This window comes from Brevundimonas sp., assembly GCF_035998205.1.
In the GTDB taxonomy this organism is placed as follows: domain Bacteria; phylum Pseudomonadota; class Alphaproteobacteria; order Caulobacterales; family Caulobacteraceae; genus Brevundimonas.
Genome location: NZ_DASYHT010000004.1, coordinates 337736 through 393467 on the forward strand (window position 1 = coordinate 337736; position 55732 = coordinate 393467).

Annotated in this window: 50 protein-coding genes (2 of these 50 cut by a window edge); 26 read left to right on the forward strand and 24 right to left on the reverse strand. The window is 70.4% G+C overall.

Going from position 1 to position 55732, the window contains the following annotated elements:
• The 4 genes in view from VGN74_RS04320 to VGN74_RS04335 are tightly spaced (each overlapping or abutting the next) and all read left to right on the forward strand, a layout consistent with a single transcriptional unit that may run on beyond the window.
• Positions 1-379, forward strand: partial view of a DUF1285 domain-containing protein gene (locus tag VGN74_RS04320; protein ID WP_327446128.1) — the 3' portion only. The gene continues 167 nt to the left of window position 1, outside the view; only the last 379 of its 546 coding nucleotides appear in the window; its start codon lies off the left edge, out of view; it ends in the stop codon at positions 377-379.
• Positions 376-1020, forward strand: a complete 645-nt coding sequence (locus tag VGN74_RS04325; RefSeq protein ID WP_327446129.1) for a CoA pyrophosphatase — start codon at positions 376-378, stop codon at positions 1018-1020. The genes VGN74_RS04320 and VGN74_RS04325 overlap by 4 nt, the downstream gene beginning before the upstream one ends.
• On the forward strand, positions 1017-2222 hold the full coding sequence (locus tag VGN74_RS04330) for a CCA tRNA nucleotidyltransferase (RefSeq protein WP_327446130.1): 1206 nt from the start codon (positions 1017-1019) through the stop codon (positions 2220-2222). The genes VGN74_RS04325 and VGN74_RS04330 overlap by 4 nt, the downstream gene beginning before the upstream one ends.
• Complete coding sequence (locus VGN74_RS04335) at positions 2219-2923, forward strand: type 1 glutamine amidotransferase (protein WP_327446132.1); 705 nt, start codon at positions 2219-2221, stop codon at positions 2921-2923. Before VGN74_RS04330 ends, VGN74_RS04335 begins: the two co-directional genes overlap by 4 nt.
• Here the strand turns inward: VGN74_RS04335 and VGN74_RS04340 are convergent.
• Entirely contained in the window at positions 2916-3227 is a 312-nt protein-coding gene (locus tag VGN74_RS04340; RefSeq protein WP_327446133.1) for an antibiotic biosynthesis monooxygenase family protein, read from the reverse strand. The genes VGN74_RS04335 and VGN74_RS04340 overlap by 8 nt on opposite strands.
• Positions 3224-4096, reverse strand: coding sequence for an oxygen-dependent coproporphyrinogen oxidase (hemF, locus tag VGN74_RS04345; protein ID WP_327446134.1), 873 nt, complete (start codon positions 4094-4096; stop codon positions 3224-3226). The genes VGN74_RS04340 and hemF overlap by 4 nt, the downstream gene beginning before the upstream one ends.
• Before the next feature lie 100 nt (positions 4097-4196).
• Between hemF and VGN74_RS04350 the strand changes: the two genes are divergently transcribed.
• Positions 4197-5471 carry a dipeptidase gene (locus VGN74_RS04350; protein ID WP_327446135.1) on the forward strand — a complete coding sequence of 425 codons (1275 nt, stop codon included), beginning with the start codon at positions 4197-4199 and terminating at the stop codon, positions 5469-5471.
• Between the two features lie 112 nt (positions 5472-5583).
• Positions 5584-7509, forward strand: coding sequence for an ATP-binding protein (locus VGN74_RS04355; protein ID WP_327446136.1), 1926 nt, complete (start codon positions 5584-5586; stop codon positions 7507-7509).
• Here the strand turns inward: VGN74_RS04355 and VGN74_RS04360 are convergent.
• Complete coding sequence (locus VGN74_RS04360; protein WP_327446137.1) at positions 7506-7958, reverse strand: tRNA (cytidine(34)-2'-O)-methyltransferase; 453 nt, start codon at positions 7956-7958, stop codon at positions 7506-7508. The two genes, VGN74_RS04355 and VGN74_RS04360, sit on opposite strands and share 4 nt — an antisense overlap.
• Before the next feature lie 195 nt (positions 7959-8153).
• On the opposite strand from VGN74_RS04360, the gene petA reads away from it, so the two are divergent.
• Genes petA through VGN74_RS04375 form a run of 3 tightly spaced genes read left to right on the forward strand, consistent with a single transcriptional unit; the run spans position 8154 to position 10924 of the window.
• Positions 8154-8696: a ubiquinol-cytochrome c reductase iron-sulfur subunit gene (gene petA, locus VGN74_RS04365; protein WP_327446138.1), complete on the forward strand. Its 543-nt coding sequence runs from the start codon at positions 8154-8156 to the stop codon at positions 8694-8696.
• Between the two features lie 14 nt (positions 8697-8710).
• Positions 8711-10039: a cytochrome b/b6 gene (locus tag VGN74_RS04370; protein ID WP_327446139.1), complete on the forward strand. Its 1329-nt coding sequence runs from the start codon at positions 8711-8713 to the stop codon at positions 10037-10039.
• A gap of 6 nt (positions 10040-10045) precedes the next feature.
• Entirely contained in the window at positions 10046-10924 is an 879-nt protein-coding gene (locus tag VGN74_RS04375) for a cytochrome c1 (protein ID WP_327446140.1), read from the forward strand.
• Between the two features lie 78 nt (positions 10925-11002).
• Here the strand turns inward: VGN74_RS04375 and VGN74_RS04380 are convergent, their stop codons facing one another.
• The 3 genes from VGN74_RS04380 to VGN74_RS04390 all read right to left on the reverse strand — a co-directional run bounded on the left by VGN74_RS04380 (position 11003) and on the right by VGN74_RS04390 (position 13582).
• The gene (locus VGN74_RS04380) at positions 11003-11698 is read right to left on the reverse strand and encodes a pirin family protein (protein WP_327446141.1); all 696 of its coding nucleotides are present in this window, start codon (positions 11696-11698) and stop codon (positions 11003-11005) included.
• Positions 11699-11779: 81 nt separating this feature from the next.
• Positions 11780-12865 (reverse strand): chorismate synthase, encoded by a 1086-nt coding sequence (gene aroC, locus VGN74_RS04385; RefSeq protein ID WP_327446142.1) that lies wholly within the window; start codon positions 12863-12865, stop codon positions 11780-11782.
• A gap of 12 nt (positions 12866-12877) precedes the next feature.
• A complete protein-coding gene (locus tag VGN74_RS04390) occupies positions 12878-13582 on the reverse strand; it encodes a DnaJ C-terminal domain-containing protein (RefSeq protein WP_327446143.1) in 705 nt (234 codons plus the stop codon).
• A 93-nt stretch (positions 13583-13675) separates the two neighbouring features.
• Between VGN74_RS04390 and pdxH the strand changes: the two genes are divergently transcribed.
• Positions 13676-14350: a pyridoxamine 5'-phosphate oxidase gene (gene pdxH, locus VGN74_RS04395; RefSeq protein ID WP_327446144.1), complete on the forward strand. Its 675-nt coding sequence runs from the start codon at positions 13676-13678 to the stop codon at positions 14348-14350.
• A 2-nt stretch (positions 14351-14352) separates the two neighbouring features.
• Here pdxH and VGN74_RS04400 read toward each other — a convergent pair whose 3' ends face one another.
• Positions 14353-14973: a TetR/AcrR family transcriptional regulator gene (locus tag VGN74_RS04400; RefSeq protein ID WP_327446145.1), complete on the reverse strand. Its 621-nt coding sequence runs from the start codon at positions 14971-14973 to the stop codon at positions 14353-14355.
• 40 nt (positions 14974-15013) lie between these two features.
• Positions 15014-15670 carry a uridine kinase gene (udk, locus tag VGN74_RS04405; RefSeq protein WP_327446146.1) on the reverse strand — a complete coding sequence of 219 codons (657 nt, stop codon included), beginning with the start codon at positions 15668-15670 and terminating at the stop codon, positions 15014-15016.
• A 126-nt stretch (positions 15671-15796) separates the two neighbouring features.
• On the opposite strand from udk, the gene VGN74_RS04410 reads away from it, so the two are divergent.
• Both VGN74_RS04410 and VGN74_RS04415 read left to right on the forward strand, forming a co-directional pair.
• Positions 15797-17443, forward strand: coding sequence for a long-chain-fatty-acid--CoA ligase (locus tag VGN74_RS04410; protein WP_327446147.1), 1647 nt, complete (start codon positions 15797-15799; stop codon positions 17441-17443).
• 4 nt (positions 17444-17447) lie between these two features.
• The gene (locus VGN74_RS04415; protein ID WP_327446148.1) at positions 17448-18164 is read left to right on the forward strand and encodes a hypothetical protein; all 717 of its coding nucleotides are present in this window, start codon (positions 17448-17450) and stop codon (positions 18162-18164) included.
• Here the strand turns inward: VGN74_RS04415 and VGN74_RS04420 are convergent.
• Entirely contained in the window at positions 18140-19051 is a 912-nt protein-coding gene (locus tag VGN74_RS04420) for an MBL fold metallo-hydrolase (RefSeq protein WP_327446149.1), read from the reverse strand. The genes VGN74_RS04415 and VGN74_RS04420 overlap by 25 nt on opposite strands.
• Positions 19052-19115: 64 nt before the next feature.
• On the opposite strand from VGN74_RS04420, the gene VGN74_RS04425 reads away from it, so the two are divergent.
• The 4 genes from VGN74_RS04425 (at position 19116) to VGN74_RS04440 (ending at position 26504) form a co-directional block, all read left to right on the forward strand.
• A complete protein-coding gene (locus tag VGN74_RS04425; RefSeq protein WP_327446150.1) occupies positions 19116-19313 on the forward strand; it encodes a hypothetical protein in 198 nt (65 codons plus the stop codon).
• Positions 19314-19511: 198 nt separating this feature from the next.
• Positions 19512-22583: a TonB-dependent receptor gene (locus tag VGN74_RS04430; protein ID WP_327446151.1), complete on the forward strand. Its 3072-nt coding sequence runs from the start codon at positions 19512-19514 to the stop codon at positions 22581-22583.
• Between the two features lie 247 nt (positions 22584-22830).
• Complete coding sequence (locus tag VGN74_RS04435) at positions 22831-25785, forward strand: TonB-dependent receptor domain-containing protein (RefSeq protein ID WP_327446152.1); 2955 nt, start codon at positions 22831-22833, stop codon at positions 25783-25785.
• 149 nt (positions 25786-25934) lie between these two features.
• Entirely contained in the window at positions 25935-26504 is a 570-nt protein-coding gene (locus VGN74_RS04440) for a hypothetical protein (RefSeq protein ID WP_327446153.1), read from the forward strand.
• Positions 26505-26704: 200 nt separating this feature from the next.
• Here VGN74_RS04440 and metH read toward each other — a convergent pair whose 3' ends face one another.
• The 5 genes from metH to VGN74_RS04465 all read right to left on the reverse strand — a co-directional run bounded on the left by metH (position 26705) and on the right by VGN74_RS04465 (position 33697).
• Positions 26705-29368, reverse strand: a complete 2664-nt coding sequence (metH, locus tag VGN74_RS04445) for a methionine synthase (RefSeq protein ID WP_327446154.1) — start codon at positions 29366-29368, stop codon at positions 26705-26707.
• Between the two features lie 202 nt (positions 29369-29570).
• Positions 29571-30635, reverse strand: a complete 1065-nt coding sequence (locus VGN74_RS04450) for a homocysteine S-methyltransferase family protein (protein WP_327446155.1) — start codon at positions 30633-30635, stop codon at positions 29571-29573.
• A 163-nt stretch (positions 30636-30798) separates the two neighbouring features.
• Positions 30799-31743 (reverse strand): methylenetetrahydrofolate reductase [NAD(P)H], encoded by a 945-nt coding sequence (metF, locus tag VGN74_RS04455; protein ID WP_327446156.1) that lies wholly within the window; start codon positions 31741-31743, stop codon positions 30799-30801.
• On the reverse strand, positions 31743-32705 hold the full coding sequence (locus VGN74_RS04460) for a metalloregulator ArsR/SmtB family transcription factor (RefSeq protein WP_327446157.1): 963 nt from the start codon (positions 32703-32705) through the stop codon (positions 31743-31745). Before VGN74_RS04460 ends, metF begins: the two co-directional genes overlap by 1 nt.
• A gap of 65 nt (positions 32706-32770) precedes the next feature.
• Entirely contained in the window at positions 32771-33697 is a 927-nt protein-coding gene (locus VGN74_RS04465; RefSeq protein WP_327446158.1) for a 2-hydroxyacid dehydrogenase, read from the reverse strand.
• Positions 33698-33735: 38 nt separating this feature from the next.
• Here VGN74_RS04465 and VGN74_RS04470 point away from each other — a divergent pair, with 38 nt between their 5' ends.
• Complete coding sequence (locus VGN74_RS04470; protein ID WP_327446159.1) at positions 33736-33960, forward strand: hypothetical protein; 225 nt, start codon at positions 33736-33738, stop codon at positions 33958-33960.
• Complete coding sequence (locus VGN74_RS04475; protein ID WP_327446160.1) at positions 33950-34285, forward strand: type II toxin-antitoxin system PemK/MazF family toxin; 336 nt, start codon at positions 33950-33952, stop codon at positions 34283-34285. Before VGN74_RS04470 ends, VGN74_RS04475 begins: the two co-directional genes overlap by 11 nt.
• Positions 34286-34307: 22 nt before the next feature.
• On the opposite strand, the gene VGN74_RS04480 is transcribed toward VGN74_RS04475, so the two are convergent.
• The 4 genes from VGN74_RS04480 to VGN74_RS04495 form a co-directional block, all read right to left on the reverse strand.
• Positions 34308-34454, reverse strand: a complete 147-nt coding sequence (locus VGN74_RS04480; RefSeq protein WP_349256342.1) for a DUF433 domain-containing protein — start codon at positions 34452-34454, stop codon at positions 34308-34310.
• A gap of 124 nt (positions 34455-34578) precedes the next feature.
• The gene (gene ettA, locus VGN74_RS04485) at positions 34579-36246 is read right to left on the reverse strand and encodes an energy-dependent translational throttle protein EttA (RefSeq protein ID WP_327446162.1); all 1668 of its coding nucleotides are present in this window, start codon (positions 36244-36246) and stop codon (positions 34579-34581) included.
• Between the two features lie 83 nt (positions 36247-36329).
• A complete protein-coding gene (locus tag VGN74_RS04490; RefSeq protein WP_327446163.1) occupies positions 36330-37607 on the reverse strand; it encodes a dicarboxylate/amino acid:cation symporter in 1278 nt (425 codons plus the stop codon).
• 86 nt (positions 37608-37693) lie between these two features.
• Positions 37694-38383, reverse strand: a complete 690-nt coding sequence (locus VGN74_RS04495; protein ID WP_327446164.1) for an HAD hydrolase-like protein — start codon at positions 38381-38383, stop codon at positions 37694-37696.
• 66 nt (positions 38384-38449) lie between these two features.
• On the opposite strand from VGN74_RS04495, the gene glmU reads away from it, so the two are divergent.
• On the forward strand, positions 38450-39793 hold the full coding sequence (gene glmU, locus VGN74_RS04500) for a bifunctional UDP-N-acetylglucosamine diphosphorylase/glucosamine-1-phosphate N-acetyltransferase GlmU (protein ID WP_327446165.1): 1344 nt from the start codon (positions 38450-38452) through the stop codon (positions 39791-39793).
• Positions 39790-40473, forward strand: a complete 684-nt coding sequence (gene rpiA / locus VGN74_RS04505) for a ribose-5-phosphate isomerase RpiA (protein WP_327446166.1) — start codon at positions 39790-39792, stop codon at positions 40471-40473. The genes glmU and rpiA overlap by 4 nt, the downstream gene beginning before the upstream one ends.
• A gap of 12 nt (positions 40474-40485) precedes the next feature.
• On the opposite strand, the gene VGN74_RS04510 is transcribed toward rpiA, so the two are convergent.
• Positions 40486-41448 (reverse strand): hypothetical protein, encoded by a 963-nt coding sequence (locus VGN74_RS04510; RefSeq protein WP_327446167.1) that lies wholly within the window; start codon positions 41446-41448, stop codon positions 40486-40488.
• Positions 41449-41471: 23 nt separating this feature from the next.
• Positions 41472-42449, reverse strand: a complete 978-nt coding sequence (locus VGN74_RS04515; RefSeq protein ID WP_327446168.1) for a hypothetical protein — start codon at positions 42447-42449, stop codon at positions 41472-41474.
• A gap of 151 nt (positions 42450-42600) precedes the next feature.
• Between VGN74_RS04515 and gor the strand changes: the two genes are divergently transcribed.
• Positions 42601-43980, forward strand: coding sequence for a glutathione-disulfide reductase (gor, locus tag VGN74_RS04520; RefSeq protein WP_327446169.1), 1380 nt, complete (start codon positions 42601-42603; stop codon positions 43978-43980).
• Positions 43981-44012: 32 nt separating this feature from the next.
• Positions 44013-45044: a Kelch repeat-containing protein gene (locus VGN74_RS04525; RefSeq protein ID WP_327446170.1), complete on the forward strand. Its 1032-nt coding sequence runs from the start codon at positions 44013-44015 to the stop codon at positions 45042-45044.
• Between the two features lie 24 nt (positions 45045-45068).
• Here the strand turns inward: VGN74_RS04525 and VGN74_RS04530 are convergent, their stop codons facing one another.
• From VGN74_RS04530 to VGN74_RS04545, 4 genes are all read right to left on the reverse strand, one after another.
• Positions 45069-47747, reverse strand: coding sequence for a TonB-dependent receptor (locus VGN74_RS04530; RefSeq protein ID WP_327446171.1), 2679 nt, complete (start codon positions 47745-47747; stop codon positions 45069-45071).
• A gap of 118 nt (positions 47748-47865) precedes the next feature.
• The gene (locus tag VGN74_RS04535; RefSeq protein WP_327446172.1) at positions 47866-49320 is read right to left on the reverse strand and encodes a sigma-54 dependent transcriptional regulator; all 1455 of its coding nucleotides are present in this window, start codon (positions 49318-49320) and stop codon (positions 47866-47868) included.
• Between the two features lie 74 nt (positions 49321-49394).
• Positions 49395-49883: a hypothetical protein gene (locus tag VGN74_RS04540; RefSeq protein ID WP_327446173.1), complete on the reverse strand. Its 489-nt coding sequence runs from the start codon at positions 49881-49883 to the stop codon at positions 49395-49397.
• A gap of 223 nt (positions 49884-50106) precedes the next feature.
• Complete coding sequence (locus VGN74_RS04545; RefSeq protein ID WP_327446174.1) at positions 50107-51879, reverse strand: DUF4153 domain-containing protein; 1773 nt, start codon at positions 51877-51879, stop codon at positions 50107-50109.
• Between the two features lie 116 nt (positions 51880-51995).
• Here VGN74_RS04545 and VGN74_RS04550 point away from each other — a divergent pair, with 116 nt between their 5' ends.
• The 4 genes from VGN74_RS04550 to VGN74_RS04565 all read left to right on the forward strand — a co-directional run.
• On the forward strand, positions 51996-53801 hold the full coding sequence (locus VGN74_RS04550; RefSeq protein ID WP_327446175.1) for a M3 family oligoendopeptidase: 1806 nt from the start codon (positions 51996-51998) through the stop codon (positions 53799-53801).
• 40 nt (positions 53802-53841) lie between these two features.
• Entirely contained in the window at positions 53842-55203 is a 1362-nt protein-coding gene (locus tag VGN74_RS04555) for a serine hydrolase (RefSeq protein ID WP_327446176.1), read from the forward strand.
• 83 nt (positions 55204-55286) lie between these two features.
• Positions 55287-55541 (forward strand): aa3-type cytochrome c oxidase subunit IV, encoded by a 255-nt coding sequence (locus tag VGN74_RS04560; protein ID WP_327446177.1) that lies wholly within the window; start codon positions 55287-55289, stop codon positions 55539-55541.
• 190 nt (positions 55542-55731) lie between these two features.
• Position 55732, forward strand: a 1-nt sliver of a protein-coding gene (locus tag VGN74_RS04565; RefSeq protein WP_327446178.1) for a Re/Si-specific NAD(P)(+) transhydrogenase subunit alpha. The gene runs 1133 nt beyond the window's last position; a 1-nt sliver of its 1134-nt coding sequence is all that appears in the window; only part of the start codon is in view: it crosses the right edge, with 1 base visible at position 55732; its stop codon lies beyond the right edge, outside the window.

Here is a 55732-nt window from a genome sequence, read left to right on the forward strand (position 1 = left end):
GGCCGAGCTGGTGCGGCTGTTCTCGACCATCCTGCGCCTCGATCCGGACGGCTACCATCTGGTCACCCCGGCGGAGAAGCTGCGCATCCGCGTCGAGGACCTGCCGTTCCGCGCGGTCCTGATGCGGCGCGAGGGCGACCAGCTGGTGTTCACCACCGACGTCGGCGACGAGGTGACGGCCGACGCCGACCACCCCGTGACCCTGACCCTCGATCCGGCGACGGGGGAGCCGCGCCCGGCCCTGCACGTGCGGGCGGGCCTCGAGGCCCGCATCGTCCGGGCTGTGTTCTACGATCTGGTCGAGGCGGCCGAGCCGGTCGACGGGCGGCTGCTGCTGCGTTCGGGCGAAGCGACCTTCGACCTCGGGGCGGTGGCATGAGCGCGGGGGATCTGCGCGCCAGGCTGATCGCCGCTCTGGCCCCGGTGGACAGCTGGAGCCCCGGCCGTCGCGCCGCCCGCTCGGACTACGATCTCAACCCTGACGCCACCCGGCGGCCGCCCGGGGAGCTGAGGCCGGCGGCGGTGCTGGTCCCGGTGCTGGCGGCGCAGGGTGAGCCGACGGTGATCCTGACGCGCCGCGCCGACGAGCTGACCAGCCACGCCGGCCAGGTGGCCTTTCCCGGCGGCCGCATCGAGCCGGGCGAGACGGCGCTTGAGGCGGCGCTGCGGGAAGCCTGGGAAGAGGTCGGTCTCGATCCCGCCGCTGTCGAGCCGCTGGGCCTCGGCGACCCCTATGAGACCGGGACCGGCTTTCTGGTCACGCCGGTGGTGGGCTGGGTGGCCGGGCCGGTGACGCTGACCCCGCAGCCGGGCGAGGTGGCCGAGATTTTCGCGCCGCCGTTCGCCTTCCTGCTGGACCGGGCCAATCACCGGCAGGACCACTATGAGGCCCCCGACGGGGCGCGGCGGCGCTACTGGGCCATGCCGTGGGAGGGGCGCTACATCTGGGGCGCCACGGCCGGCATGCTGCGGGCCCTGACGGTGCGGCTGGACGGGACGGGGGAAGAGGCGGCGGCATGACCCGGCTCGACGCTCCGGACTGGCTGACCGCCCCGGCCACGCAGGCGGTGCTGGATGCGCTCGAGACGGCGGGCGGCGCCGGCTGCGTGCGGGTGGTCGGCGGCGCCGTGCGCAACGCCCTGATGGGCCGTCCGGTCGACGACGTCGATCTGGCCACGCGCCTGCATCCCGAGGCGGTCATGGCGGCGCTGCAGGCGGCCGGGCTGAAGGCCGTGCCGACCGGCCTGGCGCATGGCACGGTGACGGCGGTGTCGGGCGGCCGCGGCTTCGAGGTCACTACCCTTCGGCGCGATGTAGCGACGGACGGCCGGCACGCCGAGGTCGCCTTCACCGACGACTGGGCCGAGGACGCGGCGCGGCGGGACTTCCGCCTCAACGCCCTCTACGCCGACCGCGAGGGCCGGGTGTTCGACCCGACCGGTGAGGGGGTCGCCGACGCGCTCGCCGGGCGGGTGGTGTTCGTCGGCGAGCCCGCGCGCCGCATCGAGGAAGACTATCTGCGCATCCTGCGCTTTTTCCGGTTCAGCGGCTGGTACGGCCGCGGCGCGCCCGATCCGGTCGGCGTGGCGGCCTGCGCCGCCGGGCGCGACGGGCTGGCCCGGCTGTCGGCCGAGCGGGTGTCGAAGGAGCTGCTGAAGCTGCTGGCGGCTCCGGAGCCGCGCGCGGTGGTGGCGGCCATGGTGGAGACCGGGGTGCTGGCCATGGTCCTGCCGGACGCCGAGGCCGGGCCGCGGTTCACGCGTCTCGTGGACCTCTCGCCGGACGCCCTGCTGCGGCTGGCGGCCCTGCTCCCGGAAGATCCCGCGACGGCCGGCGTTGTCGCGGCGCGCCTGCGCCTGTCGAACGCCCAGCGCGACCGGCTGACGGCGGCCGCCGACCGGACCGTCCCCGTCGGCCCGGGACTCGCGCCGGCGGCGCTGCGCGCGGCGCTCTACCGGCTGGGCCGCGAGACGGTGCGCGATCGACTGACCCTGGCCGAGGCGTCCGGCGTGAAGGCGCCTGAAACCCTGTGGGCGGTGGTCGAGACCTGGCCGATCCCGCGTCTGCCGGTCGGCGGCGCCGACCTGGCGCGGCTGGGCGTTCCGCCGGGCCCGACCACGGGCGAAATCCTGCGCGCCTTCGAGGCGGGCTGGATCGCCGATGACTTTCCGACGGACGGGCATGAGGCCCGCCTGCGCCAGCTGATCGAGGCCGCCCGATGACCCGCATCGCCATCCTTGAAACGGGTCGGCCGCCGGAGGCGCTCGCGGCGGCGCATGGCCGCTACCCCGACATGTTCCGGGCGCTGCTCGGGGCGGACTTCACCTTCGAGGTCTTCGACGTGACCGCCGGCGCCCTGCCGGATCCGGACGCCTTTGTGGGCGCGGTGATCACCGGCTCGCCGGCCGGGGTCTATGAGGACCATGCGTGGATCCCGCCGCTACTGGCCTGGATCCGCGCAGCCCGGGGGCGGCTGCGGCTGGTCGGCATCTGCTTCGGCCACCAGGCCATGGCCGAGGCGCTGGGCGGCAGGGTGGAGAAGTCCGACCGCGGCTGGGGCGTCGGGCTGCACACCTACGAGATCGCCGCCGGAGCCGATCCGGCGCAGCCGGCCCTGGCCACCCTGTCGATCCCGGTGTCTCACCAGGACCAGGTGGTGGCGACGCCGCCGGGCGCGCGCATCATCGCCCGCAGCGCCTTCACGCCCAACGCCGGGCTGGCCTATGGCGACGACGCCCTCAGCTTCCAGTGCCATCCGGAGTTCAGCCCGGCCTTCGCCGCTGCGCTGGTGGAGGGCCGCCGCGGCCGCATCGCCCCGGAGCTGGTGGATCAGGCGCTGGCGAGCCTGCGGCAGGCGGACGACCGGGCGGCGCTGGGCGCCTGGCTGCGGCGGTTCCTCGCCGGGGCGAACGCCGTCAGCTGATCACGTCGCCCGGCTCGTAGAGGTGCGGCTCGAACGTGGCCAGGGCCATCACCGGCCGCATGCCCTCGACCACTTCGGGATGGCGCGTCATGGCTTTCCAGTCCTCCGCCGCCGCCCACACGACGTAGTTGGCCACGGTCCGGCCGTTAACGCCGCGATGCAGGGTGGCGGAGATGAAGCCGGGCAGGCCGCGCTGGATGTGGTTGAGGGCGGTGAGGTGGTCGATGAGCTCGTCCTGCCGCGCCGCCTCGCACTTGAAGACATTGATCAGCACCACCGGCGAGGTCGGCTCGGACGCGCTCATGGCCATTTCACCTCCGGCGGCATCGAGCTCAGGATCGACTCGACATTGCCCCCGGTCTTCAGACCGAAGGTGGTCCCACGGTCGTACAGAAGGTTGAATTCCACGTAACGGCCGCGGCGGACCAGCTGCTCCTCCCGCTCCTCCGGCGTCCAGGCCTCGGTCATGCGGGCGCGGACGATCTCCGGATAGACCTTCAGGAAGGCCTCGCCGACGTCGCGGGTGAAGGCGAAGTCGCGCTCGCGGTCGCCGGTATCGTGGTGGTCGTAGAAGATGCCGCCGATGCCGCGCGGCTCATTGCGGTGGGGCAGGAAGAAGTACTCGTCGCACCAGGCCTTGTACTTTGCGTACCAGGCCGGGTCGTGAGCGTCGCAGGCGGCCTGCATGGCGGCGTGGAAGCGCACCGCGTCCGGGGCGTCCTGCCGGCGATCGACCATCAGCACCGGGGTCAGGTCGGCGCCGCCGCCGAACCAGCCGCGCGTGGTGGCGATGAAGCGGGTGTTCATGTGCACTGCCGGCACCCGCGGGCTGCGCGGGTGGACGATCAGGCTGATGCCGGTGGCGAAGAAGCGCGGGTCGGTCTCGGCGCCGGGGACCTGCTTGGCGTAGTCGGGCGGGAAGGTCCCGTGCACGGTCGAGACGTGCACCCCGGCCTTCTCGAACAGCCGGCCATGTAGCATGCCCATGACGCCGCCGCCGCCGTCCGGCCGGCTCCAGGGCGTGCGCACGAAGCGGCCCGGCTCGCCGGGAAAAAGGGTCTCGGGCGCGTCGTCCTCAAGGGCTTCGAGGGCGGCGTGGATGCGATCGCGCAGGGCCTCGAACCAGTCGCGGGCGCGGGTCCGGAGCTCGTCCGTCGGGGCGGTGTCGGTCATGCGGCCTTCAAGCACGGCGGGGCGCCCCGCGCCAAGGCGCTTGCGCCCGGGGGCGGCGCGGTCTCACTGTCGCGCCCTGCCTCGTTCGCCGGAGTTCGCCATGATCCGCCCTGTCCTCGCCGCCGCCCTGCTTCTCGGCATGGCCGCGCCCGCCTTCGCCCAGACTCCGGACAGGAGCTCGCCCGAGGCGCGGGTGGAGCGGCTGCTGCAGCGCACGCCGCTGATCGACGGCCATAACGACCTGCCCTGGGCCCTGCGCCAGGGGTTCGGATCGGATCCGCACGCCGTGGATCTCGGGGCGGACCTGTCGGCCTCGACCCGACTGCACACCGACATCCCCCGCCTGCGCGCCGGCGGCGTGGGTGCCCAGTTCTGGTCGGTCTATGTCCCGGCCAGCCTGCCGCCGCTGGAGGCGGCCCGCGCCACCTTCGAACAGATCGATCTGCTGCGTCGCATGGTGGCCGCCTATCCGGAGACCTTCGAGATCGCCCTGACGGCCGACGATGTGGCGCGCATCCACCGCCAGGGGCGGATCGCCAGCCTGATCGGCATCGAGGGCGGCTATTCGATCGCCGACTCGCTCGGCCTCCTGCGCGAGTTCCAGCGGGCCGGGGTTCGCTACATGACCCTGACCCACTCCACGACCATCAGCTGGGCCGACAGCGCCACGGACGCCCCGCGCCACGACGGCCTGTCGCCGTTCGGCGAGGCGGTGGTGCGCGAGATGAACCGCACCGGCATGCTGGTGGACCTGTCGCACGTGTCCGAGGCGACCATGGTGGACGCCATGAGGGTCTCGGAAGCCCCGGTGATCTTCTCCCATTCCTCGGCGCGGGGCGTGACCGACCATCCGCGCAATGTGCCTGACAGCATCCTGCGCCAGCTGCCCGAGGACGGCGGGGTGGTCATGATCACCTTCGTACCGGGCTTCATCAACGAGGGCGTGCGGCAATGGGGGGCGGCGCGCGCGGGCGAGCAGGCCCGTCTGCGCAGCCTCTATCCCGAGGCGGCCGACCGGGTTGCGGCGGACCTGGCGGCGTGGGAGGCGGCCAACCCGGCGCCGCGGGCGAGCCTCGCCGACATCGTGGCTCACATCGAGCATGTGCGCGCTGTGGCCGGCATCGACCATGTCGGGATCGGCGGTGACTTCGACGGCATCTCGAGCCTGCCGGAGGGCATCACGGGCGTGGACGCCTATCCCCTGATCCTCGCCGAGCTGGCGCGGCGTGGCTGGAGCGATGCCGACCTGCGCAAGCTGGCGGGCGAGAATGTCCTGCGGGTGATGCGCGCAGCCGAGGCCGTGGCGCGGAGCCAGGTCGATCGCAGACCCGAGCTGGCGGCCCCGGTTGCGCCGGGGGGCGCCGCAGGGCGCTGATCCGCCAAGGGGTTCCGGCTTCGTTGTTCCGCGTTAAGGCCGGCTGTTTCATCTTTCGTTACACGGCAAGCCGTAACGTCGCTCTGTGAGGATGGAGGAGCGCAAGGGACGGATGCCGACGCTGGCCGAACACGTCGCCAGACGCGGACCTGACAGCCGCAACGGGGGCGCGGTTGCGGAAGAGCTGGTGCGCGTCGCCGCCGCCTACAATGCGCGCAACTGCGCCGTCTTCCTCGCCGTCATCGGCTCGATCTGGTTCCTCGGCCGGGACACCGGGGCGGGCATCTATCCGGCGGCCCTCGGCCTGGCGCTGATCGTCAACCTGGTGCGCCTCGTGCTTTCCCCCATCCTGCTTGCGCGCGCCGGGCGGAGTGTGCACCGGCATCGCATCATCGGCTGGCTGAAGGCCCTGCTGGTGGCGGGGGCGATCCTCAACGCGCTGACTCTCGCCACGGTCATCTGGCTGCGCTTCCCGGTCGAGGACGACGTCATGCGGCTCAGCATGATCGTGATTTCGTCAGCGCTGGCCGGCGGCGCGGTCGGGGTGGTGTCGCCCCTGCGTCGCACGGCGCTCATCTACATCAGCCTGTTGTTGCTGCCCACGACCGCCCAGATCGCCCTGTCCGGGGACTATCCGCTGATCGTCGCCATTCTCGGGATCGGCTTCTGGGTGGCGATGGTCTCGGCCGTGGCCTCGAACAGCCAGATGTACGCAGAGATCATCATCTCGCGGCAGCGGGTCGAGGGCTTGCTCGTGGAGTTGAAGGCCAACAATGAGGCCATCACGGCCCTGAACAAGGACCTTGAGCGACGGGTTGAGGAGCGCACCGAAGACCTGCGCGAGAAGGCGGAGCAGGCGGCCGCGGCGGACCGCGCCAAGTCGGTGTTCCTCGCCTCGATCAGCCATGAGCTGCGGACCCCGCTGAATGGCGTGATCGGCATGGCCCAGGTCATGGCGTCGTCCGATCTGCCCGAGGAGCAGCGCCGGAACCTCGCGGTCATCACCAGTTCCGCCGAGAGCCTCACGCGCATCATCAACGATGTGCTCGACATCTCCCGCGCCGAGGCGGGGCATCTGGCGATTGACCGCGTCGCCTTTGATGCGGACGCCCTGCTCGACTCGCTGCACGCCACCTACGCCATGCTGTGCCGGGAGCGGGACCTCGCCTGCGACCTCGTGGTGGATGCCCCGCTGGGCTGGCGCAGCGGCGATCCGGTCCGGCTGAAACAGATCCTCGGCAATCTGCTGGCCAATGCCCTCAAGTTCACCGAGGCGGGCGGCGTCATCCTGACCGTCGCCGCGGACGAGGACACGACGACCCTGACCGTGCGCGACACCGGGCGCGGCATCCAGACGGAGGATCTCGGACGGATCTTCGAGCGCTTCCAGCAGGTGGAGTCCGGCGACTGCCACATCGGCAAGGGCGCCGGCCTCGGCCTCGCCATCTGTCGCGACCTGACCGAGCTCATGGGCGGCGAGATCACGGCCACCTCGACGCCGGGGGAGGGGGCCACCTTCACCGTGACCCTGCCCCTGCCGCGCGCGGCACGGCCCGAGCCCGCGGCAGAGGGGGCCGCGCCTGTGGACCCGGCCGCCGGGGGTCGACGCGCGCTGGTGGTCGATGACAACCCAGCCAACCGGCAGGTGATGGGGGCGATCCTCGGCTCGCTCGGCCTCGAAGTGGCCACGGCCGACGACGGCGCTGCGGCGGTGACGGCGCTCGAACAGGCGGCCTTCGACATCGTCTTCATGGACGTGAACATGCCGGGCATGGATGGCCTGACGGCGACCCGCGCGATCCGCGCGGCGGAAGCCGCCGGCGAGCGCCCGCGCACCCCGATCGTGGCTCTGACCGCCAGCGTCATGACGCACGAGACAACGCGCTACTACGAGGCCGGCATGGACGCCGTGCTGGCGAAGCCGATCAACATGGGTGAGCTCGTGGCGCTGTTCGAATCCCTCCCCTCGGCCCTCGCGGATGATCGTCGCAATGGCAGCGCCTCGCCTGTGACCGAGGCGGCCGGGGTCGGCGGCTAGGACCGGGCGGAGCCCCCATGCAGCCGCGCCGCCCAGCAGGCGATGCCGGCGCTCACGGCGAGGTTCAGGGAGCGCGCCCCCGGGGCGATCGGAATGACGACCCGCGCATCCGCGGCGGCATGCACATGCTCGGGCGCGCCGGACGGCTCCGAGCCGAACAGCAGCACATCGTCGGGCTCGAACCGGAACGCATCGAGCGGCGTCGCGCCGCGGGTGGTGAACAGCACCAGGCGTCCGGGCGCGCGATCGGCCTGGAAGCTCTCCCAGCGCTCATGCACCGTCATGTGTCCGAGGGGGCCGTAGTCCAGCGCGGCGCGCTTCAGCGCGCGATCGTCCAGCGCGAAGGCGGTCGGGCCGATGACATGAAGCTCGGCGCCGAAACAGGCCGACAGGCGGATGCAGGCGCCGACGTTCTGGGGGATGGCTGGTTGAAAAAGGGCGAGACGCATTCTAAGGCCACGTCTACGCGCGGCCGTTCTGCCTGTCGCGGCCAGTATTTGCGAATACTTCTCAAGGATGTCCGCGCTCAAGCGGCGATCCGTCGCAAAGTCTGGCCGGGCGGGATTTCCCCGGTTGCGCTAAAGGATTTTGCGCCGGATCGGGCCTCAATCGCGAGGCCCGGCGCGGCAGGCCAGAGGTGAGACGTGACCGAATCGGTCGTGAATTCAGACGGACAGGGCGGCGACGCCACCCGGCGGGACTTCATCCATATTGCGGCCGGCGCCGCCGCGGCGGGGGCGGGCGTGATGATCGCCTGGCCCCTGATCAACCAGATGAACCCGGCGGCGGACACGCTCGCCCTGTCGGTCATCGACTTCGACCTGACCAAGGTCCAGGAAGGCCAGCAGGTCGTGGTCAAATGGCAGGGCAAGCCGGTGTTCGTGCGCTACCGCACCGCGGCTGAGATCGAGGCGGCCCGGGAAGTCCCGATGTCGGCCCTAAAGGACCCGCAGGCGGACGCCGACCGGGTCAAGGAAGGCCGGGAGCAGTACCTCGTGCTGGTCGGCTCCTGCACCCACCTCGGCTGCGTGCCGACCTTCGGCACCGGCGACTACGGCGGGTGGTTCTGCCCCTGCCACGGGTCGCACTACGACACCTCCGGCCGCATCCGTAAGGGCCCGGCCCCGACCAACCTGGTCGTGCCGAATTACGAATACGTCTCCGATACCGCGGTGCGGATCGGCTGACGCAGGGCAAGATCATGAGCGAGCATCAATCCACATACGTGCCCAAGACCGCTTTCGAGCGGTGGATGGACACCCGCCTGCCGATCATCCGCTTCGGCGCCGACTACATGTCGCTGCCGACGCCGAAGAACCTGAACTACTGGTACACCTTCGGCGCCATCCTCACGATCTGCCTGATGACCCAGATCATCACCGGCGTCGTGCTGGCCATGCACTATGTGCCGAACACCGAGATGGCCTTCGCCTCGGTCGAGCGCATCATGCGTGACGTGAACGGCGGCTGGCTGATCCGCTACGTCCACTCCAACGGCGCGTCGATGTTCTTCATCGCCGTCTACATCCACATGCTCCGCGGCCTGTACTACGGCTCGTACAAGGCCCCGCGCGAGATGATCTGGATCGTTGGCTGCGTGATCTTCTTCCTGCTGATCGCCACGGCCTTCCTCGGCTACGTCCTGCCCTGGGGCCAGATGTCGTTCCACGGCGCGGTGGTGATCACCAACCTGATCGGCTCGATCCCGGTCGTCGGCGGCTCGATCCTGACCTGGCTGCAGGGCGGCCCGGCGATCGACAATGCGACGCTGAACCGCTTCTTCTCGCTGCACTACCTGCTGCCGTTCGTCATCGCCGGCTGCGTCGTGCTGCACCTCTGGGCCCTGCACCACGCCGGCCAGAACAACCCGGTCGGGATCCTGATCCCGAAGGACCGCGTGGCCAAGGACACGGTGCCGTTCCACCCGTACTACACGGTCAAGGACGGCTTCGCGCTGATCCTGTTCCTGATGATGTTCGCCGTGTTCGTCTTCTTCATGCCGAACGCGCTGGGCCACGCCGACAACTCGATCCCGGCCAACCCGCTGGTGACCCCCGCGCACATCGTGCCCGAGTGGTACCTGCTGCCCTTCTACGCCGTGCTCCGCGCGGTGCCGGACAAGTTCGGCGGCGTGGTGGCCATGTTCGGCGCCATCGCGGTGCTGTTCATCCTGCCTTGGCTGGACACGTCGCGGGTGCGCTCCATGCGCTACCGGCCGACCATGCGGGTGTTCTTCTACATCTTCGTCGCCAACGCCTTCGTGCTGGGGCTCTGCGGCGCCATGCTGCCGGACGCGCCGGTGATCGGCGAGTTCAAGACCTTCATGCTGATCGACGGCGACCTGAACAGCTACCTGTGGCTCGGCCGACTGGCGACGCTGTACTATTTCGCCTTCTTCCTGGTGATCATGCCGATGGTCGGCCTGCGTGAGACGCCTCTGCCCATCCCGCAGTCCATCTCCGAGCCGGTCCTCGGCGGTTCGGCGGCCATGCCGGCGGGCGCCGCGGCGCAACCCGAAACCCGGGGCTGATCGACCATGACCCTCTCTTTCCGAAAGAGCGCCCCCGTGAAGTCCATCCTGATCCCGCTGATCGCGGTCGCCGGTCTGGCGCTCGCCGCGCCGGCCGCCCAGGCCGCCGGTGAAGCCAAGAAGCCGCGCGACATCGCCTTCAGCTTCGAGGGGCCGTTCGGCACCTTCGACCAGGGCCAGCTGCAGCGCGGCTACAAGGTCTATCGCGAAGTCTGCGCCGCCTGCCACTCCATGAACCTGCTCAGCTTCCGCAACCTCGCGGAAGATGGCGGTCCGTTCTGGGACCCGCACGTCGACAATCCCAACGAGAACCGCTTCGTGCGCGCGCTCGCCGCCGAGTTCGAGATCGCTGACATCGACTCCGAGACCGGCGAGCCGATTCGGCGCCCGGGCACCCCGGCCGACGCCTTCCCGGATCCCTATCCGAACGCCACGGCGGCGGCAGCGGGGAACGGCGGGGCCGTGCCGCCGGACCTGTCGGTCATGGCCAAGGCCCGCAAGGGCGGGGCCGACTACATCTACTCCCTGCTGTCGGGCTACCAGCCGGCCCCGGCCGGTCTGCGCATCGCCTCGGGCCAGCACTACAACCCGTACATGCCCGGCGACCTGACCCCGTTCTGGGAAGGCGACCATGACAAGGTGCCGTACGGGGGCTTCATCGCCATGGCCCAACCGCTGCGCGACGGCCAGGTGACTTACGACGACGACGCGCCCGAGACGATCGACCAGTACTCGCGCGACGTCGCCGCCTTCATCGCCTGGGCGTCCGACCCGAAGGCGGTCGAGCGCAAGCGCACGGGCATCGCCGTCCTGGCCTATCTGGCGATCTTCGCCGGTCTGACCTACGCCAGCTACCGGCAGATCTGGCGCAACGTGAAGCACTGACGCGCGCCGCGTCGCCGAACATGACAAGGCCCGCCGGAGTTATCCGGCGGGCCTTTTCTGTGGCGTCAGACCGAGGCCTTACAGGCTGTCGACCATGACCAGTTCGGCGTCGGCCTCGGCGGTAATCACCAGCTCGGCCTCGTCGCGGATGGCGGCCCCGTCACGGGCGTTGAGCGTCACGCCGTTGATCGCGACCTTGCCGACCGCCGGCACCAGATAGGCGCGACGGCCCTCGGCCAGCGGGTAGCGGATCGTCTCGCCGGCGTTCAGCGTCGCCCCGAGAATGCGCGCATCGGCATTGATCGGCAGGGCGTCATCGCCCTCCCGGCCCGAGGCCAGCACCTGGAAGCGGCCGGAGCGGTCCGCCTTCGGGAACGGACGGGCGCCCCATGACGGTTGCGCGCCCGGGCGATCGGTCTCGATCCAGATCTGGAAGATGGTCGTCAGCTCGTCTTCCAGATTGTACTCGGCATGGCGCACCCCGGTGCCGGCGCTCATCACCTGGACATCACCGGCGACGGTGCGGCCCTGGTTGCCCATGGAATCCTGATGGGTGATGGCCCCGGTGCGGACGTAGGTGATGATCTCCATGTCGGCATGCGGGTGCGGCGGAAAGCCCGACTTCGCGGCGATCTCGTCGTCGTTCCAGACGCGGAGCCGACCCCAGCCCATGCGGGACGGATCGTAGTAGTTGGCGAACGAGAAATGGTGGCGAGCCCTGAGCCAGCCGTGGTCCGCGCCGCCGAGGCTGTTGAAGGGGCGAACGTCGATCATCTGTCACTCTCCCTGGAGGCCCGGGGCCTCATGCTGGGCAGGATATAGGTAACAGGAACTGTTGCGGAAGGGGCGGGCCGTTCAGCCCTGCTGACCCCGATGTCGCAGCCAGGCGTCGGCGAGCACGCAGGCCGCCATGGCCTCGACCACCGGCACGCCGCGCAGGGCGACGCAGGGATCGTGACGGCCCTTGGTGCGGAGGTCGACCTCCTGACCGTCCCGGTCGACGCTGCGGCGCGGCGTCAGGATCGACGACGTCGGCTTGAAGGCGACCCGGGCCGTGATCGGCTGGCCGGTGGAGATGCCGCCCAGAACGCCGCCGGCGTGGTTGGACAGGAACACCGGCTGCCCGTCGGGCCCGATCCGCATCTCGTCGGCATTGGCCTCGCCAGTCAGCCCGGCGGCGGCGAAGCCCGCCCCGAGCTCGACGCCCTTGACCGCATTGATCGACATGAGGGCGGCGGCCAGTTCGGCATCGAGCTTGCCGTACAGCGGCGCGCCCCAGCCGGCGGGCACGCCGGAGACCTCCAGCGCCACGACCGCGCCGACGGAGGAGCCGGCCTTGCGGACACTGTCCAGATAAGCCTCCCAGGCCGGGACCACCCCGGCGGAGGCTGCGAACAGGGGATTGTCGTAAACGGCGTCGAAGTCGATCTGCTCAGGGGCGAGGCGATACGGCCCCAGCTGGACGACGCCGGCGCGGATGCGGACGCCGTCGCCCAGCAGTTTGCGGGCGATCGCGCCGGCCGCCACCCGGGCCGCGGTCTCGCGCGCCGAGGAGCGGCCGCCGCCGCGGTAGTCCCGCACCCCGTACTTGGCCTGGTACGTATAGTCGGCGTGGCCCGGCCGGAAGGCGCGGGCGATCTCGCCATAGTCCTTCGAGCGCTGGTCCTCGTTGGGAATCAGGATCGAGATCGGCGTTCCGGTCGTGACCTGCCCAGCCCCGTCGTCGAAAACGCCGGACCAGATCTGGGCGGTGTCGCTCTCCTGCCGCTGGGTGACGAAGCGGCTGCCCCCGGGTTTGCGCCGGTCCAGCCACGGCTGAAGGTCGGCCTCGGTGAGGGGCAGGCCGGCGGGGCAGCCATCGACCACGCAGCCGATGCCCCGTCCGTGGCTTTCGCCCCAGGTGGTGACGCGAAACAGGTGGCCGAAGGTGTTGTGCGACATGGCCCGACCGGCTTAGGCCGCGAGCCGGCTCGGCGTCCAGACCCGATGGAAGCGGGCCAGCAGATCTTCGGCGGCGCTGGGGGCGTCGGCCGAGGGCTCGAGCCGCACATAGAGACGTCCGGCGGGGTGGCGGCCGCGCGCCGGGAGACCGAGTCCGCGCAGGACCAGACGGACGGGGGCCTGCAGCCCGGGGGTGACCCACAGGTCGCGACGACCGGCGTGAGTCTCGACCTCGACGCGCCCGCCGTCCTCCAGCACGCGCGGCGAGGCGGGGGCCGTCATGTACAGATCGTCGCCGACGACCGAGAGGCCGGCGCCGGATCGGATCACGACCGGCAGATAGAGGTCCTCGCCGGCTGAACCCGCGCCGCGCAGGCGAAGATGCTCCCCCGTGCGCAGGCCGGGCGGGGCCATGATGCGGAGCCGGCGGCCGGCCACGAACGCTTCGACGACGCCGCCGTGCAGGGCCTCGAGCGGCCCCAGGGCGATCAGCGGCGGCGGCGGAGGGCGCTTCGCCGGTGCCGGCAGGGCCTCCGGCGCCGCGGCGGCCAGCAACAGGTCGCGGGCGGCGATCAACTCGCGAAGGCGGGTGTCGTCGCCGGCCTCGGCGACCGTACGCACGGCGCGCCGGAAGGCCGGCCCGATGGCGTCGGGGCCGTACGGAGCCTCGAGGCCCAGATGGCTGCGCGCCTCGGAAAGGGTCAGGGACGACGACATGGCGGGCAATCAACGGCGACTATGGTCAAGGCGGGGTTAACCGCGACTCCGGACCCGCTCGCCACGGCGACGGGGCGGCGCTATCAGCATCGCATGACTGCACCCGCCATCCCCCCCAGCCCCACCCGCGAGGAGTACGCCCGCGACTACGCCGCCGCGCTGGCCCGAAACAGCGACGAGGCGCTGTTCGAGCGCACGGATCCGATCCCGCTGGTCACCGAGTGGCTGGTCGAGGCGCGGGCGCATGAGATCAACGACTCCAACGCCATGGCCCTGGCGACAGTCGATGCGGACGGCCTGCCGGACTGCCGGATGGTGCTGCTCAAGGACGTCGACGCCCGTGGCTTCACCTTCTATTCGAACCGTGAGAGCGCCAAGGGCGAACAGATCGCGGCCCGGCCGCAGGCGGCGCTCCTGTTCCACTGGAAATCCCTGCGCCGGCAGATCCGCATCCGCGGCGCCCTTGAGGAGGTCACGGCGGCGGAGGCGGACGCCTATTTCGCCAGCCGGGCGCGGGAAAGCCGGATCGGGGCCTGGGCGTCTGACCAATCCCGCCCGCTCGCGGATCGGGCGGCGCTGGAGGCGGCGATCGCCGAACAGGAGGCGCGGTTCGGCGACGCCGAGCCGACCCGGCCGCCGCACTGGACGGGCTGGCGCCTGACCCCCGTCCAGATCGAGTTCTGGCGCGACCGCCCGTTCCGGCTCCACGACCGCCTGCGCTTCGACCGCGACGGCGAAGCCTGGGTGCGGACGCGACTTCAGCCCTGAGTTCAGCCCTGAGGGGGCTCGACGCCGAATCGCGCGAGGAAGGTCTCCACCGCGTCTTCGGCGATGGCCGCCGGCGGCCGCTCGCCGCGCACCTCGTCGCCAGTGACCATCGGCACGAAGAACAGCGGGTGCTCGATCATCCCCATCAGCTGGCCGGCCGCCCATGAGGGCTTGCCCGGCTTCAGCTGTCCCGAATCCTGCAGCCGGGCGATCACCTGCATCAGCGTCAGGCCGTACTCGCGGCGGCCCTTCTCGAAGAAGCGCTGGGCCAGCCCGACGAAGCGCGACCGCTCGGCCATGACCAGGCGGAAGACCTGGCGGACATAGGGGTCGCTCATGAAACAGGCGTAGGTCCAGGCGAAGGCGTTCAGCTGGTCACGCGCGTCGCCGGGCGGGATCTGGATACGGCCCATCCGGGCCGTGAACTCCTCCGCGGCGTGATCCACCACCGCCTGGAACAGCTCGTCCTTGCCGGGAAACAGGCCGTAGAGCGTGGCGGTCGAGACCTGGGCCTCCCGCGCGACCGGCTCCATGCCGGTGTTCGCATAACCCTTTGCGAGGAAGTGCCGTCGCGCGGTGGCGAGGATCTCTTCGCGGCGGCGGATGTCACTCTTGATCAGCATACAGGCCCTGTCCTGATGCAAGGATCAGGGGCGCCCGGTGTCAGCGCAATACGGAGTCCCCGCAACTTTCGAACAACGGGTGGGCCAGGACCGGAGCCAGCAGTCGCCGCACGGCGCCGGGGTCCTCAAGCCGCACCGCGGCCGTCGCATCGGCGACGATGAAGTCGGCGAGGGCTCGCGACGGCTCGGTGAAGCGCTCGTGCCCGGGGCGGACGGTCTTGAGATACTGCGCGATGACGGAGTCCGCCGTGCGCCCGCGCTCGCTCTGGTCGCGCAGCAGGCGGCGGATGAAACGGATGTCAGCCGGGGTGTCGACGAATACCTTCAGATCGAACAGGCCGGCCACCTCGGGGGTCGCGAGGCAGTGGGTGCCCTCAAGCACGATCATGTCGCACGGGGCGACGGCGTGACCCGGCAGGCGGCGTCTGTGGGTGACAAAGTCGTAGTCGGGCGCCTCGATCGCCTGACCGGCCTTCAGGGCCTGCAGGTGTTCGGCCATCAGGACGTGGTCGCGGGCCGCGACGTCGTCGAAGTCGAAGGCCAGCGGATCGAAGTCCGGCAGGCCGCCAGCGTCGGCGTAGTACCAGTCCTCGCGCACGAGCGTGGTCCGGCCCGGGGGGAGGGCGGCGAGCAGGGCTTCGGCGAGAGTGCTCTTGCCGGAGCCGGAGCCGCCGGTGATGGCGATGAGATGGGGCATGCGGCCCTTTAGCCGCGCCTGCCCGCCCGTCATAGTGTCGCGGCCCGCCTCGCGTTGCTTAACGCCGATCACCCCGGTAGCTTGGCGCAAACGGCCCTTGAGAGCCGGAGACACTAGAGGAACGCCATGCTCGGATTGATGCAGGACTGGCCGCTGACGGTCGACAAGATCCTGGACCACGCGAAGAACTGGCATCCCCATCGGGAGGTCGTGACCCGCTCGGTCGAGGGACCGATCGTGCGGGTCAGCTATGCGGAGATCCACGGCCGCGCCAAGCGCGTGTCGAAGGTGCTGCAGGGCTGGGACGTGAAGGTGGGGGACCGGATCGCCACCCTGGCCTGGAACACCGCCCGGCACATCGAGGCCTGGTACGGCATCATGGGCATCGGCGCGGTCTGCCACACCCTGAACCCGCGCCTGTTCCCCGAGCAGCTGATCTACATCATCAATCACGCCGGCGACCGCATCATCTTCGTCGACCTGACCTTCGTGCCGCTGCTCGAAGCGATCCTGCCGCACTGCCCGACGGTCGAGCGGGTCGTGGTCATGACCGACGAGCTGACCATGCCGGCGACCAAGCTGCCGCGGGCCGAGTGCTACGAGCAGCTGATCGCCGAGGCCGACGAGAACGTCACCTGGGGCGGCTTTGACGAAAAGACCGCCTGTGGCCTCTGCTACACCTCCGGCACCACGGGCAATCCGAAGGGCGTGCTCTACTCGCACCGCTCGAACTTCATCCATACGCTGCTGGGGCTTCAGACCACCGTCCTCGGCGCCACGCCGAAGGAAGTGATCCTGCCGGTCGTGCCGATGTTCCACGCCAATGCCTGGGGCATCGCCTTCGGCGGTCCGGCGGCCGGCTCCAAGCTGGTCATGCCGGGCGCGCGCATGGATGGCGAGGCGATCTACGAGCTGCTGGAGACCGAGGGCGTCACCTTCTCCGCCGCCGTACCGACGGTGTGGCAGGGCCTGCTGGCCCACGTGCGCGAGAAGGGGCTGAAGTTCTCGACCCTGAAGCGCGTGCTGATCGGCGGTTCGGCTGTGCCGGAGAGCCTCATCCGCGCCTTCCATGACGGCTATGGCATCGAGGTGGTGCAGGGCTGGGGCATGACCGAGACCTCGCCGATCGGCACCCTGTCGAACCTGACGCCGGAGCTGCTGGAGCTGCCCTACGACGAGCAGATGAAGTGGCGCATCAAGCAGGGCGTGCCGCCGCTGGGCGTCGAGCTGACCCTCAAGAACTACGCCGGTCAGGAGATGCCGCACGACGGCCAGACCTACGGGCGGTTGATGGTGCGCGGGCCGACCATCGCCGGCGCCTACTTCAAGGGCGAGGGCGGCGAGATCCTCGACAACGAGGGCTTCTTCGACACCGGCGACGTGGCCACCATCGACTCGCACGGCTTCATGCAGATCACCGACCGCGCCAAGGACGTGATCAAGTCCGGCGGCGAGTGGATCAGCTCCATTGAGATTGAGAACATCGCCGTGGGCCACCCGAAGGTGGAGCTGGCGGCAGTGATCGGCGCGGCTCACCCGAAGTGGGACGAGCGGCCGGTGCTGATCCTCAAGCTCAAGCCCGGCGAGAGCCAGGACAAGCAGGAACACCTCGACTTCCTGCAGGGCAAGATCGCCAAGTGGTGGATGCCGGACGATGTTGTCTTCGTCGATGACATCCCGCTGGGCGCAACCGGCAAGATCGACAAGAAGCTGCTGCGCGAGCGCATGAAGGACTACCGCCTGCCGACGGCTGACGCGCCGCAGCCGGCCTGACGTGGTGACCGGGGCGACCGCGCGGGTTCAGGCCCTCGTCGCCCGGGCGTGGCAGTGCGCCGCCGTGGCGGCGGCGGGGCCGGTGCTCGGCTTCGGCCTGATGGCCGCGTCGCAGGCCGGGGTCATCGACCGCCGCCTGGCCTTCGAGGTCCTGGTCGTCCCGTGGGGCGTGTGGCTGGCCCTTCTGGGGTTGGCCGCAGCCCTGCTGGCGCTCGTGATCACCCTTCGCGGGACCCGCAAGGCGTGGCTGCCGGCCGTGCTCGCGGTGGCGCTGGCGTTCGGCTCGGCGGCCGGCTTTGGCTGGCTGCGTCAGGCCTTCGCCGAGGCCGGGCCGCTGGATGTCACCACGAACATGGCCGATCGTCCGGGGCTCGGCCGGGCGCTGCTGGAGCGCCGGATGGCGGCGGGCGGGCTCGACCCGGCGGCGCTGCCGGCCGGGCAGGGGGCCTGCGCCGTCGGCGCCTCCCTGCCGACCCAGGTCGCGCCCGAGACCGCGGCGTGGGCCCTGCGTCAGGCCGGGTTCGAAGTCGTTGGCTACGGTGTCGGGCGGGCTGACGGGGTGCGGCAGGACCGCGCCTTCGGCTTCGGCCACGACGCCGTGGTCCGCATCCGTCCCGGCCAGACGGACGTGCGGGTCACGGCGCGCGAGGTCTGGCGTGACGGCGGCGCCACCTGCCGCCTCGCCCGCAAGATCGTTCAGGGGCTGACCGCCAGCCCGTAGCGGCCGTCGAGCGCCACGTCCGGCTGCGCCGTGACCTTCGCCTCCGCCGCCAGCTTGATCAGGTGGGCGAACACCGACAGCCCGGCCGCCGGCCACAGCCGGGGATCGACCTCCGCGTAGAGCCGCCGGACGATCTCGGGAATGGTGTCGGCCCCGCCTTCCAGCGCCGCCAGGATCTGCGCCTCGCGGTCCAGCCGGTGGGCGCGATAGGCGGCGAGAAACGGGGCCGGATCGTCGATCGGCGCCCCGTGCGCCGGATAGAGCCGGGCGTAATCCCCGGCGATGACCCGGTCGAGGCTGGCCATATAGGCGGCCATGTCGCCGTCCGGCGGGGCCACCACGGTGGTGGACCAACCCATCACATGGTCGCCGGCGATCAGGGCCCGCTCCTCGGCGAGGGCGAAACACAGGTGGTTGGAGGCATGGCCCGGCGTCGCCACCGCCGTCAGGGTCCAGTCCGGCCCCGACAGGACGTCTCCGTCGCCCAGCACGAGGTCAGGGGCGAAGCCCGCCATGTCGCCCTCATCCGCACCGGACGCGTGGGTTTCGCTGACAGGCGGCGGGGCTCCGGCGATCGGGGCGCCGGTGGCGGCCGCGAGGGCCGGGGCCAGCGGAGCGTGGTCGCGGTGGGTGTGGGTCAGCAGGATGTGGCTGACCGGTCGCCCGGCGATGGCCGACACCAGGGCCTCGAGATGCCGCGCGTCGTCGGGGCCCGGATCGATCACCGCCAGCGGGCCGTCGTCGCCGCCGATCAGGAAGCTGTTGGTGCCGGTGAAGGTGAAGGGGCCGGGGTTCTCGCACACCACGCGCGTAACCCGCAGCGACAGCCGGTCAGCCCGGCCGTAGGCGAAGTCAAAGCTGCGGACATAGGGGATCTGCACCGGCATGGGGCGAGGAAGCCCGGCCCCGGCCTTGCGTCAAGACTCCGGAAACCATCGCCGGAGTCCCGAAGTGAGCCGTTCTTCCGTCCTCGCCCCGTCCCGACTGGAACGCGTCAGCGAGGCCGCCATCGATATGGCCATGGCCGTCTCGGCCCGCCTGCTGCCGGTCGCGGCGGCGCTGGTCATCCTGGCGGGCCTGCAGTTCGCCGCGGCGTCCTGCACGCCGGAGCCGGCCCCCTACGCCGCGAGGGCGGCTGTCGCGCGCTGATCTGCGACACTCTGCCGTGCGCCTGCGACATTGTGTCGTATCGGCGACACCTCCCGGGAAAGTGCGCCCGCGCGCCCCTGAGTGGTCGCAGAACATGACTCGCCTGTTAGGTTTGTGACGGGATCGCGACTCTCCGGAGTCGGATTCCGGGCGCGCGGGCATCGGGCCTGGGCGCTGGAAGACTCCAGGAGTGTCGCCGTGCGCATCAACTCAACCCGACAAAGACTTCTCACCACCAGCATGATGGCCAGTGTCGCCGTCACCGCCGCCATGGCCCTGCCGGCCGTCGCCGTCGTCCTCAGCCCGTCCGCCGCCGTGGCGCAGGATCTGGTCCAGGGGGCCATCTCCGGGCGCGTCACCAACCAGGCGCAGCAGCCCATCGGGGGCGCGTCGGTCACCCTGCGGTCGGTGGGGCAGGGGTTCACCCGGTCGCTCGAAGCCGGCGCCGACGGGGAGTTCCGCGCCGTGGCCCTGCCGCAGGGCCGCTATGAAGCGACCATCTCCGCGCCGGGCTACAACACTCTGACGGAAGTCGTGATGGTGGGGGGCTCGGGCACGACGAGCCTGACCTTCACCCTCGGCGCCAGCGGCGCCACCTCGGTGGACGAGATCGTTGTGGTCGGCGTGCGGCGCGCGGTGTCGGAGTTCGACGCCACCACCACCGGTCTGACCGTCAACGTCGAGGAGCTTTCACGGAACATTCCGGTCGCCCGGGACGCCAACGCCATCGCCCTGCTGGCGCCGGGCGTGGTGGCTTCGGACACCGCCTTCGGCAACCTGCCGACCATCGGCGGGGCCTCGGCCGGCGAAAACACCTACTTCGTCAACGGCCTGAACATCACCAAGTTCCGGGACTTCACTGGCTCGTCGATCGTTCCCTTCGAGTTCTACCAGACGCTGGAAACCAAGACCGGGGGATATTCCTCGGAGTTCGGTCGCGGCACCGGCGGGGTGCTGAATGGCACGACCAAGTCGGGCACCAACGAATGGCAGTTCGGCCTGACCACCTACTGGGAGCCGGATGCCTTCCGGGAGGACATTCCCAACACCTACCAGTCGCTGAACGAGTACGATGAGTCCGAGTCCACGGATGTCATTTTCGACTTCGGCGGACCGATCATCCGTGACCGTCTGTTTGTCTTCGGCCTCTACAACTGGCGTGAGACGGAAACGTTCAACGGAAGCGCGAATGGTACGGGGTCGGGCACGCGGGTCAACGATCCGTTCTTCGGCGGTAAGGTCGACTTCCTGATCACGGACAATCATCGTCTTGAATTCACCTACTTCAAGGACGAGCAGGAACGGACCACGACGACCACGCAGTTTGATACGGTCACCGGGAATCTCGTTTCGACCGAGGGGGACGCTGTTTTCCGCTTCGGCGGCGAGAACTGGATCACGCGCTACACCGGCATCTGGACCGACTGGCTGACGACCTCGGTCGCCTACGGCGTGAACCGCTATGACGAGCAGAACAGCTCGCCCGGCGACGGCTGCGCCCTGATCACCTCAACCTTGCCTACGGATCCGCGTCGCGGCTGTTGGCTTATCGGGCAGCCCCAGCTGAACGAGGACGAGCGTACGGTCTTCCGCGCTGACGTCGACATCTACGCCAACTTCCTCGGCGCCCACCACTTCCGTATCGGCTACGACTCCGAAACGCTCGAGTCCTACCAGGCGCTCGACTATTCGGGTGCTGGCTACAGCTACTGCCGGCCCGGCGGCATTACCTCGACCATCGCCTGTACCGGCGAGGTGACCGGCGGCCTCTGGTATCGCTACCAGAACCACGATGCTCTTGGCCCGACGCGGGTCCGCATCCGCGCCTATGACAACGACGGCGGCTGGACCTCGACGCAGAACGCCTACTACATCCAGGATAGCTGGCAGGTCACCGACCAGCTGACCCTGAACCTGGGCATCCGCAACGAGTCGTTCGAGAACGAGAACATCGCGGGCGTGCCGTTCGTGGACCTGTCCGACCAGTGGGCGCCGCGCCTCGGGGCGACCTACGACGTGTTCGGCGATGGCAGCGGCAAGCTGTTCGGCTTCTACGGCCGCTACTACCTGCCGGTGGCCGTGAACACCAACCAGCGCCTGGCCGGCTCCGAGTTCTTCATCCAGGACACCTGGACGCTGAACCGCGCCGGCGGCCCGAACGACGCCAATGCCGACGGCATCCACGACACCACCGAAGAGCCGATCCTCGGCAGCTTCGTCAGTGGCGGCAACTTCGCCGACGGCACCGTCCGGCCGATCTCGACCCAGGTCGATGAGGAGATCGATCCGATGTACGTCGAGGAGTTCATCCTCGGCTACGAGCAGCGGATCGGCGACCTGACCTTCGCCATCAAGGGCACCTACCGTGAACTCGGCACGGCGATCGACGACGTCGCCATCGACGCCGCGGTGCTTGCCTACTGCGCCGACGAAGGCATCACCGGCTGCTCGAGCGTCTGGACCGGGTTCCACCAGTATGTCCTGACGAACCCCGGCGAAGACATGGTCGTGACCCTGTCGGCGGCGGACCTGGCCGCCACGTCGCTCGGCGCCGGCGCCACTGACCGCCGCGTCACCCTGACGGCGGCTGACCTGAACTATCCGTCGCCGGAGCGCACCTACAAGGCGGTCGAGCTGTCCGTCGAGCGCGACTTCGACGGGGTCTTCGGCGGCCGCTTCAGCTACACCTGGTCGCGCAACGAGGGGAACTACGAGGGCGCCCTCAAGTCCGACAACGGGCAGACCGATCCCGGCCTGTCGCAGGACTTCGACCAGCCGGGCCTGATGGAGGGTGCGAACGGCTTCCTGCCGAACCACCGGGAGCACTCGTTCAAGTTCTTCGGCAACTGGACGCCGATGCCGAACCTGAACATCGGCGCCAACGTCCTGATCCAGTCGCCGCGCAAGTTCGGCTGTATCGGGGTGCACCCGACGGATGTGTTCGCGTCCTTCTACGGCGCCTCGTCCTGGTTCTGCGGCGGCGTGGCCACGCCGCGCGGCTCGCAGTTCGAAAGCACCTGGCTGAAGAACGTCGACCTGACGGTGTCCTACGACCTTGGAGAAGTGCTGAACGTCCCCGGCGACAGCCTCGTGGTCCGTGCGGACATCTTCAATGTCTTCAATCTCCGGAGCCAGACCGACTACAACGAGTTCGGCGAGATCGACGTGGGCAACTACCCGGGTCCGGGCGCCGCGGATCCCGACTACCGTCGGGTCACCGGCTACCAGGCGCCGCGGTCGGTGCGCTTCAGCCTCGCCTACCGCTTCTGATTGACGGCGCCGGGGCGGCGGCCAGCGCCGCCGCTCCGGTCGCCCTCACGCTGACCCCCGGGTTACAGCTCCGGCTGTGACCCGGGTGTGTCAGCAATGCGACACATTTCCTGCGAACTATGGCCACGAGACGTCCATCTCTGGACGAAATCGTGCGCCTGCCCGACTGTGCGTCATCTGAGTCCGCCCGGACAGGATGCAACGTGCGGTGAGCCTCAACGGCCACCGCCCCTCAGGAGGGATTTTCTTGAACACTCGCAACACGCGACAGCGCCTGCTCGCCACCACCACCATCGGCGGCGCCGCGCTCATGACCGCCCTGACCATGGTCGCCGCTCCCGCCGCCGCGCAGGAAGCGACCGAGGTCGAAGAGATCGTCATCACCGGCTCGCGCATTGCGCGTCAGGACTATCAGGCGCCGAGCCCGATCGTGACCGTCAGCCAGGAAGACTTCCAGGCGACCGGCTCGGTCACCATCGACACCCTGATCAACGACCTTCCGCAGTTCGTGCCGTCGATCAACCAGACGTCGAACAACCCGTCGAACGGCGGCCAGGCCAACATCAACCTGCGCGGCCTCGGCACCGCCCGGACCCTCGTTCTGCTGAACGGCCGCCGCGTGGTCGCCTCGAATTCGACCGGCGTCGTCGACATCAACATCTTCCCGACGGCCCTCATCCAGAACGTCGAGGTCATCACCGGCGGCGCCTCGGCGGCCTATGGTTCGGACGCCCTCGCCGGCGTGGCCAACTTCATCCTGCGCGATGACTTTGAAGGCGTTCAGTTCGACGCCCAGTACGGCATCACCGACGAGAACGACGGCGAGACCCAGTCCTACTCGGTCACCCTCGGCGGCAACTTCGCCGACGGCCGCGGTAATGCGGTGATGTCGCTGGGCCGCTCGACCCGTGAGAACATCTTCAACTCGGCCCGCGACTTCTCGTCGATCTCGGGGCCGTCGGGCGCCTCGCCGCTCGGCAACACGGTGTTCGACTCGAACAACCTGCCCGACCTCGCGCTGGTCCGCAGCTACTTCGGGTCGTCGTCGCTGCTGAACACCGGCTCGTTCGGCTTCAACAACGACGGCTCGCTGTTCGCCTACACCGGCGTGCTGAATTTCAAGAGCCCGGGCGGCGTTGACTATGACGGCTTCGTCGGCACCCGCGCCGACTACGTCTACAACACGGGCGCCCTGAACTACCTGCAGCTGCCACTGGACCGCTGGAACGCCTATGCCGCCGTGAATTACGAGCTGGCGCCCCAGGCCGAGGTCTACGCCAACTTCCTGTTCACCGAGTATGAAGCGGCCCAGGAACTGGCGGCCACGCCGGCGGCCGGCGCCGTCCCGGCCACCGGCTTCCGCGTCCCGGTCACCAACCCGTTCATCTCGGCGGACCTGCGCACCTTCCTGAACGCGCGCCCGAACCCGAACGGGTCGTTCCGCCTCGACAAGCGCTTCACCGACATCGGCGGCCGCAACTCGACCGAGACCTATTCGGTCTACCAGGGCACCACGGGCATCCGCGGCGACCTGATCGGCGTGCGGGACTGGAGCTACGACTTCTACATGCAATACGGCCGGGTCGAGCGCATCACGCGCCAGTCCGGCAACGTCTCGCGGTCGGCGGTCCAGACCCTGCTCGACGCGGCGGACGGCGGCGCCTCGATCTGCGCCGGCGGCTTCGATCCGTTCGGCGAATCCAACCTGTCGGCGGCCTGCGCCAACTACATCTCGCGCTCGGCCCAGAACGTGACGATCTCCGAGCAGACCGTTTCGGAGTTCACCATCCAGGGCGGCATGTTCACCCTGCCGGCCGGTGAAGCCCGGTTCGCGGCGGGCGTGCAGTACCGTCAGGACGACTACGTGTTCCGTCCCGACGCCTCGCTGGCCCAGCGCAACCCGATCGTGACCCGTCCGGACGGCGGCCAGACCGGCGGTTCGGAAATCGCCGGCTTCAACCCCAGCCAGCCGCTGTCGGGCTCGGTCAACGTGCTGGACTTCTTCGGCGAAGTGCTGATCCCGGTTCTGGCTGACCTGCCGTTCGTGCGTCAGCTGGACATCGGTCTCGGCTACCGCACCTCGGAGTACAGCTCGATCGGCCAGACCGACGCCTACAAGGTCGACGTCGACTGGGAAGTGTTCGATGGCGTGACCGTCCGCGGCGGCTTCCAGAACGCCGTGCGCGCGCCGTCGATCGGCGAGCTGTTCGCTCCGGTGAACACCAGCTTCCCGCAGATCGGCGCCCCGTCGGCGACCGGCCTCGGCGGCGATCCCTGCGACGTCCGTTCGAGCTACCGCACCGGCGCCAACGCCTCGCAGGTCCGGGCGCTCTGCCTGGCCCAGGGCATCTCGGCCTCGGCCATCGACACCTACACCTACAGCAACAACCAGGTCCCCGGCATCACCGGCGGTAACCCGAACCTCTCCGAGGAAACCTCGGAATCGTTCACGGTCGGCGTCGTGTGGCAGTCGCGCTTCGACAACCCGTGGCTCGCGGGCCTGTCGGCGGCGATCGACTACTACGACATCGAGATCACCGACGGCGTGGGCACCATCGGCGCCGCGTCGCAGCTGCAGGGCTGCTTCAACGCCCAGGGGCAGAACCCGACGTTCGACGCCAGCAACGTCTACTGCCAGCTGTTCTCGCGTGACCCGCTCTCGGGCAACGTCAACAACGCCATCGAGACCAACGCCAACCTCGCCACCCTGCTCACCTCGGGTGTCGACCTGCAGGTCGACTGGCGCGCCGACATGGCCGACATCGGCCTGCCGGCATGGGGTTCGCTGGACCTGAACGTGGTCATCGGCTGGCTCGAGAACCGCGAAAGCCAGGTCGCTGTCGGCAATCCGTTCATCGATCGGACCGGCACCATCGACAGCGTGTTCGGCAACACCTTCCCCGAGTGGAAGTCGCTGACGGGCCTCAACTGGCGCAATGGCGACTTCACCGCCGGCATGCGCTGGCGCCGGGTGGGCGAGATGACCCAGTTCGGCACCGCCAACGTCATCCCGACGGTTGACTACTTCGACCTGCTCGGCTCGTGGGCGGTCAACGATGCGGTCTCGCTGCGCGTCACGGTCAACAACCTGACCGACGAGCAGCCTCCGGTCTATTCGCCGGGCGTGCAGGCCAACACCGACCCGTCGACCTACGACACCCTGGGTCGTCGTTACTCGATCGGCCTGACGGCGCGCTTCTAGGCGTCGGCAGACCTGACCGGAGAACGGGCGGCGGAGCTTCGGCTCCGCCGCCTTTTCTTTGTCACGCGGGTCAACCAGAAGGGCAGGGGGCGCGTTAAGCGTCACCGTCGGCGGTTCGCCGCCGCCCGACCGTCGAGACCGGAGTTTCCATGTCGCTGCTGACCGCTGTTCTGATCGCCGCCGCCCTGACCGGGGGGCAGGACCCCGACGCCCCGATCGTCACCGGCGGTTCGGTGCGCGCGGCCGAGACCGCCGAGGCCCTGCGGGTGCGCGAGGCGCTGGCCTACGCCACGCCCCTGCCGCGCGGCGCGCCGGAGACGGACTATCCGCTGGTGGCCTGGTGCGAGGCGCTGGTCACCGGCCATGTCGCCGTGGGCGAGAGCCTGACCAACATCGATCCGCTGGATGACGAGATCGTCCGGCTGGGCAAGCTGGAGGCGGCGGACTTCCGCGATGCGCTGAACGTCGGCCGCGCCCGGCAGACGCCCGCGACCCTCGCCGCGGCCGAGACCGCCGCCGCGGCGGCCCGCGGGCTGTGGACCGAGGTGCTGGCCAATCCGGACGAGGCGGTGCGCAGCCAGACCTTCGGCCTGTTCTTCGGCCTGCCGGGCCGCTGCGAGCACGCCGCCCGCCGGGTGCGGGAGAACATCACCGCCGCCCCGGCGACCCTCGAGGACGCCGGCCTCGACGAGACCGGCGCGCCGGCGGGGGACCGCTGAGCCGGCGCAGTCCGAGCCGCTAACCTCTCCCTTCCCCCTCGATGGGCGGGGATGGGGGTGGGGGCGCGACGCAATCGGAAGAGCTGTTGAGGCGACGCGGCGCTGCCTCCTGCGCCACGTTCGGAAAGCGATCACACCCACCCCCACCCAACCCTCCCCCATCGAGGGGGAGGGCTTAGGTATGCCGGGCGCGCGGCTCCCTACGCCGCCACGCCGCGCGCCGGGACCTTCGGATCGTAGTTGAGGATCGGGGCCAGCCAGCGCTCGGCGACGGCGAGGTCCCAGCCCTTGCGGTCGGCGTAGTCGGCGACCTGGTCGGCGTCGATCTTGCCCACGCCGAAATAGTGGCTTTCCGGGTGGGCGAAGTAGAGGCCCGAGACCGAGGCCGGCGGGGTCATGGCGAAGCTCTCGGTCAGGGCCATGCCGGCGTTGGCGCCGGCGTCGAGCAGGCGGAACAGGGTGGCCTTCTCCGTATGGTCCGGCTGGGCCGGATAGCCCGGGGCCGGGCGGATGCCGCGATACTTCTCCTCGATCAGCTCCTGCACGCTCAGCCCCTCGTCCGGCGCATGGCCCCACAGGGTGGTGCGCACCTCCTTGTGCAGCCGCTCGGCGAAGGCCTCGGCGAGGCGATCGGCCAGGGCCGTGGCGAGGATGGCGGAATAGTCGTCGCCGGCGGCGCGGAACTCGGCGGCCTTCTCCAGCTCGCCGTGGCCGGCGGTGACGGCGAAGGCGCCGATGTGGTCGGGGCCGTCCTCGGAGACGAAGTCCGACAGGCACAGGTTGGGCTTGCCGTTGCTCTTGGCGATCTGCTGGCGCAGGCCGTGGAAGCGGGCCAGCTCGGTGCTACGCGTGGCGTCGGCCCAGACCACGACGTCGTCGCCGCGGGCGTTGGCGGGCCAGAAGCCGACCACGCCCTTCGCCGTGAACCAGCGCTCCTCAAGGATCTGGGCCAGCATGGCCTGCGCGTCGCGATAGAGGTCGCGCGCCGCCTCGCCGACGATCTCGTCCTCGAGGATCTGCGGGAAGCGGCCGATCAGCTGCCAGCTGGCGAAGAAGGGCGTCCAGTCGATGTGGTCGGCGAGGTCCTTCAGGTCCCAGGCGTCGAAGGCGCGTACCCCGAGGAAGCCCGGCGCAGGGGCGGGGGCGGGATCGGCGGGCCGGAAGCGGTTGGCGCGGGCCTGGGCCAGGCTGGCGCGGGCCTTGACCTCCTGGCCCCGGGCGTACTGCTCGCGGATGCGGATGTACTCGTCGCGAGTCGCGGCCATGTTGCGGTCGCGCTCCTCCGGCGACAGCAGGCCGGAGACAACGCCCACCGCCCGGCTGGCGTCGGTGACATAGGTGGTCGAACCCGACGGATAGGCCGGCTCGATCTTCACCGCCGTATGGGTCCGGCTGGTGGTGGCGCCGCCGATCAGCAGCGGGATGCGGAAGCCGCGCCGCTCCATCTCCGAGGCCACGAACACCATCTCGTCCAGAGAGGGCGTGATCAGGCCGGACAGGCCGATGATGTCGACCTTGTGCTTCTCCGCCTCGTCGAGGATGCGGTCGGCGGGCACCATGACCCCGAGGTCGACGACCTCGTAGTTGTTGCACTGCAGAACCACGCCGACGATGTTCTTGCCGATGTCGTGGACGTCGCCCTTGACCGTGGCCATCAGCACCTTGCCGGCCTGCTGGCGGGGCTGGCCGGCCTTCTCGGCCTCCATGAAGGGCTCCAGGTAAGCCACCGCCTGCTTCATCACCCGGGCCGACTTGACCACCTGCGGCAGGAACATCTTCCCGGCGCCGAACAGGTCGCCGACGACGTTCATCCCGTCCATCAGCGGGCCTTCGATGACGTGCAGCGGGCGGGCGGCGCCGGCGCGGGCCTCCTCGGTGTCGGCCTCGATCCAGTCGGTGATGCCGTGCACCAGGGCGTGCTCGATGCGCTTCGCCACCGGCTGGTCGCGCCAGGACAGGTCGACGACCTTCGCCTGGCCCTTCTCGCCCTTGTAGCGGGGGGCCAGCTCCACCAGCCGCTCGGTGTTGGACAGGTTGCCCCGCGGCGGCCGGTTGAGGATCACGTCCTCGACCGCCTCGCGCAGCTCCGGGTCGATATCGTCATAGACCGGCAGGTCGCCGGCGTTGACGATGCCCATGTCCATGCCGGCCTGGATGGCGTGGTACAGGAACACCGAGTGGATGGCCCGCCGCACCGGCTCGTTGCCGCGGAAGCTGAACGAGACGTTCGACACCCCGCCCGAGACATGGGCGTGGAGCAGGGTCGCGCGGATCGCCCGCGTCGCCTCGATGAAGTCGACGGCGTAGTTGTCGTGCTCCTCGATCCCCGTCGCCACGGCGAAGATGTTGGGGTCGAAGATGATGTCTTCGGGCGGGAAGCCGATCTCGTCGACCAGCAGCCGGTAGGCGCGGGTGCAGATCTCGATCTTGCGCGCGGCGGTGTCGGCCTGTCCCTGCTCATCGAAAGCCATGACCACCACGGCGGCGCCGTAGCGCAGGCACTTGACCGCCTGCTCGCGGAACTCGGCCTCGCCGGCCTTGAGGCTGATCGAATTGACGATGGGCTTGCCCTGGACGCACTTCAGGCCGGCCTCGATCACTTCCCACTTGGAGGAGTCGATCATGATCGGCACCCGGGCGATGTCCGGCTCGGCCGCGATCAGGTTGAGGAAGGTGACCATGGCCGCCTGCGAGTCGAGCAGGCCCTCGTCCATGTTGACGTCGATGACCTGCGCCCCGGCCTCGACCTGCTGGCGCGCGATCGACAGCGCCTCGGGGTAGTTCCCCTCGACGATCAGTTTCCGGAATTTCGCCGAGCCGGTGACGTTGGTCCGTTCGCCGACGTTGATGAAGGTGGGTCTCATGGGCGGGCCGCCAGGTCGAAAGCCCTCCCCCTCGATGGGGGAGGGTTGGGAGGGGGTGCGTGCGCCACGGTGAAGGACGGGCGCCAGAGGAGCCGACCTTGTTCGAGCGCCGCCTCCCGCGCACCGCCGGAGCGCTCAGCGGGTCCGCGCCCATCCCCGACCCTTCCCCCATCGAGGGGGAAGGGAGATGATGTCGTCGCCCTCACGCCCCCACCTCGAACGGTTCGAGCCCCGACAGGCGCAGGGCGACGGGGCGCTCCGGCACAATGCGCGGGGCGACCCCGGCGACCTCCCTGGCCACGCAGGCGATGTGCTCCGGCGTGGTGCCGCAGCAGCCGCCGACGATGTTGACGAGGCCGGATCGAGCCCATTCCTCGATGAAGTGGGCCGTCTCGTGCGGCTGCTCGTCGTACTGGCCCATGGCGTTGGGCAGGCCGGCGTTGGGGAAGGCGGCGACCAGAGTGTCGGCGATGCGGCTGAGCTCGGCGATATAGGGGCGCATCAGGTCGGCCCCGAGGGCGCAGTTCAGGCCGATGGCGAACGGCTTTGCATGACGCACCGAGTGCCAGAAGGCCTCGGCGGTCTGGCCCGACAGGGTGCGGCCCGAGCGGTCGGTGATGGTGCCCGAGATCCACAGGGGCAGGGGCTCGTAGCCCTCGTCCTGCAGGTCGAGGATGGCCTTGATCGCCGCCTTGGCGTTCAGGGTGTCGAAGATGGTCTCGACGAGGAAGATGTCGACCCCGCCCTCGTGCAGGGCCCGGGCCTGCTCGCGGTAGGCCGCATAGACCTCGTCGAAGGTCACGGCGCGGTAGCCGGGGTCGTTGACGTCGGGGCTGATCGACAGGGTGCGGTTGGTCGGGCCGATCGAGCCTGCGACGAAGCGGGGCTTGTGCGGCTCCTTCGCCGTCCAGCGGTCGGCGACCTCGCGGGCGATGCGCGCCCCCTCGAAGTTGAGATCCCAGACCGCGGATTCCAGACCGTAATCCGCCTGGCCGATCGAGGTCGAGGAGAAGGTGTTGGTCTCCGAAATGTCGGCCCCGGCGGCGTAGTAGCGATCATGCAGGCCGGCGATGATGTCCGGCCGCGTCAGGATCAGCAGGTCGTTGTTGCCCTTCTGAGGGTGGTTGTGACCCGCGAAGCGCTCGCCGCGGAAGTCCTCCTCCGACAGGTCCTCGCGCTGGATCATCACGCCCCAGCTGCCGTCGAGCACGAGGATGCGCTCCCGCGCGGCGGCCTTCAGGGCGGCGATACGGTCGGCGCGGGTCATCAGCACTCCTCCCCAGCGAGCGAAGCGAAGCGGAGGAGGGGGACCATGCGCAGCATGGTGGAGGGGGCGAGGGACAAGGCGCCGCGCGGGCGGTCGCCCCCTCCACCGCCTTCGGCGGTCCCCCTCCCCCGCGAAGGGGCGGGGGAGGAGATGGCCAGACCCCTCACGCCGCCGCCTCCCGCACGCCCAGCACGCGGCAGATGGCGTAGACGAGGTCGGCGCGGTTCAGGGTGTAGAAGTGGAAGTCGGCGAACCCTTCCTCCTGCAGCCGGGCGCAGGTCTCGGCGGCGACGGAGGCGGCGATCAGACGGCGGGTGTCGGGGTCGTCGTCCAGCCCCTCGAAATGCCCGGCCAGCCAGGCCGGCACCGAGGCGCCGCAGGCCGCGCTCATGCGCTTCAGCCCGGCGAAGTTGGTCACCGGCATGATGCCCGGGATGATCGGCAGGGTCACGCCCGCCGCCCGCACCCGGTCGCGGAAGCGCAGGAAGGCGTCAATGTCGAAGAAGAACTGGCTGATGGCCCGCGTGGCGCCGGCTTCGACCTTGGCCTTCAGCACCTCGATGTCATGGTCCAGCGACGGGCTTTCCGGGTGCTTCTCAGGATAGACCCCGACGGTAATGTCGAAGCCGCCGACGGCGGCGATGGCGCGGGCCAGCTCGGTGGCGTTGGCGTAGCCGTCCGGACGCGGCTGATAGACTCCGCCGATGCCGCCGGTCCCGGGCGGGTCGCCGCGCAGGGCCACGATGTGGCGCACGCCGGTGGCCTTGTACTCGCGGATCACCTCGTCGACCTCGGCGCGGCTGGCCTCGACGCAGGTCAGGTGAGCGGCGGGCTTCAGCTGCGTCTCCGCGAGGATGCGGCTGACGGTGCGGTGGGTCCGCTCACGGGTCGAACCGCCGGCGCCATAGGTGACCGAGACGAAGGCCGGGTTCAGCGGGGCGAGACGACGGATCGCCTGCCAGAGGTTGTCCTCGGCCGCGTCGCTCTTGGGCGGGAAGAACTCGAACGAGACGCGCGGCGGCGTGGCGTTGCCGCCGGCGCGCGCGACGGGCCCGAGCGGCGACAGCAGCAGGGCGCGCGCCTCGGCCAGGTTGAGGGCGGCGGTCATCAGGCGACACTCCGGGCGGCGAGGGCAGGGCGTTCGGCGGTCCAGATGCTGACCGTCAGCCCGTCGGTGTCGGGCGGCAGGGCGATGGGGGCGAGCGGCTGCATTCCGGCCTCGGCCAACCAGCGTCGGATCTCGTCATCCGAGAAGCCCAGACGGCGGTGCTGGTGCTCCTCGCGCAGCCGCTCCAGCGCGTGCGGGGCGAAGTCGACGATCAGCAGGCGGCCGCCCGGCGCGGTGATACGCGCCGCCTCGGACACCGCGGCGGCCGGGTCGGCGAGGTAGTGCAGCACCTGATGGACCACCACCAGATCGGCGCTTTCGGCCGGCAGGCGAGTGGCGAAGACGTCGCCGTGGCGCAGCTCGACCCGGTCGAGGCCCGCCCGGGCCACGTTCGAGCGGGCGATGTTGAGCATGCTCTGGCTGAGGTCTAGGCCGATCGACACGCGGGCCTTCTTGCCCAGCAGGGTCAGCATCCGGCCCGAGCCGGTGCCCAGATCGACCAGCCGGTCGAAGGGCCCGGGACCCGCGGCGCGCTCGATGGCCGCCTCAACGGCGCTTTCGCAGACATAGAGCGAGCGGATGCGGTCCCAGCTGGGGGCGATCTGTTCAAAGTAGGCCTGGGCCTCGGCCTCGCGCTCGCGGCGCACCGCTTCGAGCCGTCGGTGGTCGCGCTCGGCGTCTTCGTCCTGCAGCCCGTCCAGCACGGTCTCGGCCAGCCGACGGGCGATGCGCTCGGACGACAGCCGGTAGAAGACCCGCGCCCCGTCGGGGAAGCGTTCGATCAGCCCCGCCTCGGCCATCAGCTTGAGATGGCGTGAGACGCGCGGCTGGCTCTGCTCCAGCACGCGCGACAACTCCATCACCGACAGCTCCTCGTCGGCCAGCAGGGTGAGAATGCGCAGGCGCGTCGGCTCGCCGGCGGCGCGCAGCATTTCCACGGTCTGGTCAGCAGTCAGGGCCATATGTGCATATAAAGATATCTTTATATGATTGCGCAAGCGTCAACGCGCCGGCGCGGCCCTTAAGTTCAACGCACGGGTGTGATCACCGGCTGGTCGGCGAAATGGGCCGCGAGATTCTGCATCAGCAGGCCCAGCATGGCCGGCACGGCGTTGGTCGTGGCGCCGCCGGTGTGGGGCGTCAGCAGGGTGTTGGGCACGTCGGCCCAGCGCGCCGGGTCGGTCGGCTCCACCTCGAACACGTCCAGCGCCGCGCCGCCGACGGTTCCGGTCTTCAGCGCGGCGATCAGGGCCGCCTCATCGACCAGCTGGCCGCGCGCCACATTGACCAGCAGCCCCTCGGGGCCGAGCGCGTGCAGGACCGGCGCGTCGATCAGGCCGCGGTTGCTCTCGTCCGCCTTGCAGGCCACCAGCAGCACCTCGGCCCAGCGCGCCAGATCAGCGAGGCTGGCCATGCGCGGCCAGGCGGCGGGCTTGTCGCGCGGCCCCCACCAGCGCGTCTCCATGCCGAAGGCGTCGGCGCGCCGGGCCGCCGCCTCGCCGATGGCGCCGAGCCCGACGATCCCCAGGCGGGCGCCTCTCATCGAGGGCGTGATGATCTTGCTGTCCGCCCGCCAGGTCCCGTCGCGCACGGCCCGGTCGCCCGTCAGGATCTGCCGCCGCGCCGCGAGGATCAGTCCCAGGGCATGGTCGGCGACATCCTCATGATTGACCCCCGGCGCATGGGTGACCTCGAGCCCACGGGCCCGGCAGGCGTCGACGTCGATCGCCTCGTAGCCCGAGGTGAAGCAGGCGATCAGCGACAGGTTCGGCAACCGGTCCAGCAGCGCCATGTCCAGCGGGAACTCCCCGGCGACGATCAGGGCGCGGATGTCGTGCTCCGCCTCCACCGGCGGGCCCTCCCAGAGGCGCCAGACGTCATACAGACTCTCCAGGAACCCGGTCAGGGGGCCGAGATGCGGCTGCACGATCAGGACGGCGGGGCGCTGGGTCATGCGTGGACAATACGTGTGATCGCACGTATCTTCCAGACATGAAGAAGCTCACCCTGACCGTGGACGACGACGTCTATGAAGGCTTGCACAGCCGGGTCGGGGCGGGGCGCATCAGCCGCTTCGTCAATGATCTGGTGCGCCCGCTGGTCAGCGAGGAAGCGCTGCTGCAGGGCTATCGCGAGATGGCGGCGGACGAGGCGCGCGAGCGGGAAGCCGACGACTGGTGCGAGGGGCTGATCGCGGACGTCGCCCGTGACGGCTGATCACCCTCGGCGGGGCGAGGTCTGGTGGGTGTCCTTCGATCCTTCGGTCGGGGGCGAGGTGACGAAGACTCGTCCGGTGGTGATCGTCAGCAATGACGCCGCCAACCAGGCCCTGAACCGGTTGCAGGTGGTGCCGCTGACCACGCGGGTGGATCGTGTCTATCCCGGCGAAGCTCTCGTCGAGATCAACGGCGCCCGGCGCAAGGCCATGGCCGACCAGCTGTTCACGGCGTCGAAACTGCGGCTGGGCCGGCGGCTGGGCGTGCTCGGGCGGGGCGATCTCGCGGCCGTGGAGCGGGCCCTGCGGACGCAACTGGGGGTTTGAGGTCGGCGCATCGCCGCCAAGGTCAGCAGACCCCTAAGGCCGCCGCGCCGGAGCCGGAGCCGGCGCCGGAGTTTGCGGTGGCATAGGCCAAGGCAGCGTGGCTGTCGTCCGCGTCCAGATAGGTGAAGTCGCTCAGGATTTCCTCCGGCATGGCGCCGCCCGCCAGCATGTCGAGTATGTCCTGCACACGTATCCGCATGCCCCCGGATGCAGGGCTTGCCGCTCCCGCGGTCCTTGTCGATCGTGATGCGGGACAGGAGGTCGCTCATGTCCCGCATCTGGTCACAATCGGATCAGCGGCCGAACTTCTGGTACTGGACCCGCTTGGGGATCAGGCTGTCTGCGCCGAGGCGGCGCTTCTTGTCTTCCTCATAGGCCTCGAAGTTGCCCTCGAACCACTCGACGTGGCCGTCGCCCTCGAAGGCGAGGATGTGGGTGGCCAGACGGTCGAGGAACCAGCGGTCGTGGCTGATGACCACGGCGCAGCCGGCGAACTCCTCCAGCGCCTCCTCGAGGTTCTGCAGGGTCTCGATGTCGAGGTCGTTGGTCGGCTCGTCCAGCAGGATCAGGTTGCCGCCGGTGGCCAGGGTCTTGGCCAGGTGCACCCGGTTGCGTTCACCGCCGGACAGCAGGCCGACCTTCTTCTGCTGGTCGGTGCCCTTGAAGTTGAAGCTGCCGACATAGGCGCGGGTGTTGATCTCGCGCTTGCCGACCATCATCACGTCGGTGCCGCCGGAGATGACTTCCCAGATGGTCTTATTGGCCTCCAGGTCGTCGCGCGACTGGTCGACATAGGCCAGCTTGACCGTCTCGCCGAGGCGCAGCTTGCCGGCGTCCGGCGTTTCCTGACCGGTGATCAGGCGGAACAGGGTCGACTTGCCGGCGCCGTTCGGGCCGATCACGCCGACGATGCCGTTCGGCGGCAGCTTGAAGGTCAGGTCCTTGAACAGCTGCTTGTCGCCGTAGCTCTTGGTCAGCCCCTCGACCTCCAGCACCACATTGCCGAGGCGCGGCCCCGGCGGGATCTGGATGGCGGCGAAGGTCTGGGCCTGACGGCTGTTCTCCTGCTCGGCCACCATCCGCTCATAGGCGGCCAGACGGGCCTTGGACTTGGCCTGGCGGGCCTTGGCGCCGGAGCGCACCCACTCCAGTTCGCGGGTCAGGGCGCGCTGGCGGGCCTCGGACTCCGACTGCTCCTGCACCACGCGCTTCTGCTTCTGCTCCAGCCAGCCGGAATAGTTGCCCTCGTAGGGGATGCCCTTGCCGCGATCGAGCTCCAGCGTCCACTTGGTCACCAGGTCGAGGAAGTAGCGGTCGTGGGTCACCAGGATGACACAGCCGGGGAAGGCCTCGAGGTGGTGCTGCAGCCAGGCCACCGACTCGGCGTCGAGGTGGTTGGTCGGCTCGTCGAGCAGCAGCATGTCGGGCTTGCTCAGCAGAAGCCGCGCCAGCGCCACGCGACGCTTCTCGCCGCCCGACAGGCTGGTGACGTTCCAGTCGTCCGGCGGGCAGCGCAGGGCGCCCATGGCCATCTCGATACGGCTGTCGATATCCCAGACGTCGCCGGCGTCGATCTTCTCCTGGAGGGCGGTCATCTCCTCCATCAGCTCGTCGGTGTAGTTCTCGGCCATCTCGGCCGCGATCTCGTTGAAGCGCTTGACCCACTGCTTCTCCTCGCACCAGGCCTCGACGTTCTCGCGGACGGTCAGGTTCGGGTCGAGCTGGGGCTCCTGCTCCAGGTAGCCGCGCTTGACGCCGTCGGCGGCCCGGGCTTCGCCCGAGAATTCATTGTCGAGGCCGGCCATGATCTTCAGCAGGGTCGACTTGCCCGAGCCGTTGACCCCGACGACGCCGATCTTGGCGTCCGGGTAGAAGCTCAGCCAGATGTTCTCGAAGACCTTCTTGCCGCCGGGATAGGCCTTGGTCAGGCCCTGCATCTGGAAAATGTATTGCTGCGCCATGAGGTGCGTCCGCGCCTTGCTCGATCGTGGGGAGGTTGGCGCGGGATGTAGCGACCGGGGGCCGGAATCGCAAACGCGGGCCGCTACTCCGCCGGAACCAGAGCGCCGTCCGGGGCAGGGGCGAGCGCGCCGTCGGCCCGGCCGTCATAGATGGCCTGGTCCAGAACGCCCTCCTCCCTCGCGACCAGCACGGGCACGAGCATCTGGCCGGTGACGTTGGTGGCGGTGCGCATCATGTCCACGACCCGGTCGACCGCGACGATGTAGCCGATGCCTTCCAGCGGCAGGCCGACGGTGCTGAGGGTCAGGGTCAGCATGACGATCGAGGTGCCCGGCACGCCCGCCGTGCCCAGGGAGCCCAGCACCGCCGTCAGGCCGATCAGGACGTACTGGGTCAGGCTCAGCTCCAGCCCGAGGTACTGGGCGATGAACAGGGCGGCGATGGCCGGATAGATGGCGCCGCAGCCATCCATCTTGACGTTGGCCCCCAGCGGCACGGCGAAGGCGGCATAGGCCTGGGGCACGCCCAGCCGCTCGACCGTCTGGCGCAGGGCGACCGGCAGGGTCCCCAGCGACGAGGAGGTGGCGAAGGCCGTCTGCTGGGCGGGGAAGGCCCCGCGGAAGAAGCGCGCCACCTTCAGCCCGTGCAGCTTCAGCAGGCCGGAATAGACCACGAGGATGTGGAACAGGCAGGCGGCGTAGATGGCGAGGATGAACTTGCCCAGCGGCAGCAGGCTGTCGAGGCCGTAGGTCCCGACGACCTCGCCGATCAGGGCGAAGACGCCGATCGGGGTCAGGCGGATGATCCAGCGGGTGATGCGGAAGACGACCTCCGCGCCCTCGCCGACCAGCCGGCGAACCCCGGCGGTGCGCTCGCCCAGCGCCGCCAGCGCGGCCCCGACGAGGGCGGCGAACAGCAGGATCTGCAGGATGCGCCCCTCGGCCAGGGCGGCGAAAGGATTGGTCGGGACAATGCCGACCAGCACCTCGACCGGGGTCGGAATCTCCCGCGGCCGCACCTCGCCCATAGGCAGGCTGCCGAGCCCGCTGCCGGGCGCCAGCAGGTGCCCGAAGGCGAGGCCGACCAGCACCGCCAGCAGGGAGGTCAGGGCGAACCAGAACAGGGTGCGGACGCCCAGCCGCGCCGCCCCGGCCCCGGTCCCGAGCCGCGCCACCGAGCTGGCGATGGTGAAGAGCACCAGCGGGGCCACCACCATGCGGATCAGGTTCAGGTAGACGTCCCCGACCGGGCCCAGCCACGGTCCGGCCGCTTCGCCCAGCAGCAGGCCGGCGCCGACGCCGAGCGCCAGGGCGAGCGTGGTGAGCTGCCACAGGGGCAGGGAAAGGAACCGTCGGACCATCGGGCGTCCCGCAAGAGGTCCGGCCAAGATGTTGATCCGGCGGGAGGCTTCAAGCGTGAGGCCGGCCAGCAGTTCTGCGGTGATCTTTAGGCCTGCTGAAGCCGCCGTGCCGCTTCCAGCGCCGCCTCGAAGTCATTCCAGTGGTCCAGCATGATGTCGCCGCCCAGCTCGGCGGGCGGCAGGTCATTGTAGCCGAAGGTGCAGACGATGCAGGGCAGGGCGGCGGCCTTGGCCGCACCGGTATCTGTCGAGGCGTCGCCAACCATCACCGCCCGGCGGCGGTCGCCGCCGACGATCTCCAGCGCGTCCAGCAGATGGGCCGCGTCGGGCTTGCGCGCCGAGACCCGGTCCGGGCCGGCGACCAGGGCGAAGCGGCCGGTCAGGTCCAGCGCGTCGAGCAGGGTGAGCGACAGGTCCGTGCGCTTGTTGGTGGCCACCACATGAACGACCCCGCGATCCGACAGCCGGTCCAGCGTTTCGACCACCTGGGGGAAGGGGCGGGTGTGCTCGGCGATATGCTCGACGTAGTCGGCGATGAACCGGTCGAACAGCTCGGGCTCGCCAGCCTCGTCCCAGACGGACCCGGCCTCGCGGAAGCCGTGGCGCAGCAGGGCGCGGGCCCCGTGGCCGACCAGATGCCGGGCGCTGGACACCGGCACGGCCGGCAGACCCTTGAGCGCCAGCATGCGGTTGAGGGTGCCGATCAGGTCCGGGGCCGAGTCGACGAGGGTGCCGTCGAGGTCGAACAGAAGCGTCCAGCCGTCCAGATCGCGCATGCGCCCTCCCGTCGGGCCCGCCGATGGGCTAGACCGCGCCGGACCTCCTAGCCGCCGGACCGATTCATGACCACCCGTCCCCGCGCCGCGATCATCCTGGCCGCCGGCCAGGGCACCCGCATGAAGTCGCCCCTGCCCAAGGTGCTGCACCCGGTCGGCGGACGCGCCATGCTGGATCACGCCATCGACGCCGCCGAAGGTCTGGGCTGTGAGCGTATTGTGGTGGTGGTTGGGGCTCACTCCCCAGAAGTCGGGGCCCACGTCACCCGCCGGCTCGGCGCCGGGGCGGTTGCGCTGCAGGATCCGCCGCTGGGCACCGGCCATGCGGTGCTGGCGGCGCGGGAGGCCCTGGCGGGCTTCGACGGCGACGTGGTGGTCACCTACGGCGACGTGCCCTTGCTGAAGGCCGCGGACATCGCCCCGGTTTTCGCCGGCGCGGGCGTGACGGTGATCGGTTTCGAGGCGCGCGACCCGGGCGCCTATGGCCGCCTGATCCTCGAGGGCCAGACCCTGGCCGCCATCGTCGAAGCCAAGGAGGCGAGCGCGGACCAGCTGGCGGTGACCGCCTGCAACTCCGGCGTCCTGGCCGCCCCGGCCGACCTGCTGTTCGCGCTGCTGGACCGGGTCGGCAACGCCAACGCCAAGGGGGAGTACTATCTGACGGACGTGGTCGCCCTGGCGCGCGCCGCCGGTTATCCCACGCGCGCCGTCTTCGCCGGCGAGGACGCGGTGATGGGCGTCAACGCCCAGGCCGAGCTGGCCGCCGCCGAGGCCCTGTTCCAGCGGGTCCGCCGCGAGGAGCTGCTGGCGGCGGGCGTGCGCATGCCGGCGCCGGAGACGGTCCATCTCAGCTGGGACACGGAGATCGGTCCCGGCGCGGTGATCGAGCCCTATGTCGTGTTCGGCCCGGGCGCGCGGATCGCCGGCGGGGCCCGCATCCGCAGCTTCAGCCATGTCGAGGGGGCGGTGGTCGCCGCCGGGGCCGAGGTCGGCCCCTACGCCCGTCTGCGCCCGGGCGCGGACCTTGGCCCTGACGTCAAGGTCGGCAACTTCGTCGAGGTCAAGAACGTCGCGATGGCCAAGGGGGCCAAGGCCAATCACCTGGCCTACCTGGGGGACGGGACGGTGGGCGAGGGGGCCAACGTCGGCGCCGGCACGATCTTCTGCAACTACGACGGCTTCAACAAGCACCGCACCGAGGTCGGGGCCGGGGCCTTCATCGGCTCGAACAGCGCCCTGGTCGCGCCGGTGCGGATCGGCGAGGGGGCCATGACCGGCTCGGGCTCCGTCATCACCGAGGACGTGCCGGACGGCGCCCTCGCGCTGGGCCGGGCGCGGCAGGAGGTCCGGCCGGGCTGGGCCGAGCGGTTCATGAACGCCATGCGTGCGCGAAAGGCGGCCAAGGGATGAGCGACCAGCAGAAACAACGCGCCGGCGAAGCTGCCGCTCTCCGCGTCGAGGCCGGCATGATCGTCGGGCTGGGCACGGGCTCGACCGCCGCCTGGTTTGTGAAGGCGCTGGCCGCCCGCAAGCTGCCGGACCTGCGCTGCGTCCCGACCTCGGAGAAGACCGCCGACCTCGCGCGCGAGCTGGGGCTGACCCTGTCGACGCTGGATGACACGCCGCGCATCGACCTGACCGTCGACGGGGCCGACGAGGTCGGGCCGGGACTGGCCCTGATCAAGGGCGGCGGGGCCGCCCTGCTGCGCGAGAAGCTGGTGTGGGAAGCGTCCAGCCGCTGCATCGTCATCGCCGACGCCGCCAAGGTGGTGAAGACCCTGGGCGCCTTCCCCCTGCCGATCGAGGTGGTCGCCTTCGGTCACAAGACCACGGGCAATCGCATCGCCGACGTGCTGGCCGACCACGACATCGCCCTGCCGGCGCGGCTGCGCCAGGCCGACCGCGGCATCGTCCGCACCGACGGCGGCAATGTCATCTACGACGCGAAGTGCGGGGCGATCACCGATCCCGTCCGTCTCGCCGATGATCTGAAGCTGATCACCGGCGTGGTCGAGCACGGCCTGTTCCTCGACCTCGCCGACGAGGCGATCATCGGCACGGACGACGGTGTCGACCTGCTGACGCCCTGAGCCGCGCGCGGCTCAGGGCTGTGCTTCTGCGCCGGCCTCCGCATCGGCCTCGGCCAGCAGGCGGCCGTGGGCGCGACGGATCGAGGCGACGATGTCGCCGTGGTTGCCGATCGTCGAGCGCAGGTTCTGCTCGCTGTTGTAAAGCCCGGCGAGGTAGGCCCGGTCCCACTCCGTCAGGCCCTCGGCCGTGTCCGGCATGGCGAAGACGTTGAGGATCGAGGCGTAGCTGTCGGTCTGCGCGTTCGGGTCGATCTGGGCCAGCGACACCATGGCGACATAGTCGGCCAGCTGGGCCAGACTGACGTTCTGGATGTCGTCGACATCGATGATGACGATGGCCCGCTGCAGATTGTCGATGATGGTGCTGCGGAGCAGGGAGGCGGAATCGACAACCACGATCGGCGCGAAGTCGCCGACGCCGCGACATTCGCCTCTGCAAACCCCGGGAGCCCTGACGGCTCGCTGGCCGGTCCGGCTGTCGATCGGCAGGCTGGTCTGCCACCAGCGCACGGGCCGTTCGGTCTCGACGAAGTCCCTCAGGGCGGCCCCGCCGCGGTCGGTCCCGGTGGCCCCCGTCCGGAACGCCCGCCGGCGCGCCTCGGTCAGGGCCGCAGCGAGGGTGCTGGCGTCATCCGTGGCGATGACCGCGATGTTCGGCCGGCAACCTTCCCGTCCGGCGTCCACGCCGAGGTCGGCGGCGACGGCCGTGACCCGGTCGGCGATGAAGGCGGCGGCGTCCGCCCGCAGATTGACGACGCCGACGCACACCGGGTCACGCCAGCGCGCCAGTCCCCGTCGGCGGACGGGGGCGGAGGCCTCCGTGACGAAGTCGCTGATCACATCATCCAGCCGTCGCCCGGTGACGGTCAGGCCCTCCAGCTCGACCGGGGCGGGTGCGGTGGGATCCTGCGCCCCTGCTGGCGCGGGCTGTGATGTTAGACTGGCGGCGAGCAGCAGGGAGGCGAGGAAGGACATGGCTCTGTCTCCTTGAGGGCGGTTCAGGGCTGCGCCTCGGCTTCGGCCTGTTCCACCAGCCGTCCGTGGGCGCGGCGGATCGAGGCGACGATATCGCCGTGGTTGGCCACGGTCGAGCGCAGGTTCTGCTCGCTGTTGTACAGGCCAGCCAGATAGGCGCGGTCCCATTCCGTCAGCCCCTCGGCGGTATCCGGCATGGCGAAGACGTTGAGGATCGAGGCGTAGCCGTCAGTCTGGGCGTTCGGGTCGATCTGGGCGAGGGACACCATGGCGACATAGTCGGCCAGTTGGGCCACGCTGACGTTCTGGATGTCGTCGACGTCGACGATCACCACCGCCCGGCGCATGTTGTCGACGATCGTCGAGCGCAGCAGCGAGGCGGAGTCGACGACGATCTGGGGGGCGAACAGCTGGCTGCTGGTCGCCCCGGCGCCGCCCGAATCACCACAGGGCGCCAGGCATTCCCCCGGGCGTCTGACAGCAATCTGCCCGGTCCGGCTGTCCGTCGGAGCGCTCACCTGCCACCACCGCACCGGGCGTTCGGTCTCCACGAAGTCCCGCAGGGCCGCGCCGCCGCGGTCGGTGCCGGTGGAGCCGGTCCGGAACGCGCGGCGCTGGGCTTCCGTCAGGGCGGCGGCGAGCGCCCCGGCCTCATCCGTGGCGATGACCACGATGTTGGGCCGGCAGTTGTCCCCGCCGATCGTCACGCCGAGGTCGGCGGCGACCGCCGTGACGCGGTCGGCGATATAGGCGGCGGCCTCGCCCCGGAGGTTGACCACCCCGACGCACACCGGATCGCGCCAGCGGGCCAGACCCCGTCCTCGCACCGGCGCGGACGCCTCGCTGACGAAGTCGCCGATGACATCGGTGAGACGGCGCCCGGTGACGGTCAGGCCCTCGAGCTCGACCGGCGTCTGGGTCCCGGGGTCCTGAGCCTCCCCGGGAAGGGGCTGGGCCGCCAGGGCGGCGGCCATGAACAGCGACGACAGCAAGCCCATCATTCCCTCTCCCCAAGGTCTTTCCGGCCGGGAGGGTGCTGGCCTCGACTTCAGGTTGTCAAGCGGCCATGAGCGCGCGGCTTGGATTTGCGCCCGGTCACGCTACATGGCGGGAAAGCCCCGCGCGTCGCGGCGGCGCGGCCGCGAGACCAGCATGTCCACCTACGACTACGACCTCTTCGTCATCGGCGCCGGCTCCGGCGGGGTGCGGGCGGCGCGGCTGACGGCGCTGGACGGCAAGCGGGTGGCCATCGCCGAGGAGCACCGGGTCGGCGGCACCTGTGTGATCCGCGGCTGCGTGCCGAAGAAGTTCATGGTCATGGCCTCGGACTTTTCGCACCAGTTCGAGACCGCGCGCGGCTACGGCTGGACGATCGACGCCAGCTTCGACTGGAAGACCTTCCTCGAACACAAGGACGTCGAGATCGCGCGGCTGTCCGGAATCTACGCCGCCAACCTTGGCAAGGCCGGGGTCGAGCTGGTGCACGGCCGCGCCGTGCTGAAGGACGCCCATACGGTCGAGATCGTCGGCAAGGACCGGACGATCACCGCCGAGCGCATCCTGATCGCCACCGGCGGCCGCCCCTGGGTCCCCGAGGGGCTGCCGGGCATCGAGCACGCCATCACCTCGGAAGAGGCCTTCCACCTGCCGGAGCTGCCGAAGCGCATCCTGATCGCCGGGGGCGGCTATATCGCGGTGGAGTTCGCCGGCATCTTCGCCGGGCTGGGGGTGGAGACGAACCTCGTCTACCGCGGCCCGAACCTGCTACGGGGCTTTGACGACGATGTGCGGGCCCATCTGGCCGGGGAGATCGAAAAGCGGGGGATCAAGGTGGTCCTCGCGGCCCAGCACGAGCGCATCGAGCGAACCGGGGCCGGACTGGTCAATGTGCTGGACAACGGCCTGACGATCGAGACTGACGTGGTCATGTTCGCTACTGGCCGGACACCGCACGTCAAGGGTCTCGGGCTGGAGACCGCCGGGGTCGCGCTGACCGAGGCCGGGGCCATCCGCGTCGATGAGTTCTCGCGCACCACGGCGCCGAACATCTGGGCCATCGGCGACGTCACCGACCGCATCAACCTGACGCCCGTGGCCATCCGCGAGGCCGTGGCCTTCCACCAGACGGTCTATCACGACACGCCGTCCCGCTTCGACTACGAAGCCGTGGCTACGGCGGTGTTCAGCCAGCCGCCGGCCGGCGTGGTCGGGCTGACCGAGGCCGAGGCGCGGCGCGCCTGCACCGACGGGGTCGACGTCTATGTCAGCCGCTTCCGGCCGATGAAGTACGCCTTCACCGGGTCGGATGAGCGGATGCTGGTCAAGCTGGTGGTCGACGCCGGCAGCCAGCGGGTGGTCGGGGTGCATCTGGTCGGGCCGGACTCGCCGGAGATCATCCAGCTGGCTGCCGTCGCCGTGAAGGCCGGCCTGACCAAGGCGCAGTGGGACGCCACCTGCGCCGTCCACCCGACCGTGGCCGAGGAGCTGGTCACCCTGCGCGAGAAGCAGAGCCCGTCGCAGATGGCGGGGTAGTGCGCCGGGCGCGGCGGATCTAGGCTGCGGCCATGTCCTTGCACCGTCGCGCCCTGATCGCCGCCGCCGCTGTCGCGCCCGTCACCGCCATCGCTGGAGCCTCGCTGGCCCGCGAACCGGGCTGGCGCGCCCTGTCGCCCCTGCCGTGGCCGGCGCAGGAGGTTTACGCCGCCGTCTGGCAGGGCCGGATCGCCGTCGCGGGTGGCCTGGTCGGCCGCACTGATGCGCCGCTGCACATTGAGGACCGGATCGGTCTCTATGATCCGGCGGGGGATCGATGGGAGGAGGGCCCGCGCCTGCCGGAGCCCCGTCACCATCCGATGATGGGCGCGCTGGGCGGCGACCTTTGGGCCATCGGCGGCTATGGCCGCGGCGAAGGTGACTGGACCAATCGCCCAGAGGTCTGGCGTCTGGCGCCCGGAGCCCCGGCGTGGACGTCTGCGCCGGCGCTCCCGACGCCCCAGGCCGAGGCGGTGGGCCTCACGCACGCCGGCCGGCTGCATCTCGTCACCGGGCGCAGTCCGCGCGAGGGCGCCAACGGCCAGTGGCGCGACCAGATCGATGTGGCGACGCACCAGGTCCTTGACGGCGCGCGCTGGGAGACGGCGCGGCCCTGTCCGATGGCCCGCAACAGCGCCGCCGGCGCGGTGCTGGACGGGGCGCTGTGGATCGCGGGCGGCCGCACCGTGGACGGCGGCGAGACGGGGCGGCTGGATCGCTACGACCCGGCGGCGGACCGCTGGGACACCCTCGCGCCGATTCCGGTCTCGCCGGCGAGCGGCCGGCAGGTCGGCGGCGGTCTCGCCATGGCGGCGCTGGGTGGCCGGCTGGTGGCGTTCGGCGGCGAGTGGTTCGACCGGGCAGCGCCCGGCGGCGGCGGGGTGTTCGCCGAGACCTGGATCTATGAGCCGGGCGCAGATGTCTGGCGTGCGGGACCGCCCATGCGCACCCCGCGCCACGGCCTCGCTGCCGCGGCCATAGGCGACCGGCTCTACGCCATCGCCGGCGGGGAGGTTGTGTCCGGCGGGCGCGCTGGCGGGCTCAACGAGATCTTCAGTCTCTGAACCGGCCAGCGGCCTGCCGGAAGATCAGAACAGGATCTTGCGGAAGGTCAGGCTGACCGAACGCCCCTCGGGGTCGAGGAAGTCCGGCTGATAGTTCAGCGGCGTGTCGCCCAGGGCGGTGGCCACCTTCTGCTCGCTGTCGAACAGGTTCTGGACGCGCAGCTGGATGCGGCCGCCGCGCAGCCAGCCGAAGCGCTCCACCAGCCGGGTGCGCTGGTCGAGATTGATGAAGGCGTTGAGGTTCACCGTCGCCCGATCCTCGAAGATCAGGTCCGGCCCGGTCCCGCCATCGACCTCGGTCCTGTCGCGCCAGCTGGCGTTGACGAACATGCCCATACCGTTGCGGAAGACGCCGCCCTGCACCTCGATCTGGTGCTCCGGGGTGCCGCCCGAGGCGCTGGTCGCGTCCCCGTCCAGCAGGTCGAGCACCGGCAGGCCCGGGGCGATGAGGATCTGGTCCTGTAGCCGCCAGGTGTGGAACACAGAGATGTTGAAGCGGCCCTGGCCGGGCATCATGCCGCCGGGGCCGCCCCGCCCGCCGCCGCCGAAGCCCGGGCCGCCGCCGCCAAAGCCGCCGCCGCCGCCGCCCCGCACGCCCGGGGGCGGGCCGCCGAAGCCGCCGGGCCGGCCACCGGGGCCGCCGGCGGACGGGTTGGGGGTTCCGAAAGCGCGCGAGAAGGTCAGGCCGGTGCGCACGTCCTCGCGCGACACCTCGGCGAAGTTCAGCGGCCGGGCGTCGATCGACACCAGCGTCCCGGCGGCGTCGCGCTGGAACCGGGCGGGCAGGGCGGCTTCCAGCGCGGCGGTGACCGCGGGGAAGGTGTTGACGTCATTCTCGACCTCCGTGCGGGTCCAGGTCGAGGTGAAGCGCAGGTCCTGCGACTCCATCGGCCGCCAGTTGACGCCGAAGCGGCTCACCGTCCTGGATTCAGCGTCCAGGGCGGCGTTCCCGCCCGTGATCCGCGTCACCAGCACGGTCTGGCCGGTGGCGAAATCGAACACCGGCGTGTTCGGCGTGCTGATCACCGGATCGTTCAGCTGACCGAGGCTCGGGGCTTCGTTTTCTTCGGAGAGGCCGGCGAGGAAGGACAGGCGCTCCACCGGTTCCCAGTTCAGGTTGAAGCCCAGTCGCTCGAGGCCTCCGAAGTCGGACACATCCTCGTAGCCGGCGTTGAGGTTCAGCGAGAGCGAGCCCAGCGGCGAGGGCTCGTCCTCGGTGGCGCGCAGCAGGGGCACGTCAAAGCTGGCCTGGGCGTTGAGCCGGTCACGCGACAGGTCGCGTTGGCTGAAGACGCCCGACCGGGTGCTTTCCGACTCCTGCTCCTGCCGGTCCGCGCCGAAGGTGAAGGTCGAACGCAGGTCGCCGGCCGGCAGCTCGAACAGGTCGCCGTTCAGGACCAGCTCGCCGCGCAGATTGGTGTTGATCGAGCGCGCGGTATCGACCGGCAGGGCGGCGAAGTCGCTCACCGACAGCGGCCCGAACGGGGTCAGTCCGGCCGTCGCGGCGTCGAGGCGCGCCTGGTAGGCGGTGGCCGAATAGCCGCGGCCGGTGAAGGTTTCCGTATCGCTGCGGGTGTATTCCCCGGTCGCGGTCCAGCGCCAGTCGTCGCCGAGGAAACCGTCGAGCACCACGCCGGCCTCGCCGGACAGGCCCTCCGAACGGCTGGTCAGGGCCTCGGGCGCGTCGAGATAGCGGAACAGTTGCACGGCGTTGGCGAAGGGCGAGCCGCCGACGCCGGCGGGGACGGTCAGGGTCACCCCGGGCAGGCCATTGAAGCGTTCGCTTGCCGTATCCCGCAGCTGGCCGCTGACGGTAAGCTGGATGTCGCGGCCGAGGCCGCGCTTGAGCGTGCCGTTGATCTGCGCCGTCTCGCTCCGCGACAGCAGGCTGCGATAGGCCGTCAGGTCGCCGATGCGCGGCGCGCCATAGGCGCCGGCGAAGGCGTCCAGCGAGGTTCCGGCGGTCGGAACCGGCGCCAAGACAGCCGTTTCTCCGACCCGCGCTGACAGGGCCGGGTCGATCTCCGCGCCGAAGGTCGCCCCGGCGATGTTGCCGATCCGGTCGAACGGAGTGTTGCCGGGCTCGCGCACGATGTCGCGTTCGGTTTCGAACAGCGGGCTGTCGCGCTCGTACTCGATGTCGAACGACCAGCGATTGTCGCCGCTGATGCGCAGGATGTCGCTCTCGATCTCGTAGCCGGAGCGGCCGCCCTCGGTGGCCCCGCGGATCTCGGCTTCCGCCGTGGTCGAGCGGAAGGGGTTCTTGAGGATGAAGTTCACGACCCGCTGGTCGGCGCGATAGCCAAATTGAAGGGCGACCTCCTCGGGCATGACCTGCACGCGCTGGATCGCCTCGGACGGGATGCCCTGGATTTCACGGAAGCCCGAGATGCGCCGACCGTTGACGAGGAACACAGGCGCCCCGCCGCCGCGCGAGCTGCGCGTAACCGGCTCGAGGAACTCCAGCAGCTGGGCGATGTCGGACGCGCCGTAGGCCTGGATCTCGGCCTCATCGAGCTCGATCTCCGGCGGCACATCCGTGTCGACGGCGCCGCGGGGCCGGACGCCGGTCACCAGCACCTGCTCGACGGTCGTGACGCCGCCGCCCGGCGTCGCCGCCGGGTCGCGGGTCGGATCCGTTGCGGGGTCCTGCGCGAGCAGCAGGGCGGCAGCGCCGTAGAGGGCCGTGGTGGTGAACAGCATGCAGGATTCCGGAGCGCGGGGGAGAGACGGACAGGCTTGTGGCCCCGCGTCGCCGCAGGGCTTCATTCAACAAGCGTCATACGCGCGTGTGGCGGGAATCCGTCGCAGGAATCCGATGTCAGCCGGTGTGGCGGATTGCCTCTTCCAGCCCCTGTTCGCGCACCTTGCGATACAGGGTCGAGCGGCCGATGCCGAGCCGGCGGGCGATCTCGGTCATGTGGCCGGCATAGACCTCGATCGCATGGTGGATCAGGTCGCGCTCGATTTCTTCCAGGGTGCGGAGGTGGCCCCGTTCGTCCAGAACCCGCACGGGAGAGACGATCGCGCCCGGGTCCTCGGCGATTCCCGGGGCGGGCAGACCCGGCTCGATCGCAATCAGCGCTTCCGGCGGCGGCGCCGAGATGCCCGAGATCGACGGAAAATCGTGAGGCTGCAGCCACGGCGCATCGGCCAGGATGATGGCCCGGTAGATGGTGTTCTCCAGCTGCCGGACGTTGCCGGGCCAGTCGAAGGCCTGCAGCAGCGCAAGGGCCTCGGGCGCGCAACCCTGCACCCGGCGACCCTCCTCGAGGTTGAAGCGGGCGATGAAGTGCTCGATCAGGGCCGGGATGTCCTCGCGACGATCACGCAGCGCCGGCGCCTCGATCGGGAAGACGTTCAGGCGATAGAACAGGTCCTCGCGGAAGCCGCCCGCACTGACCTGGTTCGAAAGGTCGCGGTTGGTCGCCGAAACGATCCGCACATCGACCTTGACTGGTCGCTTGCCCCCGACCGGGTCGACCTCGCCCTCCTGCAGGGCGCGCAGCAGCTTGACCTGCATGTCGAGCGGCAGCTCGCCGATCTCGTCGAGGAACAGGGTCCCGCCCGACGCCTCCTGGAACTTGCCCAGGTGCTTGTCGACGGCCCCGGTGAAGGCCCCCTTCTCGTGCCCGAACAGGATGGACTCGATCAGATTGGCCGGCAGGGCCCCGCAGTTGACCGCCACGAACGGCTTGCCGGCCCGGTCCGAGGCGCCGTGCAGGGCGCGGGCGATGACTTCCTTGCCCACGCCGCTCTCGCCGGTGATCAGCACCGGGATGTGCGAGCGCGCGGCGCGGGCTCCCAGCGCCTTGACCATGCGCATGGCCGGGGACTGGCCGACCAGGTCGTCAAAGGAGGTGCGCCCGGCGGCGCGCTTGGTCAGTCGCCCGACCTCGGCCTGGAAGGTGCCCATTTGCAGGGCGTTGCGGACCCCGACCTGGATGCGTTCCGGGCTGGCCGGCTTGATGAAAAAGTCCTGGGCGCCCGCCTGCATGGCCTTGACCACGGTCTCGACCCCGCCGTTGGCGGTCAGCACGATCACCGGCGTCGTGACGCCGGCCGTGCGCAGTTCTTTCAGGGTGTCCATGCCGGACAGACCGGGCATGACCAGATCCAGCAGGATGACGTCCGCCCCGCCGCCGCGGGTCATGCGGTCAATGGCCTCGCCGCCGCTGGCAGCCTGGACGACCTGGTGACCTTCGCGCTCCAGCACCGCCTGGGTCAGGCGCCGCTGGGTCGGGTCGTCATCCACCACGAGGATCGTCTTGGCCATGTCTTCTGTTCCCGGGAGCCGTCCGGCGACGACCCATTTCGGGACGATCTAGGCGCGACGCGGTGAAGATCGGGTCAGCGATCCTGGTTTGCGAATTGTGAACGCGGCCCGCCGAGGGAGAGGGTCCGCTGCCTCAACTCCTGCTCGCACAGGAGCATCTGGCGCACGACATAGCGCCAGAAGCTGGCGTGCCCGGGACGGCAGAGATGGTCTGCGGCGATCTTCACGCCGCCGTCCGAGGCCTCCAGCAGCTTTGCGTCCAGCAGGCGATTGACGCACCGGCGTACCGTTTCGCGGTTCAGGCCGGTGGCCCGGGCGATCGCCAGCCGGCTGATCGTGCGCCGCAGGTCGGCCATCTGCTGCACGGACATGTCGAGGCTCAGCTGGCCCCGTTCCAGCGCCCCGCCGAGCGAGGCGACCGCGACGGTCCAGAGAACTTCGCACTCCGTAAGGTCCAGCTGCAGGGCGCTTCTGGCCTCGTTGAGGATGCGAAGCACATACCGGGCGCCGACCAGAGCCGAAATCCCCAACGGAATGGAATCGGAAGGCGAGGCGTCACTCATGTCCTCACCACCTATAGAGTGAACACAGCTGCCTGAAGAGTATTTCTTGCGGAGTTACACGTCCTGTGCTTATCGGCCGCGTTAACGCTCACGAGGGGGCGAGGCGTCACGTGTCGGAAGTCCGACACAGCGCTGCGCAATCCTTGGTGAGGGCAATATATCGCAGGGCCGGACTGTCAGCGATTTGTGCGGGTGCGAACAGGCGCGCGTCGCTGCGGCCCCCTCAGCGCGCCGCGGCCGCAGGGCAGGGCCCGGGCGTGAACGGCAGGCTGCCGCCGGCGCTTCTCAGGGCCGGCCAGCGGGGCGTCGGGTCGAGGGTCAGCTCGCCCCGCCGCAGGATCTCGCGCAGGTCCACGTCGTTGGGCGAGTTACAGGGCGGGTAGAACATGCCCGCCGGTCGCCATGTGTCTGACACGTCCCGGGTCATGAGGTGAATGATGCCGGAGGTGGCGATCAGCGCCTCATCGCGCCCGTCGCCGTCCAGATCGCGCCCGAGCACGACACAGGCGCCGGCGTCCAGGCAGCCATAGCGCGGATCGTCCGCCGTCACCGGCTGCGCCAGACCGTCGGGGATCGCGGCGCCCGGCGTGGCGGGTTCGAACTGCGGGGTCGCGAGCGCGGGGGACGGGGGAACGGGGGCCGCCAGCGCCAGGGTCGCCGCCGCCGGCCCGGCGATCCGCGGGTCGGAGGACCGGGCCAGGGCCTGCAGCGCCGCCATGCCGGCCCGGCCGCTGTCGAAGCGCAGGAAGGCGTAGTCGAACCGGTCAGGGGCGGTTACGCCGGTCTCAAGTCGGTGCACCTGATCAGCGACCGCCAGCCGCGTCGGATCGGCGACGGGGGTGAACAGGGCGAGAATGGCCGTCAGGGCGAGGGCGGCGCCGACCAGGTTGGCCGCCTCCAGCGGCTGCATCCACCGGGAGCCCGGCCGCAGGGTCGACAGGGCGGCATAGCCATAGCCGGCGGCGTGGGCGGCGCCGACGACGACGCAGGCGAGGGCGATGATGCGATCCGGCGTCAGTCCGTACTGGCCGGTGCGCAGATGAAGGCCCCAGGCGGCGATCGCGATCAGCGGCGTCAGCAGCAGGGCCGCGACCCGGGCGGCCAGCTGAAGCACGCGCGGCGGGGCCGTCTGCCCGTCCTGGTAGGCGGCGTTGATCAACACGATCAGGACGGCGGCGGCGGCCAGCACCAGCGAGGTCGCCCGCCCGGTGGACCAGAGGCCCTCCAGCCCCGTGAAGGGCAGGGCGATCAGGAAGGCGGCGACGAGCCCGGTCAGCACCAGCAGCAGCCACGACAGCAGGGTCAGGGCCACGGTGCGCACGCCGCGGATCAGGCTGTCGCGCACGTCGGTCAGCTCGACCGCGGCGGCAAAGGCCAGCCCGGTGGCGGGCAAGGCGAACCAGCCCTCCCGCATCAGCTCGCCGAGGAAGGTCAGGCCGATGACCCGGAACAGCTCGGCCCCGAGAAACAGCAGCAGCCAGAAGGCGCCGGCGAAGGCGAGCGACAGCACCAGCTGGACGCCGGACATCCAGGCCGCGTCGAAATAGGCCGGATAGGGCGCAATCAGACGCCGCGAGCGATCTGCCGGGACGATCAGGTGGTGGGCGATGAACAGGGCCGCCGCCCCGAACACGAACACCGGGAAGGTCGCCTCGCGCGTCACGCCGGCCTGCCGCGCCACATCATGCCAGGCCAGCAGCGCCAGCAAGGCCGCCGCGACGAGGCTCCAGCCGAGATAGACGGGCAGCCGCAGCTTGCCGACGCCGGAGAGCAGCACCGCCGGCAGGAACAGGGCGACCAGCACCGCCGGCGCGAACAGGTCGGGATTCAGTCGCGACCAGCTGGCCTCGCCCTCGGTGGCGCGCATCAGGCCGTAGAGGGCCAGCCCCTGGACGAGGCCGATGGCGAGGCGGGCCAGGGTGATGGCGCGCCGGTCGCCGGCGCTCTCAAGGGCGTCCGGGGAAGACGCTGCAGCGTCAGGGGTTTCAGTCGTCATGGCGGCGCGTCCTTCCACCCCGGTCCGGGACATAAGACCGCAACCGGCAGGGCGTGCAAGGCGGAGGGCGCGGCGGACCGTTGCGTCCCGGGCCGTCGATCCCCACAACGGAGAGCATGAACGCGCCCTTCAAAGCCCCGTCGCCCGTCGATCCCGCCGAGGCCCCGCTGTGGGACCTGACCGACCTCTACAGCAGTCCGGAGGACCCGCGGGTGTCCGCAGACCTGACCGCGGCGCGCGCGACCGTTGAGCGTCTCGGGGCCTTCGAAGGCCGTCTGGCGGCGGCGGACCTCGCCGCGAATGAACTGTCGGCGCGGCTGGATGAGGCGATCGACCTGTATCAGCAGGTGTCGGATCTGCTGGGCGGGCTGGGCGCCTTCGCCTTCCTGCGGGCCTCGACGGCGCGCGACGATGCGGCGGCCCAGGCCTTCGAGGCCGACCTGCGTCAGCAGATCGCCGGGATCGCGACCGCGACCGTCTGGCTGACGCTGGAGATCAACCGCATCGACGACGCGGCGCTCGAAGCGGCGCTGGCGCAGGGTCCGGCGGGCCGCTGGCGGCCGTGGCTGCGGCGGGTGCGGCTGATGAAGCCGCACGAGCTGGCCCCCGAGCTGGAGACCTTCCTCGCCGAGCGCGCCCCGATCACCGCGCAATGGCCGCGCCTGTTCGACGAGCAGCTGGCGGCGCTGAAGGCCAAGGCCGGCAAGGAGCGCCTGCCCCTGGCCGAGGCCCTGAACCGGCTGTCCGATCCGCGCGCCGAGGCCCGTAAGGCCGCCGCCGAGGGCCTGACCGAGGCGCTGGCGGCGCGCGCCCCGACCCTCGCCCTCGTTCTCAATGTGGTGGCCCAGGACAAGGCGCTGGAGGACTGCAAGCGCGGCTTCGCCCGCCCCGCCGACAGCCGCCATCTCGCCAATGAGGTGGACGGCGCGGCGGTCGACGCCATGGCCGAGGCGGTGGCCGAAGCCTATCCGCGGCTGTCGCACCGCTATTACGCGCTCAAGGCCCGGGCCATGGGGCTGAAGACCCTCAACCACTGGGACCGCAACGCCCCGCTCGACAGCGGCCCGCAGCGCCAGTTCGGCTGGGACGAAGGCCGCGATCTGGTGCTGCAGAGTTTCGCCGACCTGGGCGGCGAGTTCGCCGACCACGCCGGCCGCTTCTTCCAGCGGCCGTGGATCGACGCCCGGGCGCGCCCCGGCAAGCAGTCCGGCGCCTACGCCCACCCGGTCACCGCGGACCGCCACCCCTACATCTTCCTGAACTGGATGGGTGACCGGCGCGATGTCCTGACCCTCGCCCACGAGCTGGGCCATGGGGTCCATCAGGTGCTGGCGGCGGGGCAGGGCAGCCTGCTGGCGGATACGCCCCTGACCCTGGCCGAGACCGCGTCGATCTTCGCCGAGGGCCTCACCTTCGACCGGCTGCTGGCCGAGGCGAAGGGGCCGGAACGTCGGGCCCTGCTGGCCGGCCGCATCGAGGACGGCCTCAACACGGTCGTGCGCCAGATCGCCTTCCACCGCTTCGAGACCCGCTTCCACGACGAGCGCCTGAAGGGCGAGGTGTCGCGCGACCGGATCAACGCCCTCTGGCTGGAGGAGATGGGGGCGAGCCTCGGGCCTGCTGTTACCCTGAACCCCGGCTACGAGCACTGGTGGGCCTATGTCAGCCACTTCGTGCACGCGCCCTTCTATGTCTATGCCTACGCTTTCGGCGACCTGCTGGTCTCGGCCCTGATGGAGGCGCGGCGCAGCGATCCGGCGGGGTTCACGCCCCTGTACCGCGACCTGCTCGCCGGCGGCGGCAGCAGGACCTACGTCGAGGCGCTGGCGCCGTTCGGGCTGAACCCGCGCGATCCGGCCTTCTGGGCCGCCGGCTGCAAGCGGCTGGAGCGGCTGGTGGACGCCTTCGAGGCCACGGTCTGAGGCGTTGACCTTCGCGGGGCAGGGGGCCAGCGTGCCGCCCATGGTTCTGTCCCGTCGCGCTCCGCTCCTCGCCGCCGCCCTGCTTGTGCTGGGGGGCTCGCCCGCCCTCGCCCAGACGCCTTCCCCCGCGCCGCCGCCCGCGCCGCGGCCGGCCGACCTGGCCATGGCCGCCGGCTACAAGGCCCTGATGGTCTGCGGCGCCGTGTTCAACGCCCGCGAGGCCGGGGCCGAGCGGACGGTCGAGAGCGTCGAGGCGCACGAGCTGGTCGGGATCTATCCCGAGCTGGATCCGCTGGTCCGTGACATGCCCGCCGTCGTCGGGGAGTCCGAGGTCCGGGTCGCCTGGGACGCCGTCATGCCGCCGCGGCTGGCGGTGCACACGCCCGGGCGCGGCTGCGTCATCGCCCCGGTCGGCGCGGAGAGCCTGCCGCCGAGGGCCCCCGTCGTCCGCGCCGCCGCCCCGGCGTGGCCCACAGCGGCGCCGCGCGGAAATACGGCAGTGCTGGAGACGACCCTCGCCGGCGCGCTGGGAGACGCCTACGGCCCCGGGGTCACCACGAGTGTGGTGGTGGTGCAGGACGGCCGGCTGGTGGCCGAACGCTACCGGGAGGGATTCGGCCCGGACACGCCCCAGCGCACATGGTCGGTGGCCAAGAGCCTCGCCGGCACCCTGGTGGGCTGGGTAGCGCACCGGACCGGGCTCGATGTCGCCGCGCCGGCGGCCATCCCGGAGTGGGCGACGCCGGGCGACCCGAGGGCGGCGATCACGGTGGACCAGCTGATGCGGATGAGCTCCGGCCTGACCAGTGATACCGCCGGCAACCGCACGGACGCCCTCTACTTCGGCGGGGTGGCGATCGCGGAGCAGACGCCCGGATGGCCGCTGATCGCGCCGCCCGGGACGCGCTACCGCTACGCCAACAACGACACCCTGCTGGCCATCCACGCCATCGCCCCGGCGCTGGCGTCGACGCCGCCCGAGGTCTTCCTCGACCGTCTGGGGATGCGCGACACCTTCATCGAGACGGACTGGCGCGGCGGCTACATGCTGTCCAGCCAGGTCTGGTCGACCGCGCGCGACCTGGCCCGGCTCGGACAGCTCTACGTCCAGGACGGTGTCTGGGAGGGGCAGCGCCTGCTGCCGGAGGACTGGCGGGCCTATGTCGGCGCCGCGTCCGGGCCGCAGCCGAACGGGGCCCTCGGCTACGGCGCGACTTTCTGGCTGATGAACCGCTCGGAGGGCGTGCCCGCCGACACCCTCGCCGCCCAGGGCAACCGCGGCCAGTACATCGTCATCGTTCCGAGCCGCCGAATCGTTCTGGTGCGGCGGGGCGAGGACCCCGCCGGCCGCGGCTTCGACCTCGCCGCCTTCACCCGCGACGCCCTTGCGGCGCTGGACTGAGCGACGCGCGGCCATCAGGCGCTTGAGCGCGGCCGAACAGGCCGTATAAGGCGTCCCAAGAGGACTTATCCGGACTGGACGACATGGCCGACCCGCATCACGCCCCCGCCGACCACGACGCCTATCAGCATGGCTCGATGGAGATCGAGGAGCAGAAGGCGACCTGGGAGCTCTTCGGCGCCCTGACCAAGTGGGGCTCGCTGGCCGTGGCCGCGATCGTCCTTTTGCTGACCGTCTGGTTCATGCCCAACGGCGGCTTCGTGCCGGCGGCCATCTCGGCCATCGTGGTTTCGGCCGTGGGCTGGTGGTTCCTGCGGGACAAGCCGGCGGCGCACTGATCCCGCTGCTGCCGCGCGATCTGTTGGGTGTTTCGACCCGCAATCGCCCCGGTTGAGAACGGTTACAGCGCGTTTCGGCGCGATGGGCGGCATTTTTCGGGCGATTTTTGCGCCCCGCTGACCCAACGGCACTTTACGGGCGTTTCGATAACCGCCTAAGCTCCCGGTGTCATTGACCGGGGAGTCACTCT

What these genes read in the sequence shown, in the direction of transcription:
- VGN74_RS04420 (WP_327446149.1), bottom strand. Translation starts at nt 19,051, where the DNA reads ATGCCGGTGCAGATCCCCTATGTCCGCAGCTTTGACTTCGCCTACGGC.
- VGN74_RS04360 (WP_327446137.1), bottom strand. Translation starts at nt 7,958, where the DNA reads ATGCGTCTCGCCCTTTTTCAACCAGCCATCCCCCAGAACGTCGGCGCC.
- VGN74_RS04325 (WP_327446129.1), top strand. Translation starts at nt 376, where the DNA reads ATGAGCGCGGGGGATCTGCGCGCCAGGCTGATCGCCGCTCTGGCCCCG.
- VGN74_RS04400 (WP_327446145.1), bottom strand. Translation starts at nt 14,973, where the DNA reads ATGCTGATCAAGAGTGACATCCGCCGCCGCGAAGAGATCCTCGCCACC.
- VGN74_RS04555 (WP_327446176.1), top strand. Translation starts at nt 53,842, where the DNA reads ATGGTTCTGTCCCGTCGCGCTCCGCTCCTCGCCGCCGCCCTGCTTGTG.
- VGN74_RS04350 (WP_327446135.1), top strand. Translation starts at nt 4,197, where the DNA reads ATGATCCGCCCTGTCCTCGCCGCCGCCCTGCTTCTCGGCATGGCCGCG.
- VGN74_RS04330 (WP_327446130.1), top strand. Translation starts at nt 1,017, where the DNA reads ATGACCCGGCTCGACGCTCCGGACTGGCTGACCGCCCCGGCCACGCAG.
- VGN74_RS04335 (WP_327446132.1), top strand. Translation starts at nt 2,219, where the DNA reads ATGACCCGCATCGCCATCCTTGAAACGGGTCGGCCGCCGGAGGCGCTC.
- VGN74_RS04355 (WP_327446136.1), top strand. Translation starts at nt 5,584, where the DNA reads ATGCCGACGCTGGCCGAACACGTCGCCAGACGCGGACCTGACAGCCGC.
- VGN74_RS04375 (WP_327446140.1), top strand. Translation starts at nt 10,046, where the DNA reads ATGACCCTCTCTTTCCGAAAGAGCGCCCCCGTGAAGTCCATCCTGATC.
- pdxH (WP_327446144.1), top strand. Translation starts at nt 13,676, where the DNA reads ATGACTGCACCCGCCATCCCCCCCAGCCCCACCCGCGAGGAGTACGCC.
- ettA (WP_327446162.1), bottom strand. Translation starts at nt 36,246, where the DNA reads ATGGCGCAGCAATACATTTTCCAGATGCAGGGCCTGACCAAGGCCTAT.
- VGN74_RS04560 (WP_327446177.1), top strand. Translation starts at nt 55,287, where the DNA reads ATGGCCGACCCGCATCACGCCCCCGCCGACCACGACGCCTATCAGCAT.
- VGN74_RS04370 (WP_327446139.1), top strand. Translation starts at nt 8,711, where the DNA reads ATGAGCGAGCATCAATCCACATACGTGCCCAAGACCGCTTTCGAGCGG.
- VGN74_RS04530 (WP_327446171.1), bottom strand. Translation starts at nt 47,747, where the DNA reads ATGCTGTTCACCACCACGGCCCTCTACGGCGCTGCCGCCCTGCTGCTC.
- hemF (WP_327446134.1), bottom strand. Translation starts at nt 4,096, where the DNA reads ATGACCGACACCGCCCCGACGGACGAGCTCCGGACCCGCGCCCGCGAC.
- metF (WP_327446156.1), bottom strand. Translation starts at nt 31,743, where the DNA reads ATGACCGCCGCCCTCAACCTGGCCGAGGCGCGCGCCCTGCTGCTGTCG.
- VGN74_RS04465 (WP_327446158.1), bottom strand. Translation starts at nt 33,697, where the DNA reads ATGACCCAGCGCCCCGCCGTCCTGATCGTGCAGCCGCATCTCGGCCCC.
- VGN74_RS04470 (WP_327446159.1), top strand. Translation starts at nt 33,736, where the DNA reads ATGAAGAAGCTCACCCTGACCGTGGACGACGACGTCTATGAAGGCTTG.
- gor (WP_327446169.1), top strand. Translation starts at nt 42,601, where the DNA reads ATGTCCACCTACGACTACGACCTCTTCGTCATCGGCGCCGGCTCCGGC.
- VGN74_RS04480 (WP_349256342.1), bottom strand. Translation starts at nt 34,454, where the DNA reads ATGCTGGCGGGCGGCGCCATGCCGGAGGAAATCCTGAGCGACTTCACC.
- aroC (WP_327446142.1), bottom strand. Translation starts at nt 12,865, where the DNA reads ATGTCGCACAACACCTTCGGCCACCTGTTTCGCGTCACCACCTGGGGC.
- VGN74_RS04535 (WP_327446172.1), bottom strand. Translation starts at nt 49,320, where the DNA reads ATGGCCAAGACGATCCTCGTGGTGGATGACGACCCGACCCAGCGGCGC.
- udk (WP_327446146.1), bottom strand. Translation starts at nt 15,670, where the DNA reads ATGCCCCATCTCATCGCCATCACCGGCGGCTCCGGCTCCGGCAAGAGC.
- VGN74_RS04515 (WP_327446168.1), bottom strand. Translation starts at nt 42,449, where the DNA reads ATGATGGGCTTGCTGTCGTCGCTGTTCATGGCCGCCGCCCTGGCGGCC.
- VGN74_RS04540 (WP_327446173.1), bottom strand. Translation starts at nt 49,883, where the DNA reads ATGAGTGACGCCTCGCCTTCCGATTCCATTCCGTTGGGGATTTCGGCT.
- metH (WP_327446154.1), bottom strand. Translation starts at nt 29,368, where the DNA reads ATGAGACCCACCTTCATCAACGTCGGCGAACGGACCAACGTCACCGGC.
- VGN74_RS04340 (WP_327446133.1), bottom strand. Translation starts at nt 3,227, where the DNA reads ATGAGCGCGTCCGAGCCGACCTCGCCGGTGGTGCTGATCAATGTCTTC.
- VGN74_RS04550 (WP_327446175.1), top strand. Translation starts at nt 51,996, where the DNA reads ATGAACGCGCCCTTCAAAGCCCCGTCGCCCGTCGATCCCGCCGAGGCC.
- VGN74_RS04410 (WP_327446147.1), top strand. Translation starts at nt 15,797, where the DNA reads ATGCTCGGATTGATGCAGGACTGGCCGCTGACGGTCGACAAGATCCTG.
- VGN74_RS04495 (WP_327446164.1), bottom strand. Translation starts at nt 38,383, where the DNA reads ATGCGCGATCTGGACGGCTGGACGCTTCTGTTCGACCTCGACGGCACC.
- VGN74_RS04490 (WP_327446163.1), bottom strand. Translation starts at nt 37,607, where the DNA reads ATGGTCCGACGGTTCCTTTCCCTGCCCCTGTGGCAGCTCACCACGCTC.
- rpiA (WP_327446166.1), top strand. Translation starts at nt 39,790, where the DNA reads ATGAGCGACCAGCAGAAACAACGCGCCGGCGAAGCTGCCGCTCTCCGC.
- glmU (WP_327446165.1), top strand. Translation starts at nt 38,450, where the DNA reads ATGACCACCCGTCCCCGCGCCGCGATCATCCTGGCCGCCGGCCAGGGC.
- VGN74_RS04450 (WP_327446155.1), bottom strand. Translation starts at nt 30,635, where the DNA reads ATGACCCGCGCCGACCGTATCGCCGCCCTGAAGGCCGCCGCGCGGGAG.
- VGN74_RS04525 (WP_327446170.1), top strand. Translation starts at nt 44,013, where the DNA reads ATGTCCTTGCACCGTCGCGCCCTGATCGCCGCCGCCGCTGTCGCGCCC.
- VGN74_RS04380 (WP_327446141.1), bottom strand. Translation starts at nt 11,698, where the DNA reads ATGATCGACGTTCGCCCCTTCAACAGCCTCGGCGGCGCGGACCACGGC.
- VGN74_RS04510 (WP_327446167.1), bottom strand. Translation starts at nt 41,448, where the DNA reads ATGTCCTTCCTCGCCTCCCTGCTGCTCGCCGCCAGTCTAACATCACAG.
- VGN74_RS04390 (WP_327446143.1), bottom strand. Translation starts at nt 13,582, where the DNA reads ATGTCGTCGTCCCTGACCCTTTCCGAGGCGCGCAGCCATCTGGGCCTC.
- VGN74_RS04545 (WP_327446174.1), bottom strand. Translation starts at nt 51,879, where the DNA reads ATGACGACTGAAACCCCTGACGCTGCAGCGTCTTCCCCGGACGCCCTT.
- VGN74_RS04460 (WP_327446157.1), bottom strand. Translation starts at nt 32,705, where the DNA reads ATGGCCCTGACTGCTGACCAGACCGTGGAAATGCTGCGCGCCGCCGGC.
- VGN74_RS04440 (WP_327446153.1), top strand. Translation starts at nt 25,935, where the DNA reads ATGTCGCTGCTGACCGCTGTTCTGATCGCCGCCGCCCTGACCGGGGGG.